This is a genomic window from Brevibacillus panacihumi W25 (assembly GCF_000503775.1).
GTDB classification, from domain to species: domain Bacteria; phylum Bacillota; class Bacilli; order Brevibacillales; family Brevibacillaceae; genus Brevibacillus; species Brevibacillus panacihumi_A.
Genome location: NZ_KI629782.1, coordinates 1093263 through 1150933, shown reverse-complemented (window position 1 = coordinate 1150933; position 57671 = coordinate 1093263). Strand labels below are relative to the sequence as shown.

The window sequence follows — 57671 nt, the reverse complement described above, 5'->3', positions numbered from 1 at the left end:
GTCGATACAGTTTGCCGCAATATCGCGCATGAATCGGATTGTCTGGTCGTCTCTGTCGATTATCGCTTGGCACCGGAGCATAAATTTCCGATCGCGGTGAATGATTGCTACGCTGCCGTGGAGTGGGTAGCCCGTCATGCGGCGACATTGCAGGGCGATCCGGAAAAAATAGCGATTGGCGGAGACAGCGCAGGCGGGAACCTGGCAGCAGTGGTTGCTCAGCTTGCGAAGGAACGTCAAGGGCCTGCCCTGTCTTTTCAGGCCTTGATTTATCCAGCCGTACAGCTTGGCAGTGACACGGAATCGTACCGTGAAAATGGCGAGGGTTATTTTTTGACTGCTGACAGCATGAACTGGTTTTTCAAACAGTATCTGAACGGGGAGGAAGAGAAGCAGAACGTGCTTGCCTCTCCGCTGCTTCGAGAGGATTTGACTGGCTTGCCCCCGACGCTTTTGATTACGGCTGAGTATGATCCGCTGCGAGACGAGGGAGCCATGTACGCCCAAAAGCTTCGCGAAGCAGGAGTTCCCGTCGAATATACCTGCTATGAGGGCATGATCCATGGATTTTTCTGGATGGGAGGAATCATGGACAAAGGAGCCCAGGCAGTCTCACAAGTAGCGAACAGTCTTCGCAGTGTCTTCATGCGGCTGTGATCGCATGATTCCCTCGTCCAGAATCTCTTCGGAGTGCTGGACGAGTTTTTCTTTTCGGGGGGACGATGCGCCACTTGCTTCTTCTTCACATATGATGGTGGGGGAAAGCTAGCAAGAGAGGAGTTTCGCAGATGAGGAATCGCCATGCGAAGATGGACGAAGAGTTGCAAGTAATAGCTTATCGGCTGGAATCGAAATCTCCGCAGGATGTGTTGGTGTGGGCCATGGAGGAGTACGGTTCCAGTCTGGTTCTCGCCTCCAGCTTCGGCGCGGAGGATGTCGTATTGATTGACATGCTGCACAGGCTGGCTCCGACTGTACCTGTCTTTTATCTGGATACCAACAAGCATTTCAAAGAGACCTATGAGACGCGCGACCGTCTGCAAGAACGTTACGGAGCCTCTTTTCTCCAGGTTTTGCCCCAACTGACTTTGGAAGAACAAGCCGCCAAACACGGCGATCGGCTGTGGGAGAAGGACCCCAATCTCTGCTGTCAAATCCGCAAGGTAGAGCCGTTGCAGCGCATTTTGGCAGAGTACGAGGCATGGATTACAGGGATTCGCAGGGAACAGTCGCCGACGCGAGCCAATGCGAAGAAGGTAGAGTGGGACGAAAAATTTAACCTGGTCAAGTTCAATCCGTTGGCGGACTGGACGCATAATCAGGTATGGGAGTATATACATCAGCATGATGTACCCTACAATCCGCTGCATGATCAGCATTACCCGAGTATTGGCTGCGAGGTCTGCACGCGTCAGGTCATGCCGGGTGAGGATCCTCGCGCAGGGCGTTGGTCCGGTTTTGCCAAGACAGAATGCGGGTTGCACAAATGAGTGAAGAGATGGGGGAAATCAACATGTGCGCGATTGCGCCCCACGGAGGAAAACTGATTGAACGACTGTTGCCGCGAGGAGAAAATGCAATTTCAGTAAAGACTGATCACGTCGTCGTTGTAGATAAATGGACGTTGTCTGATTTGGACTGCCTGGCAATCGGCGCCTTTTCGCCGTTGACGGGGTTTTTGGGTGAAGCGGATTATCAATCTGTGGTAGAGTCGATGCGTCTGACGGATGGGACGGTCTGGCCGTTGCCTGTCACGTTGGCCGTTGACCCTTTCCGTTACCAGGGAGTGCGGCCCGGCGACCGTGTCTTGCTGCGAGGGGAAGATGGCGTGGATTACGCACTGCTCCAGGTGGAGAGCTGCTATCTGCCCGACAAGCAGAAAGAAGCGTCGTTCGTCTTTCGGACGACAGACGAAGCGCATCCGGGAGTACAAAAGCTGTATGCAAAACCAGCCCTTTACCTGGGCGGACCGGTAGAAGTATGGAGGCGTCCGGAGCCGGAGCGCTTTGGCGATTATTACCTGACACCGGCACAGACGCGCGAGAGGTTCGCAGAGAATGGCTGGAAGAGTGTGGTCGGCTTCCAGACGCGCAATCCGATTCATCGGGCACACGAGTACATCCAGAAAGCAGCGTTGGAAATCGTCGATGGACTGTTTCTGAATCCCTTGATGGGCGAGACCAAGTCAGACGACGTGCCTGCCGCAGTGCGCATGAAGAGTTACTTGGCGCTGCTGGAACACTACTATCCCAAGGACCGTGTGCTGCTTGCCGCTTTTCCGGCGGCCATGCGCTATGCAGGTCCCCGCGAGGCTGTTTTTCATGCGCTGGTGCGAAAAAATTACGGATGCACGCATTTTATTGTCGGACGGGACCATGCCGGAGTCGGCGATTATTACGGCACGTATGACGCCCAGCATATTTTCCGGCAATTCAAGCCTGAGGAAGTAGGGATTCAATTGCTCTTTTTCGAACACAGCTATTACTGTCGCACTTGTCAGGGCATGGTGACTGCCAAGACATGTCCGCATGATGCGAGTCACCATATTGCGCTGTCGGGGACGAAGGTGCGCGCCATGCTGCGTGAAGGACAGACGCCACCGCCGGAATACAGTCGTCCCGAGGTGGCCAGGATCTTGATCGAAGGCATGCGGGAGCAGGAGGTTCGCAGCCACCGATAGGGTTTTTCACAAAAGGTCGCTCTTTTTGGAATGGTGGGAGGATCCCCGGCATTCTTTGAAGGAGCGATTTTTTTCTGTCTCGAGAAGTTTTTTTATAAATAAACATGTTCGCTGCAGAGTGTAAAATGAGGAGTTATTGTATGCGCTTTCACGCATAAGCAGCGTGGCGAAGCGGTTTTTGGCTGAACATTCGTTCGGACGAAAGTCGTTATAATTCTTTAGTTATTCGTTGACACCCCCATGGTGCCTAGCTATAATCAGACGTAACACTTTATTTTCTGACAACTACAATATTGGAAATATTGTATGAATAGCAGGCTTTGACGAGGATGGTGCACGACTACTCTTTCCCAGAGAGCCCGGGATGCTGCGAACCGGGTAAAGAGAGCGATGCATTGCTCACCTCTGAGCCGTTTTGCTGAAAGCTGCGAGGGCAGTCAGTAGGCAAAACCGTTTAACACCCGTTAGCGTGTTACAGTCCACAAACAATGTGACTGGCTGAGATCGGCCGACCGTGAGGCGCCGATGAAGTTGGGTGGTACCGCGAACCCTTTCGCCCCAAAAGACATGGAACAAGAACCGTGTCGGGGCGAAAGGGTTTTTCTATGTGGTTATAGTTAAAAACAATACCTGTTGAAACTGGGAGGGGGAGAGAAAATGAGTGTTGAAATCGCTGAATTGAACAGTAAAAGAAGCATGCCGCCGATTCAGTTCGGTGAAGAAGTTTCCGGTGCTGAAACGCTGCTGCGCTGTCTGATCCTGGAGGAAGTAGAGCACATTTTTGGTTATCCCGGCGGGGCTGTATTGCCCATCTATGACTCATTGTATGGGAGCTACTTTAAGCACATTTTGACTCGCCACGAGCAAGGAGCCATCCACGCTGCAGATGGATATGCTCGCGCTACGGGCAAACCTGGCGTATGTATCGCGACTTCCGGTCCGGGCGCTACCAACCTGGTGACAGGGATTGCAACTGCACAGATGGATTCTGTGCCGCTGGTCTGCATTACCGGGAACGTCGCTCAGAATCTGATCGGAACGGACGCTTTCCAGGAGGCGAATATTACCGGCATCACGATCCCGATTACCAAGCACAGCTACTTCGTGCGAGACGTACGCGATCTGCCGAGAATCGTCAAGGAAGCGTTCCATATCGCCACGACAGGCCGTCCCGGCCCCGTGCTGATTGACATTCCAAAAGACGTAGCCAATGCGAAAGCGCCTTTCTACTATCCGGAGGAAGTGAACATCCGCGCATACCGCGCTTCGCTTGTACCGAGTGATGAAGAAGTAAACACATTCGTTAAGGCGATCAGCTCCGCAAAAAAACCAGTGATTCTCGCTGGCGGCGGAATCATTGCAGCCGGTGCTGACAAAGAACTTCTGGCATTTGCCGAAAAGACCCGCATCCCTGTGATCAACACTTTTATGGGATTGGGCGGCTTCCCTGGCGTACACGAACTGTCGCTTGGAATGCCGGGCATGCACGGAAGCTACACAGCCAACCAGGCGATCCTGCAAGCAGATTGTGTAATCGGACTTGGCGCTCGTTTTGATGACCGCATCACGATGGGACGCACCAAAGAATTCGCTCCGAATGCACGCATCGTTCACGTGGACATTGACCCTGCTGAGCTGGGGAAAAACGTGGCGACAGCAGTCACCGTCGCTGGAGATGTGAAAAGCACGCTGCAAAAGGCCTTGCCGCTGGTGTCGGCATGTGACTCGCAGGCTTGGATCGATCAGCTGAAAGAGTGGCAGCAGCAACAGCCGTACAAGTATAAGAAGGAAGACGGCGTCTTGAAACCGCAAGCGGTAATTGAGCTTCTGTACAACACGACAGAGGGCGAGGCAATCGTCACGACTGACGTGGGACAGCATCAGATGTGGACCGCTCAGTACTACAAATTCAAGCACTCTCGCTCCTTCATTTCTTCCGGCGGCCTCGGCACGATGGGCTTTGGCTTCCCGTCCGCGATCGGAGCGCAAATCGCGAATCCAGACCGGACAGTCATTGCAGTAGTAGGGGATGGCGGCTTCCAGATGACCAATCAGGAGCTGGCGATTGTCTCCCAGTACAACATTCCGGTCAAGGTAGTCATTCTGAACAACCAATGCTTAGGAATGGTCCGCCAGTGGCAAGAGCTCTTCTACGACAACCGTTACAGCGAAATCGATCTGACCTGCAGCCCGGATTTCGTCAAGCTGGCTGAAGCCTACGGTGTAAAAGGCCTGCGTGCAAGCACACAAGAAGAAGCAGAGCGTGTATGGGCGGAAGCACTTGAGCACGACGGGCCGGTAGTCATCGACTTCCGCGTAGCACCGGCAGAAAACGTCTATCCGATGGTTGCGTCAGGCAACACCTTAGATCAGATGGAATTGGGGGAAGAGTAGATGCAGCGACATACGATTGCCGTACTTGTAAATGATCAGCCCGGCGTATTGACCCGTGTCGCGACTCTGTTCGGCCAACGAGGCTTTAATATCGACAGCATCACAGTCGGTGGGTCCGAGGAGGCAGGCCTGTCCCGCATGGTCATCAGCACCGGGGGGGATGATCAGCAGATCAATCAGTTGATGAAGCAGCTGTACAAACTCATCGACGTGATCTCGGTCACCAATCTGAGCGCTAATCCCTTTGTATCGCGGGAACTGGCTCTGATCAAGGTAAGTGCCTCTCCAAGTCAATTGGCCGAACTCAACGGAATTGTGGAGCCGTTCCGGGCAGCCATTGTCGATGTGGGACCTGAATCGCTGATCATCCAGGTAACGGGTGATACAGAGAAAATCGACGCTTTGCTCATCCTTTTGCAAAGCTATGGTGTACTCGAATTGACTCGTACCGGGTCAGTGGCGATGACACGCAGTATCGTACCAGCAGATGCAGCAGCAACTGTATAGTACAAAAAATTCTGAATTAAAATTCAAACTAAACAACATTTCAGGGAGGCTATACAAAATGGTAAAAATGTACTATGAAGCAGACGTAAACAAAGAGGTACTGCGCGGCAAAACAATCGCGATCATCGGTTATGGAAGCCAAGGCCATGCGCAAGCACAAAACCTGCGCGACAGCGGTTATAAAGTAGTAGTGGGTCTGCGCCCAGGGAAATCCTGGGATGTAGCAGAAAAAGACGGGTTTGAGGTTCTGACTGTAGCAGAAGCCACCAAACGAGCAGACGTCGTTCAAATCCTGATGCCTGATGAGCGCCAAGCGCAGGTATACCGCGATGAGGTAGCTCCTAACCTGAAATCCGGCGCTGCTCTCTGCTTCTCCCACGGCTTCAACATCCATTACGCGCAAATCGTGCCGCCAGCAGACGTAGACGTAATCATGTCCGCTCCAAAAAGCCCGGGCCACCTGGTGCGCCGCGTATACCAAGAAGGCTTCGGAGTTCCTGGTCTGATCGCAATCTACCAAGATGCGACTGGCAATGCGAAAGATCTCGCGTTGGCATACTCAAGCGGAATCGGCTGCACCAAAGCTGGTGTCATCGAAACCACCTTCCGTGAAGAGACAGAGACTGACCTCTTCGGTGAGCAAGCAGTACTTTGCGGTGGAGCAAGCGAGCTGGTAAAAGCTGGATTCGACACTCTCGTAGAAGCAGGTTATGCTCCAGAGATCGCGTACTTCGAGTGCTTGCATGAACTCAAACTGATCGTTGACCTGATGTATGAAGGCGGCTTGGCTCGTATGCGCTACTCCATCAGTGACACAGCTGAATACGGTGACTACAGCGTAGGTCGTCGCATCATCACAGACGAAACACGCAAAGAAATGAAAAAAGTCCTGTCCGAAATCCAAGATGGTACGTTTGCTCGCAATTGGATCCTGGAAAATCAGGCAAACCGCCCAGGCTTTACTTCCCGCCGCCGTCTGGAAGCAGAGCATGGCATCGAAGTAGTCGGGGAGCAACTCCGCGGCATGATGTCTTGGCTGAACAATAAATAATAGCGTTAGGGAAAAATGTGGAGGTGAATAGTTCATGCGGACCATTGAGATTTTTGATACAACATTGCGTGACGGGGAACAGTCTCCGGGCGTCAACATCAGCACGAACGAGAAGGTGGAGATCGCCCTTCAACTGGAGAAACTGGGCGTTACGAGAATCGAGGCAGGCTTTGCGGCTGCCTCTCCCGGTGACCAAAAGTCAGTGGCCGAAGTAGCGAAGCGCGTCAAAAACTCCACGATCGTCAGTCTGGCTCGCGCCGTCAAAGACGATATGGATAAAGCTTACGAAGCGCTGCGCAACGCGGAAAACGCATCCCTCCACGTCTTTCTCGCGACGTCTCCGATCCATCGCGAATTCAAGCTGAACATGAGCAAGGAACAGGTCCTGCAGCGTGCTGTAGAAGCTGTCACCTACGCGAAAAAGTACTTTAAGGAAGTCCAGTTTTCGGCAGAAGATGCCGCTCGCACGGAGATCGACTTTTTGAAACAGGTGGTAGAGGCGGTCATCAAGGCTGGAGCTACGACAGTGAACATCCCTGATACCGTGGGCTACATGACGCCGATCGAGTACGGAAACATTTTCCGCGAGCTGAAAAAGGTACCCGGTGCAGACCTAATTCGCTTGAGCTGTCACTGCCATGACGACTTGGGAATGGCCGTAGCCAACAGCTTGGCTGCCATCGAAGGCGGCGCGACGCAGGTGGAAGGAACGATCAACGGTATTGGGGAGCGTGCAGGGAACGCAGCTTTGGAGGAAGTAGCCCTAGCGCTGGAAACACGCAAGGACTACTACCAGGCAACCACGAAGCTGAACCTGAAAGAAATCGCTCGTACCAGCCAGTTGGTCAGCCGCTTGACCGGTATGATCGTGCCTGGAAACAAAGCGGTTGTCGGCGCCAATGCCTTTGCGCACGAGTCGGGCATTCACCAGGATGGCGTGCTGAAAAACGTCACTACCTACGAGATCATCCGTCCTGAGTCAGTGGGCTTCAAGTCCAACAAACTCGTTCTCGGCAAGCACTCCGGTCGCCATGCGTTCAAGGAAAAGCTGGTTGAGCTAGGGGTTACTCTGGAGCAGGAGGAAGTAAATGCGGCGTTTGCAGCGTTCAAGATCCTCTGCGACAAGAAAAAAGAAATTACCGATGACGATATTCTCGCGCTGGTGGATACCAAAATGGAGCGCGGTCCAGAAGCGTTCCAGTTGGAATCCGTGCAGCTCGCTTACGGGAATATCTCTGTGCCGACTGCAAGTGTGCGTCTACTTCGCGCGGATGGCTCTGTCTGTGAGGAAGCGGCTTGCGGCAACGGTTCTGTCGATTCTATCTACAAGGCGATCGACCGGGCGACAGGTGAAGATGTGACGTTGGTTGATTACAAAATCCTCTCCGTCACGCACGGCAAGGATGCACTCGGGGAAGTGTACGTCCGTCTGCAGCAAGGCGATTTGAGCGTGACAGGACGGGGTGTCAGCACGGATGTCCTGGAAGCTAGTGCGGTTGCTTATATACGTGCCGTCAACAAGATTCTGGAGCGTCGCAACGAGTCGATGCCGGTAGCTGTCAACTAATGTAGAAGCTACGGATGCAAAAACCACTACAGAAGAAAAGCGGGATAAAGATGAAGAAAAACTATCGTATCGCTGTTCTGCCTGGGGACGGGATCGGGCCGGAGATTATGCAAGAAGCCGTTAAGGTCCTCACCCTTGTAGGAGAGCGGGAAGGCGTCACGTTTACATGTGAAGAAGGCCGAATCGGCGGTATTGCCATCGATACAGATGGCACTCCGCTGCCAGAGGAAACCTTGAAGCTGGCCAAGGAAGCAGATGCTGTGTTGCTTGGAGCAGTTGGAGGACCAAAGTGGGATCAAAACCCTGGACATCTTCGTCCGGAAACGGGACTGTTGGGAATTCGCAAAGGATTGGGGCTTTTTGCCAACCTTCGACCTGCCACGATGATCAACTCCCTAGTGGATGCTTCCTCTCTCAAGCCGGAAGTGGTATCCGGAGTCGACCTGATCGTCGTCCGTGAGTTGACTGGCGGGATTTACTTCGGAGAGAAAAAACGCTACGACGGCCCCAATGGCGAAGTAGCAGAAGACCAATGCATTTATCATGAAGCAGAAATCGAGCGAATCATTCGTGTCGCCTTCGATGTTGCACGCAAGCGTCAAAAGCGCGTGGTGTCTGTAGACAAGGCAAACGTCCTGGAAAGCTCCCGCCTCTGGCGCAAGGTAGCAGAGCGCGTGGGTGCCGACTACCCGGATGTGGAGCTGAGCCATCAGTTGGTTGACTCTTGCGCGATGCAGCTCGTGCGTGATCCGAAGCAGTTCGACGTCATCGTAACCGAGAACATGTTCGGGGATATCCTGAGCGATCAGGCGGCGATGTTGACGGGTTCGATCGGCATGCTGTCCTCGGCAAGCCTGGCTGCCGGAAGCTTCGGCCTGTATGAGCCGGTGCATGGCTCCGCTCCTGATATCGCCGGAAAAGGCATCGCCAATCCATTGGCAACAATCCTCTCCGTCGCGATGATGCTGCGTCTGTCCCTGGGGATGGATAAAGCGGCTGACGCTGTGGAAAAAGCGGTCGGAAATGTATTGGAAGCAGGACATCGCACAGGCGATATTGCTTCGGATCGCAGCAAAGCCATCGGTACTGTAGAGATGGGGCAGCTGGTTCGTGATGAGCTGAGCCAAATCTTGAATTAAGCATAGCCCTGCCAAGTCTCTTTTGAGGGATGAACTGGCAGGGTTTTTGTTGTCTTCATGCTCTAGCGGCGGGGNAAAACGCTACGACGGCCCCAATGGCGAAGTAGCAGAAGACCAATGCATTTATCATGAAGCAGAAATCGAGCGAATCATTCGTGTCGCCTTCGATGTTGCACGCAAGCGTCAAAAGCGCGTGGTGTCTGTAGACAAGGCAAACGTCCTGGAAAGCTCCCGCCTCTGGCGCAAGGTAGCAGAGCGCGTGGGTGCCGACTACCCGGATGTGGAGCTGAGCCATCAGTTGGTTGACTCTTGCGCGATGCAGCTCGTGCGTGATCCGAAGCAGTTCGACGTCATCGTAACCGAGAACATGTTCGGGGATATCCTGAGCGATCAGGCGGCGATGTTGACGGGTTCGATCGGCATGCTGTCCTCGGCAAGCCTGGCTGCCGGAAGCTTCGGCCTGTATGAGCCGGTGCATGGCTCCGCTCCTGATATCGCCGGAAAAGGCATCGCCAATCCATTGGCAACAATCCTCTCCGTCGCGATGATGCTGCGTCTGTCCCTGGGGATGGATAAAGCGGCTGACGCTGTGGAAAAAGCGGTCGGAAATGTATTGGAAGCAGGACATCGCACAGGCGATATTGCTTCGGATCGCAGCAAAGCCATCGGTACTGTAGAGATGGGGCAGCTGGTTCGTGATGAGCTGAGCCAAATCTTGAATTAAGCATAGCCCTGCCAAGTCTCTTTTGAGGGATGAACTGGCAGGGTTTTTGTTGTCTTCATGCTCTAGCGGCGGGGAGGAAACCAGCTAATATTTTGTCAAGAGTATCCTTATTATTTTCTTTGAAGTTGTGCTATATTGTTGAAAAGCATGCAAAATAACCTCTCTAAAGGGAGAGGTTATGGAAATTCATTCCATTACGCTGACTGAAAGTCAGCCTTATAAGGTTCGCTTCTCGTTAAAATGCAGTATATCCAGCGGATTAGCTTATTCACACAAGCAATCACAACCTGTTTGTGGGGCTTTCCTTCCCCCTTTTTCACGTCATAATACTCACGTAATCGCTGATTTACTGAGCTTTGTAAGAGACACCCCTTTCGTCTTCTTACTCCGCATTGTACAGCTTGGTACAGCGCTCTTCGCAAGCGTTTGGAACCCCGTTTGGTAATTCGGTTTGTGCTTGCTGTGAACTTTCCGGAGGATGTGACACTTGGGTCAACCCCAGCGAATGCGACCAATTTCTTTGCGTGGTCAAACCGTTCGATTTCCCCAATTTCGGCCAGGATTGTGGCAGCAATCTTGTTTCCCACGCCGGGAATCGAACGGAGTAGATCATATTCTTTTTTTTCTTCAGCCAGGGCATCTATTTGTTTTTCAAGCTTGGATAGATGCTCCTGGTATTGAAGTAGCAACGTGATGAACATACGTAAACTAAGCACATAACTCTCATGGACCCCTTCTTGAAAGGGGCTTTTTTCTGCCGCTGCCATCATATCTATTGCCTTTTCCTTTGCCCACTTCGGTGACCGTCCACGAACAAGCTTTGTGTTCATACACTCCGCTAGCTTGTCCACTCCTGCCGTTTTTACCGCCCCTGGTGTTGAATACATTTCCAACACTCCCAATGATACCGTTGAATACAAATCCCCAAACACACCTTCATACGTGGGAAAGACCTGGTCTAGGACAGCCCGAAATTGCAATTTTGTCTGAACATACATATCCGTCATTGCCTCATGTTGTCTCGTGAGATGACGTAAATGAAGCCAGTGCGTTTCCTGCTTTTGGTACGGTTCAAACTCCTCTTTGTAATAAAGTTCTCCTAAATGAACCGCGTCCAATTTATCGGTCTTCACTTTTCTTAGGTGCGTTTTCTTAGCCCGCTGGGCTAATAAGGGATTAAGGATATACAGGTCATAATTTTTCTCCTCTGCCCACTCTACAATGGGAAGGTGGTAGTGACCTGTAGCCTCAAGAATAATTGCTGGACGACAACCGCTGTCCTTTTCTACTTCCTTTAGCCTTCCATGAAGCCATTCCAAATCTGTTATGGTATGCGAAAAACGAAATCCTTTTCCGTATAATTTGTTCCGATCCAGAAAGATCTGTGCTTGGCTTTCTCCTTTTGCCACATCGATTCCTACAACTGGATTCACGTTCTTCCTTCCCCTCACTTCTTTTACCGGCAGCCCCTTTAGCACTTGTATGCCATAGCTTCGCATGTGATACGGGATCTTGTCCCAACCAGCCCAAACATAGTTGTACAAGTAGGGGGTGAACAGTTTCCTCCACGGGTTTTTCCCAAAAAGGGGATCGTTCTACCCGGCTACCAATAGAGTAAAGCCATTTCCATGAAAAATGGCCAGCCAGTTTTTTCTGGCTGACCTCATAATACGAAAAAGGAGAAAACGCTTAGGCGGGTTGGGATCTTTGCTGGGGGTCATCCTGTCCGCCTCCACTCCAAAGGCGGAACCGCGGCCAAAAGCAGCTGACTTCGAAGAAGTCATTCAAAGTTGGCCGCTAAAAGCGTGTTCCGCCTTTTCCGTTCCAGCTTGGTCAAGATCCCAAATGCCTTCGCTCTTTTCTCCTTTTTCCTGAGCCAACTGTAGGTTGTCCACATGCATTTTTGAGGGCATCACAGGGAGGAACAATCTTCATAGCATCAAAAAAGACGCTTCCAATGGGAGCGTCTTAGTGATTCTAAATCCAGAACGTATGTTCGTTTTCTCGTACAATCAAATTAGGAGTTAGTATCCTTAACATCTATACTATTAGTTTAATTCAGACAAAAGAAAAAGTCTATATTTTGTAAGAAATTTGCTCTATAGTTTTTTTACCTGGCCGGGAAACTTCACAATATGGGGGGGCATAGATGCAAATTCGCTTATGGAATAACAACCTGAAAGTCCGTTTATTCGGAGAAGCACTGTTCAATATGCTGTTTTGGATGTACTTTCCGTTCATTACGGTGTATTTTGGTGCGGCATTGGGCAATCACATCGCAGGCATTCTGATGACGATACCGCCGGTCTTCAGCCTGATTGGGAGTCTGTTCGGTGGAGCATTGACGGATCGAATGGGAAGGCGCCCTGTGATGCTGATGGGTGCAGGTCTGCAAATGGGGATGTTTGTCTTGTTTGCAATCTCGCCATCCCATTGGATCGATTACCTCGCGTTTATCGGCATTGGGGTGGGAGGAGCCATCTATCGGCCTGCGAGCTCCGCTATGGTCGCTGATCTGGTTCCTCCAGAGAAACGCCGGGAGATTTTCGCGACTTTTATGACCGCCAATAATATTGGTGCTGTGCTTGGTCCCGCTCTTGGCGCCATTTTCTTTTTCCATTACAGGCAAGAGCTGTTGTGGACGTGCGCATTGGTCACGCTGCTGTATTTGATCGCGATCTATTTCATCGTTCATGAAACCTTGCCGCATTCGGAGAAAAACAAGGAAGGTTCCAGCTCGATCACCCATGTTTTCAAGGAGCAATGGAAGGGATACGGCATTATTTTTCGCGACAAAGTGTTTCTCATCTATACCTTGGCAGGCATCTTTGCCCTGGTACCGATTATGCAATTGGATCTCTACTTTCCCGTATATGTGATCAATGAAGTTCCTGCCCAAGCATTGTTCACCTGGAATGGTCATTCCCTGATGCTGACAAGTACGGAGATATACGGGTGGCTCCTTGGATTTAACGGGCTTTTATTCGTTCTATTTATCCTTCCGGTGACGAAATGGTTCCACAATTGGAAAGAGCGTGATGTGTTCATTTTGTCATCATTGCTGTCAGGAGTAGGCACATTTGCCTTGGGACTGAACACGAATTTTTGGTTCCTGTTTTTCGTCACCATCATCTTCACGTTTGGCGAGATGGTTCGCTCTCCGGTGACACAGAGCTTCATCAGCCGCTATGCCCCGGAGCATGCGAGGGGACAGTACATGGGTGCCGACAGCCTGCAAGGCACCATCGGGAAATTTTTGGCGCCCATAACCGTTTTCCTGTCCAATTGGGTGACGCCTATGGGGATATTCAGCATCATTCTGGCATTTGCCTTGATCAGTGTCGTGTTGTACATCCAGTTATTTCGTATCTATAAGGAGGAACAACCGACTTAGCGGATCAGGGCTGCTCCCAGCCGATACAGCCAATGCTTCAACTCGCGCTCGTCCATCGGTGCCAGCGGAAAACGCACAGCAGGCCGGCGCTCTGTGTCGGCATGCTCGTCAGGTACGCGGAATGCTTGCCCTGGTGTCAATTCCAGGCCATCTTCACGCAGGTAGGAGATGACTCTGTTTTCCAGTGCCGTCGCATGGGCAGTGGGTTCTCCCCATTCGATCCAGGTATTGAGACCGCCGATAATAGGGTACATGCGAGCATGTGCAGGCAAGGCGTTGTGTTTTTCTTTCCAAACAAATTGAAAACGGGACTGGAATAAAGCCCGTCTGTCAGCCAGATACACATCTCCGAACCAGGTGTCATCCAAAAGCCGAACTGCCGCATCGACGACCAGCAGAGATGGCTCGGCACCAGTCATGGCGACGAGTTGCCGATTGCGCTCCAGCTCCTCCGTATCCAGATCGGCTGGAAGCATCAAGACGCCCAGCTGCAGATCGCGCGCCAGCGTTTTGGAGAGCGAATGCAAATAATAAACCTGCACGGACATCTGCTCTTGCTGCGCCATTTGGTAGAGGGTCAGGCTGGGATGCTGGAACCACAGATCGCCGTAGTGGTCATTTTCAACCAACCTCACATTGTGGCGGGACGCCCATTCTAGCAACTCTTCCTTGCGCTTTCGGGAGTAGCTGATCCCCGTCGGAAAATGATAATGCGGGTTGGCGAGAATCCAGTTGGCGGGATAATGCTTCTGTTCCTCCTCCAGCGCCTCGATGGAGATCCCTTCCTCGTCCATGCGGATCGGCCGTACTGTGATCCCGCATTGACTGAGCAGACGCAGAAAAACAGGATAGGAGTACTCTTCCACGTACACGACATCGCGCGGCGTCATCACTCTCTGGGCGAGGAACGCAAATCCGCTGGTGCTGCGATTGAACAGCATGACTCTCTCGGGAGCATGAGGCAGCCCGCGTCGTGTCAGATGGTTGGCAAACACTCTGTCCGCCTTCGCACGGCGGATTTTTTTCTGTGCAGAAGGCTCATCGAGAACAGTCAGGCTCTCATAAAAAGCGCTGCGCAAGCGTTTGACAAGCTCTTCGCCGGGACGTGGAGAGGAATCGGAAAAGGAAGCGATGGGAATATCCGTTAGCGGAAGGCGGTTCTCCATTCGGGCTTCCTTCGCATGGACGGTCAAATAGTAGCCTTTTCCGTGGACAGCTTCCAGCCAGCCTTCTGCCGCCAAATAGTCATAAGCCTTCTTGACCGTCTCCAGGGAGCAGCCGCTGGCGGTTTTCATCTCGCGCAGTGAAATCAGTTGTTGTCCGTCTACGAGAAAAGCGCCACGCAAAATAGCCGTTTGTAACTGTTCGGCGAGTTGTACGTATATAGGCGTATGGGATTGTTTATGGAAATGAAACGAGAAAAAAGGGCGGTTGGCCATCTGGGCTCGCCTCCATTCATGTCGAAAAATAGCAGTCATCATCAGCATTATAGCGGAAAGCCTGCGGGAAGGGATAGGGGAGAAGGTGAAAATCTTCCCGTGCGGACAGCGCAGGAGGCATTCGCTCCCTGAACATGGTATCATGATGCAAGAAAAGTCGTGGGTCGAGGAGATGAGGATATGAGCACACAAGAGCACAAGGCACAGGCGCCAAAACAGGTAGGGTGCATGGTAGTCACGGTTTCCGATACGCGGACAGAAGAGACGGACAAAAGCGGGAGGCTGATGACGGAGCTTCTGGAAGAGGCCGGACATCGGCGCATCCGCTATCAGATCGTCAAGGACGAGCCGTCTGAAGTAATTGCCGCCATTGAGACGGGGATACAGGACCCGCAGGTGCAGGTGATTCTGTTAAATGGCGGAACCGGAATCTCTCCTCGTGACAACACTTTCGAAGCGGTATCCGGACTCTTGGAAAAGGAAGTGCCAGGATTTGGCGAGTTGTTTCGGATGCTGAGCTACACAGAAGACATCGGATCAGCCGCAATGCTGAGCCGCGCTGTAGCCGGTACACGCCAAGGCAAAATGATTTTCTCGACACCGGGCTCTACAGGCGCGGTTCGTCTGGCAATGACAAAGCTGATCGTGCCGGAATTGGGGCATGTCGTTCGCGAACTGAATCGGTAGGTCAGAATTGCTCCCTTGACCTTGTATGTGGTACTGTTACGACAGGGATTTGATCGGCAATGCCCCAACAGCAAGGAAAAAAGCGAGATGATTGCCGAAATGTGCAAGGAGAGTAGCCCAAAAATGAAAATTGTACTTTCAACATTAAACGCAAAATTTATCCATTCATCACTTGCCTTACGCTATTTGCGAAGCTATGCCAGGCCGTCTTTTCCACAGATCGAGCTGGTTGAATATACGATTAATGATGTAACGATGAATCTCGTCGCGGATTTGTACAAGCGTGAGCCGGATGTCGTCGCCTTTTCCTGTTATATCTGGAACATTCGCGAGACGCTGGATGTCGTTCGCAATCTGAAAAAGGTGCGTCCTGACTTGCCGATTATTCTGGGAGGGCCAGAGGTCACCTATGATGCGGATCACTGGATGAAAAAGCATCCCGAAATCGATGTGATCGTGATCGGAGAAGGGGAGCAGACGATTCTGGAGCTGCTGCAAGTCTATCAGAAAGCGCGGGAGACAGGACAGCCCCCTGCACTTCGAGACGTGAACGGCATTGCCTACCGCGACGAGGAAGGGATCGTTCGCTTTTCCATGCCGCGCGCCCAGATCGAGGATCTCGACTCGATTCCGTCGCCGTACGAGGATGATCTGGATGAGCTGAACAACCGCGTCGTCTACTTCGAGGCTTCGCGAGGCTGCCCATTCAAGTGCCAATACTGCTTGTCCTCTATTGAAGACGGAGTGCGCTACTTCAGTCTGGAGCGTGTAAAGGCAGACCTGCTGCGTTTGATCAACCACGGCGTAAAGACGATTAAATTTGTCGACAGGACGTTTAATATCAATAAAAAATATGCGCTGGAAATCTTTCAGTTTTTGATCGACAACCATAACGGGACCGTGTTCCAATTCGAAATTACCGCCGATATTTTGCGGGCAGACGTCCTTGATTTCTTGACCGAGAACGCGCCTCCGGGAATTTTTCGCTTCGAGATCGGGGTCCAGTCGACCAATGATGAAACCAATCGTCTCGTGCAACGGATTCAACGCTTTGACAGACTCTCGCGCACAGTGACGCAAATCAAGGAATCGAAAAAAATTGATCAGCATCTGGATTTGATCGCCGGCTTGCCGGAGGAGGATTACCACTCCTTCCGCAAGACGTTCAACGACGTGTTTGCTCTGCGGCCAGAGGAGCTGCAGCTAGGATTTTTGAAAATGCTGCGCGGGACAGGCGTGCGCGCTCGGGCTGCCGATCACGGCTATGTCTACATGGACGAGGCTCCTTATGAAATCCTTGGTAACAATGTACTTTCCTTTGCGGATATGCAAAAAATCAAACGCGTGGAGGACGTTCTGGAGAAATACTGGAACGATCACCGCATGGACTACACCTTGGAATGGCTGTTGTCCCATGTGTTCGAGACGCCTTTTGACTTCTTTCAGTCCTTTGGTGACTACTGGGAGAACCAGGGGTGGAGTCGAATCGGGCATCAGTTGGAGGATTTGTTTACCCGCTTGCTCAGCTTTCTGGAATTCAGCGGTGTGCAGGATCTTGAACACATCCTCAGCTTGATGAAATTCGACTATCTGCGCAATCAAAAACATCGTCCACGCAAACTCTGGTGGGAGGATGTACTGGAAAAACAAGAGATGCAGCATACGCATACACTTGTCCAGCAACAGGTCGGCCGCTTGCGCCCTGACTTTGCCGAACACGCTGCATCTCAAAAGGATTACTTCAAACATACCCTGAGCGCCAAGGTATCCTTTGATATTGAGACGTGGATCAATACGGGAGAACGCATCGAGGGTTCCTACATCCTCGTCATGTATTATCCGTACAAAGATGAGCAGGGGAATGCGTTTGTCGTGGTAGAACAGGACTTGAGCGTGGCACACTAAGGGGACCTGGGCCTTACGATCATCACGCTTCATGAGAATCAGGTTGCATACAAGCCGCTCGCTCTCTTACGGATGAATGCAGACTAGCGGCGAAGATAGGGGATTTTGCCGGATGGAAGTTAACCTTCTGATGTCGATCATAGAACAATACGGTTATTTGGCCATTTTTTTTCTGCTGTGGCTCGGAATCGTAGGATTGCCTATTCCGGATGAGCTGGTAGTAGCGACGGGAGGATTTTTGGTTTCTATTGGGATCCTGGACCCCATCTACTCCTTTTTGACAGCCTATCTGGGAGTGGCATCTGGATTGACGATCGGGTTTTTGCTGGGAAAATATTTTGGGAAACCCATACTGGGCTGGCTGTCTAAAAAAGAGAAAATGAAGCATAAGGTAGAACAGGCGACGGCGATGCTGGAAAAACATGGAACGACCGCGTTGTGCATCAGCTATCTGTTCCCTGTCGTACGCCACCTGGTTCCATATTTGGTCGCGATGGGCGGAATGTCATATCGCCGCTATGCGCTTCTTTCCTATCCGATCGGATTGGTCTGGACCTTTGCTTTTTATCTGATCGGATACATCTTTGGACGAAATGTCGAGACCATCATCGGCATGATTCGTTCTTATGGGGCGTACACCCTGCTTATCCTTGTCGTCATTGCGGGAGTCTATCTGCTGGTACGCAAGCTGCGCACCCGTACCTCCCAAGCCAAAGGAGAGTAAGGGATGATATGATTCAGGCACAATGGCGGCGTCATCGCAGAAATCGCAATCTTACGCTGGGAGCGGCACTGCTTTTGATGGCGGCAGGCTTTCTCCCGGTACTTCCCATATGGGTGCCTGTTGCTGGGCTCGCTCTTGTCAACCTGTACGCTTGGTTGCTGATGGCATGGGACAAGCAGCAGGCGATCCAGCATCGCTTTCGCATCCCGGAGGCGAGCCTCTTGCTCGCTGCTGCGCTCGGGGGAGGGGCAGGCGCACTTCTGGGGATGCTTATTCATCGCCACAAGACCAAACATCTTCGCTTTGTTCTTTTGGTTCCGCTTTTTACACTCATCCAAATCTTGTTACTCTTCTATCTCTGGATAGAAGGATAGGGCACAGGTAGAGGTTTCTACTTGTGCTCTTTTTACATTTTTAGGCCCTTTCAAAGAATAAGATCGGATAACTTTACCATCACCGGGTAAACTAACCTACAACTCAATCGACTTTCGTGGACGTGAGAGGAGGAGGTTGTTTGAGCCAATTCTGGAATGCCTGGAACAAACGGAAGGATAGACTTCGCAATCAGAAGCTTGAGCAGCATGCCAATAAAAGTATGGATAGCGTCAAAGACAGTCCCGTGACCTCTTTACTGGAGGATAATATAGTATTGATCGAACAGCAGTTTGGAAAAAGCGATGATCTCGTGGTGCGCAGATTCCAGATCTCAACTGGTAAAGAGGCTGCTGTCATTTTTCTGGATGGGATGGTTGACAGAAATGTCATCAGTGATTTTGTCATTCGCTCATTGACGACAGAGAACGTCACTTATCTCGCGCCAGCTACCAATGAATTGGAAACAACAAATCAATTGCGTCAGATCGTTCGCAATATCTTGTCGGGTAATTCGGTTTTGTTCATAGATGGAAGCTCAGAAGTCTATCTGATCAATTCCAGGGGCTGGGATCGCAGAAGCGTGATGGAACCGCAGACAGAGTCGGTGGTGCGGGGACCGCGAGACGGATTTACCGAGACGCTTAGCGTCAATGCGGCGTTAATCCGCTTTCGTTTGAAAGACCCGAATCTGCGTGTCAAGCACTTGATCGTCGGCCAGCGCACGCAGACGGATGTTTTTGTGATGCATATCGATGGGGTTGCCCATCCTCCGATCGTAGAGGAAATCATCAGGAGAATCGAAGATCTGAATCTGGATGGTATATTGGAAACCGGCTATATCGAACAGATGATTCAGGATCATCGGTACTCGCCTTTTCCGCAAATACAGAATACGGAGAGGCCTGACAAAATCGTTGCCAATTTACTGGAGGGAAAAGTGGCCATCCTCGTCGATGGGACTCCCTTCGTGCTGATTGCACCCGCTGTTTTATCCCAGTTTTATCAAAGCCCGGAGGATTATTACGAGCGTTTTTACATTGCCTCCCTGATTCGCTTCATTCGGGTCATCAGCATTTTGATCGCCTTGCTGCTGCCATCGCTGTACATTGCTTTCAGCTCCTTCCATCCAGAGATGATTCCATCACGCCTGGTTATTGCGATGGCTGCTGGACGTTCCACAGTTCCATTTCCTTCCTTGGTTGAAGCGATGTTTATGGAGATTGCGATCGAGATATTACGGGAAGCCAGTGTCCGCTTGCCGGGACCGATCGGACCGACCATCGGCATTGTAGGCGCTTTGGTTGTCGGAGAGGCTGCTGTTTCGGCTGGATTGGTCAGTCCGGTCATGGTCATCATTGTTGCGGTGACGACGATTGGCTCATTTGCTTCTCCCAGCTACAGTGCAGCCATCGCGATCCGCATGCTGCGCTTTCCTGTCATGTTCATGGCTGGGTTGTTCGGACTGTACGGGATTATGCTGTTTATCATCGTCATGCTCATCCATCTGTCCTCGATCAAGTCCTTTGGTGTTCCGTACCTTTCTCCGATCAGTCCGGTCAATATGATGGGGATGCGTGATTTATTCCTGCGGTTGCCGCATCATCTCATGAAGTTACGTCCATCCATGTTTCGGGTGCATGACAGAATACGCATGAGGGAGGATGATCAGTCGTGAAGAGACAGGATAGCGGCAGCCAGCGGTACGGTTTCACCACCTGGCAGCAGACATGCCTGATCACCAGCACGTTGATCGGGGTAGGGGTACTAACCCTCCCCAGGACTGCAACCTCCCATTTATTGGAGGCGGGGTGGATGGCTCCGATAGTTGGATCACTGGGCGCTTATTACTCCATCTGGATGATCGCGAAATTAAGCCGCCGTTTTCCTGGAATGACCTTTGTTGAATACAGTCCGTTGGTTTGGGCTTCGAAGGAATCGCCAAAGCTGGGGAAACTTCTCAGCCTTCCCTGGATTTTTATATACTTGTCCTTTATCTACGTGGCGACTGGGATGGTTTCCCGTATCTTTGGCGAAGTGGTGGTCACCTCTGTCCTGCTGAATACACCGCTCGAAGTCATCATGATGACGATGTTTTTGCTCGCTTTTTTCTTGTCTTTACATGAGGTGGACGTAGTGGCCCGCGTCAATGAGATCCTTTTTCCACTCATTATCTTTCCGGTGCTGTTTATCGCCATAGCCTCCTTCCAGAAAGCAGATTGGAGCTATATCTTCCCGCTGATTCGGGTATCCGGAAAATCAATCTTCGAAGGGGCCTACGAAGCCGTCTATTCTTTTTCCGGCTTTGAAATCATGCTGATCTACTACGCGTTTTCTCAGCATAAAGCGGGAAAAGAAAAAGCGGGCATTGTGGGAATCCTGATAACGATGGTGGTCTACACCTTGATTGTCGTGGCGGGGATTACCGTGTTTGGGTATGAAGAGTTGCAACGCTTGACCTGGCCGACGCTCGAATTGGTCAAAACCACGCAGGTGCCAGGACTAATCCTGGAAAGGCTGGAATCGGCCTTTCTGGCAGTCTGGGTTGCAGCCGTCTTTACGACTGTTGCCAATGCTTATTACGCCGTCATATACGGTTTGCGTCAATGCTTTAACAAAGGGATCCTTTTTCAGAGGATCGCCTCGGCATTCTTGTTTATTCCCCTGTTTTTCATCGCTTTGCTCCCGCAAAACATCGTGGAAATATTTCAGATCAGTTCGTATCTCGGGATTGGCAACCTAGTCTTGAATCTCGGAGTGCCCACCATGTACTGGATTGTCCTGTTTCTGCGGGGCAAGGCAAGGGTGCCAAAGGAGCGGAAGGCGGATGGATAGACGCTGGAGTTATCTTTGCCTGCTTCTCCTGTGCCTTTCCTTTCTGGCTGGGTGCTGGGACCGAAGAGAGTTGGAGGAGAGAGCCTCGGTTCTGGCGATCGCTATTGATGCGGGCGGAGAAGATGAAGAACGATACCGGGTGACCGTGCAGATCCCGATTCCGATCAAGATCGCGGGAAGCAGCGGTCAGGGAGGCGGCGGGAATTCGAATGCCGTCAAGGTCATGAGTGTGACTGGACGCACGATAACGGATGCGACCAATAATCTCCAGCTCCGTTTGAACCAGCGTTTGTTTTTGGGACATACGCGCGTAGTTGCGATCAGTGAAGAGATAGCACGAGAAGGCATTGCAGATATTCTGGACGGTTTTCGCCGTGAAGCACTGATTCGGCGCTTGCTCTGGCCCATTATCGTAAGGGGGAAGGCGTCATCGCTTTTGGAGATCAAGCCGGAACTGGCGCAGATTCCAGTCGTTTTCATCATGGATTTGGTGGAAAATGGAAGGAAGATGGGGACCATCCCCGACAAAACGCTGGGAGATTATCTCAACGAAACCTCGAATAAGTCGATGCAGCCTTTTCTCAACTATGTAGAAGCGACGAAACGAGAAGTGAAATGGATCGGGACCGCTATTTTCCACGATCATAAGATGGTAGGCTCACTCACACCGATTGAGACCTGGTCGCTCTTGCAGCTTAGGGATCAGAAGAGGGGGGGCGATGTGATTATGCCTCTGGCGGGTGAAGAAGATGCTTATGTCACCTTACGTCCGCGATTTGTGGATACGAACCTGACCATTCGTCCGAATATATCCAAAGGAGGCGGGTTGGAAGCCGTGTTTGCCTGTGAAGTACAAGGGGACATCATGGAATACGTGCCCGGTCACATGCGCTTTGCTTCGCCGGAGGAATTTATTAGGGTGATGCAAAAGGAGCTGAAGCAGGAATTGGAGAAACGGGCAAAGCATATGGTTACGAAGCTGAAAAAGCACAACAGTGATATTCTCAAGCTGGGCTTGCATCTGCGCTCTTACCATTTTCGTGATTACTGGAGCCATCACGATTGGAATAAGGCTTTCAAGGACTTTCCGATACGCGTGGAATATACGATCAAGCTGCGAAGGCTCGGGATGGAGATGCAGCAATAATAATGAAGGAAAGGGAAGGTAAACTGCACCTTCCCTTTTTGCGTCACATCGGTTTGGATGTCTGAGCGGGCATGTGTTCCGCGATGGTTTGGACCATTCCTTGTCGAGCATTTTCATTGCTGTTTTGCCAGAGCACTTCAAACAGGACACCCAGGCCAGGCAACGTTTTTTCCTGGCCGCTGGAGATTGCATCACTAATGGTTTCTTCTACGGCATTTGCGTCTGAACCTTGCATTTTATACATGATCGCTTGACGCAAATTCAGGGAGGCGATATTCATGTGCAGTCGGACCCCTCTCTTGTAATGGTGGTTTCCGGGTTAGTATTTGTTGTGCAGGGTACCCTCATACCCTTTTGTAGCAGGGGAATGGGGTGTGTTATAATGCTTCTTATGAGTAAAGGCCCTTGGGGGAATCGGTAATGATTTGCTCGGGTGATAAAAGGAGTAGGTGCAGGCATGTCATCGAAGCAATTTGCGATTATCGGGATGGGGCGATTTGGTTCCAGCGTGGCACGCACGCTGTATGAACTCGATTTTGAAGTAATGGGCATAGATGAGAACGAAGAGCGGATCAACGAAAACATTCAGTATGTGACGCATGCCGTAGTGGCGGATACGACGGATGAACGCGCCTTAAAAGAGCTGGGAATCCGGAACTTCGATGTCGTGGTCGTGGCTATTGGCGTCGATATACAGGCAAGCATCCTCACCGTTTTGACCCTAAAAGAGCTGGGTGTCAAGAAAATTGTGGCCAAAGCGCAAAATGAACGTCATGGCCAGGTTCTCTACAAAGTTGGAGCGGACCGTGTTGTTTTTCCGGAGCGGGACATGGGAGTTCGTGTGGCGCATAACCTGATTTCTGCCAATGTTCTCGATTTTATCGAGCTGGCTGAAGATTACAGCGTGGCCGAGGTGATGGTCTCTCCGCGTATGGTCGGAAAGAGCTTGCGCCAGTTGAATCTACGCGCGCTGTATGAAGTGAACGTCATTGCGATCAAAAGCGGTGATAAATTCAACATTACTCCCAATCCGGACGATTTGATTCAGGTAGGGGATGTCCTCGTCGTGATCGGCAATAACAAGGACCTACAAACCTTTGAGGAGCAAGCGTAAATGGCACATGAACGAATTACATCCGCGCAGAATCCGTTGGTCAAACGGCTGCAGCTTTTGCTGGAGAGAAAAGGAAGGGAAGAGTCGGGCAGTTATCTGATCGAAGGAGCCCACTTGGTCGAGGAAGCCTTAAACAGCGGGGCAGCCGTTACAACGATTCTGTATGACAGCGAGAGAGAATTGAATGCAGCCTGCCGTCAGGCGCTGACGAACATCAGCCCGGACGTGCATGTCGTGGCGGCGTCCGAGGCGGTTTTGGCCAAGCTGAGCGAGACCAAGTCACCGCAAGGAATCGTCGCTGTCGTGAAGAAAAATCAGCATAATTGGGAAGAATGGACGGAACAGCTCCTTCAGGCAAAGCAGGATGTTCTTCTCCTGTTTTTGGACGAGCTTCAGGATCCCGGCAATCTGGGGACGATCTTGCGCACAGCGGAGGCAGCAGGTGTAGACGGAGTCGTTCTTGGACGGGGCAGCGTTGACCTGTACAATGGAAAAGTCGTGCGGGCTACGATGGGGGCGATCTTTCGCCTGCCCGTCTTCACGCAAGATTTGACGGTCGCGGCTGACCAGTGGCGTCAAAAAGGGGGCCGCATGCTGTGCTCGACACTCCGGGAAAACAGCCGCTCCTACGACAGCGTAGACTATAGTGGAAAAGTCGCGATCGTCATCGGCAATGAGGGCCGCGGAGTCTCGGATGAGATGATCACGCAGGCGGATGAACTGGTGCATATCCCGATCTACGGTCAGGCTGAATCGCTCAATGCAGCCGTAGCCGCAGGCTTGTTGGTTTACGAAGCGCGCAGAAAAAAAGACCGGTCTCATTAACCGGTCTCCTGCCCGAGTGTTTGCTTCTTGTTTTTATACTCTTCACGTGCAAGCTGCCATTGGTCCTGCGCCATGCGTATGATACCGCTTTCCATTGTACGGCCGCGAAACTCCAATGCCTTGCCGAAGTAGCGGATGGCGTTGTCAAATTCGCCAAGCCGCCGATGCAGTTCGCCAATGAGGTATAACAATCGCACCTCCGACATTTCCTTGTCCCCGACCGTATAATCCGAGTGGATGTAGGATTGCTCGTATTCGTCTACAGCCATGCCGATAAAGCGAAGCTCTTCCGCAGTGTTTTCAGCAAAGCGGTACAGCCAGGCCAGGCGTAGATACAACCCTGCTTTGACAGAGTGCGGTTGATCAGTCAACGCAGCGGCATAGATCGCCAATTTATAGCAGGCAATCGCTTCTTCCTCTCGACGGAAGGAGCCAAAATGCTTGCTGGTCCACTTGGCAGTGATGTTCTTTTGCACGCTCTTGGCTTGTGAGGGTGTCAGCTTGGGATAGAACTGGTCGGTAAAAGAGAAGCCGCATTGCGGGCAGACGTGAACGGAGTACAAGATCGGATTCAGCGATTTGTCCTTGAATTGTGTACAAAAATCGGTATCCCGGTGCTGGACTGCGAGGGAGCCGCTGCGAACTCGCTTGGTAGTAAAAGGGGTCTCACAATGGCGACAGTTGACGGATTTGTCGTAAAGCACGTTATGAAGATCGATCATTTCAGACTTCCCCTTTTCTGCGTGATGCCTGTTTTTACTTGTCAATTAGGGTGGACTTGTTATGTATCGTTGAAAGTTATTCTCCGTTACGCTATAATTTCCATACGGATTCATTATAACCGAAAGCGATGATAGAGACTAGTACGCAGGAACTACGTGTTCGCAGGGAGAAGATGCCGGAGACTGGAAGCATCTTTAACGCGCTAGCTGCCGAATTCACTCTGTAGCCGCACTCTGAACCGCCCAAGCGAAGTAGGAGCAAGCCGGGTCATTCCCGTTACCAATGATCTAAGTGAGACTGCAGGCATATGACCACAGCCTGTCTGTCTAACAAGGGTGGTACCGCGAGAAAAAGTAACTCGTCCCTTTTTGGGGCGGGTTTTTCTTTTTTTGCAGCAAGGCTTCACCACATTTTGGAGAGCCAAGACATTTGCATAAGTACAAAACGATAAAAAAGGAGCGATTCAACGTGCAAACTCGGTTGCAAGAGATGAAGGAGTCTGCGCTCGGCCAGATCAGCCAAGTGACGGATTCCACCCAACTCCAGGATTTGCGGGTCAAATACCTGGGGAAGAAAGGTGAGTTGACAGAGCTTCTGCGTGGAATGGGCAGTCTGTCACCGGAAGAACGCCCGCTCGTCGGGCAATTGGTCAATGAAGTGCGAGAAGCTCTGGAAGCTGCTTTTACCCAGAAGCAGTCTGCGCTGGACGAGGCAGTTCTCCATGCCAAGCTGGCTTCCCAAACCATCGATGTGACATTGCCGGGACGTCCGGTTCCAACAGGGACGATGCATCCGCTCTCCCGCATCATTGAGGAGATCGAGGATATTTTCATCGGTCTTGGCTTTGAGATCGCCGAGGGACCGGAAGTGGAGATGGATCACTTCAACTTTGAAATGCTCAATCTGCCTAAGAATCATCCGGCCCGCGACATGCAGGATTCCTTTTACGTGACAGACGAGATTTTGCTGCGCACGCATACCTCTCCTGTGCAAGCTCGGACCATGCTGAAGAAGCAAGGGGATACTCCTGTGAAGATTATCTGTCCAGGTAAAGTGTATCGCCGTGATGATGACGATGCGACACACTCCCACCAATTCACGCAGATCGAGGGTCTGGTGGTGGACAAAGGAATCGGCATGAGTGACTTGAAAGGAACATTGCTGACTTTTGCCAAGCAAATGTTCGGCCCGACCCAGCAGGTGCGACTGCGTCCTAGCTTCTTCCCGTTCACGGAGCCAAGCGCTGAAGTGGATCTGCAGTGCTTCAACTGCGGCGGAGATGGCTGCCGGGTCTGCAAACAGACAGGCTGGATCGAGATCCTGGGCTCTGGCATGGTACACCCGCGTGTACTGGAAATGGCTGGTTACGATCCGCAGGAAGTAAGCGGCTTTGCCTTTGGCATGGGTGTTGAACGGATTGCGATGTTGAAATACGGCGTAGAAGATATTCGCCATTTTTATACGAATGACGTGCGTTTCCTGCGTCAATTCAACCGAGCATAGAGAGGAGAGGCGAAGATGAAGGTATCGTATCAATGGTTATCTGAATATGTCGATCTGAGTGGCATCACACCGCACGAGCTGGCGGAGAAATTGACGCGCAGCGGGATCGAAGTGGACGCAGTGGAATCGCGCAACGCAGGGGTTTCCAATGTTGTCATCGGCTATGTGAAAGAACGCAGCAAGCACCCGGATGCAGATCGCTTGAACGTATGCATCGTCGATGTGGGGCAGGAGCAGGACTTGCAGATCGTATGCGGGGCGCCGAACGTCGCACAGGGACAAAAAGTGGTGGTCGCACTGGTAGGCGCTCATTTGCCGGGAGATCTCAAAATCAAGCGTTCCAAGCTGCGCGGTGTCGAATCGCAAGGCATGATCTGCTCTGCCAAGGAATTGGGCCTCAACGACAAGCTGCTGGCGAAGGATCAGCAGGAGGGCATCATGGTTCTGCCAGAGGATGCAGAAATTGGAATGGACGCCGTCTCTTATCTGGGAATGGATGATTATGTTCTGGAGCTGGGACTCACTCCGAATCGTTCGGACTGTCTCAGCATGCTCGGCGTCGCTCATGAAGTAGCGGCGATTTACGGCAAGGAAGTCATGTTCCCTGCCATCGAGATCGAGGAAAATGGCGAGGCCAACCCGGTCCAAGTACGGATTGATGCGAAAGAGGAATGTCATCAGTACCATGGACGTCATTTTACTGATGCCAAGATCGCCAGCTCTCCGCAATGGATGAAAAATCGCCTGATGGCCGCCGGAATGCGCCCGATCAACAATGTCGTGGACGTGACCAACTACGTCCTGTTGGAATACGGTCAACCTCTGCATGCTTTCGATGCGAGCCAAGTGGCAGACCGCTCCATCGTTGTACGTCTGGCTCATGAAGGCGAAGAAATCGTGACTCTGGACGATCAAAACCGCAAGCTGGATGCCCAAACCCTGTTGATTACCGATCCGCAAAAAGGCTTGGCCATCGCAGGGGTGATGGGAGGAGCCAACTCGGAGATTAACGATGATACGAAGGAAATAATTCTGGAAGCAGCCTGGTTCACACCGCAGACGGTTCGCAGCACCTCTCGCAAGCTGGGCATGCGCACGGAAGGCTGCGTGCGTTGGGAAAAAGGAGTAGACCCGTTGCGCGTGAAAGAAGCTGGGGAGCGCGCTGCAGCTTTGATCCAGCAATTGTCTGGTGCGAAGGTTTCCCGAGGAGTAGCAACCAATGTCGTTCAAGAAGGCGAAGCAGCTGTCGTTAGCATTACTCTGGAAAAAATCAACCAGCATCTGGGTACATCCCTGAATGCGTCAGAGGTTTCGCCGATTTTTGATCGCCTCCAGTTCCCGTATCAAGTCGAGGGCAGCAAATGGACGGTCACAGTTCCTACCAGACGCGGAGATATCACTTTGCCCGAGGACTTGGTGGAAGAGGTTGCCCGTCTGTATGGCTACGACAAGATTCCGACCAGCCTGCCGACAGGGGTCACTACCCAAGGACAGCTTACTGCAGATCAGCAGCTGCGCCGGACGATTCGTCGCCACCTGATTGGAGCCGGGCTGCATGAAGCGATTTCCTACGCTCTTGTTTCCCCGGAACGCGTGGAGGACGTAGCGGGATTGCACGAAGGCCAGACGAATCCAGTCGCCCTGCTTATGCCGATGAGCGAAGAGCACAGTGTCCTGCGCACAAGTCTTCTGCCGAGTCTGTTGAGTACTGTGGCTTACAATAAAAATCGGCAAAATCATGATGTTTCGATCTTTGAGCTGGGACGGGTATTCTTGCAACGCGAAAACGTTTTAAAAGAACTGCCGGAAGAGCGTGTGTACGTCGGCGGCGCTATGACCGGGCAATGGATGCCGCAAAACTGGATGGGAGCGAAACAGCCTGTCGATTTTTATCAGCTCAAAGGCGTAGTCGAATCCCTGCTGCACGCGTTGGGAATCCAGCATGTCACTTACAAAGCGGCCTCCGATTTAGCAGGCATGCATCCGGGACGCACTGCTGAAGTGTGGGCCGAGGAAAATCGTCTGGGATTCCTGGGTCAGGTTCATCCAGGGACGGAGAAAGCATACGACCTGACCGAAACCTACGTTTTCCAATTGGATCTAGCGAAACTGGGCGAAGCAGCAAGCGATGTGGGGCATTACAACCAGCTGCCGAAATTCCCTGCCGTGACGAGGGACCTGGCACTGGTCGTGAACCGCGATGTCAGCGCAGGCATGCTGCAGGCGACCATTCGGGAAGCAGCCGGAGAATTGCTTGAGTCGCTGACCCTCTTTGATGTATACACGGGTGAACGCATTGCCCAAGACAAGAAAAGCATGGCCTTTTCCCTGGTATTCCGCCATCCGGAGCGTACCTTGCAGGATGAGGAAATCCAACAGGTTACGACAGCAGTGATCGAAGCATTGAAAACAGCAACAGGCGCAGAATTGCGCATGTAGGCTGTAGAATGCAAGGACAGCTTGACGAATTATGACATTTTCAGTAACCTAAAAAGGATACAGTAGAGCAAAGGTCGCAGTAGGGAGGAACCCTTCGTGCAAGGTGATGGAAAAAATCGTTTGACGGTTGATATCTATGGCCAACAATACCGGTTGAGTGGCAAGGCGAGTGTGAATCACATACGTACGGTGGCCGGTTTCGTTGATGACAAGATGAACGAAATCGCCAACGGGAATCATCGTTTGGACACGGCCAAGATCGCCGTACTTACTGCAGTCAATATCGCAGATGAGTACTACCGCCTTCGCCAAGAGTACGAAGAACTGCTGAGACTCCTTCAGGAAGACGCAAAAGAAAAGTTATAAATTCGTGAAAACGCTAAAAAAGAGAGGCACTGGCCTCTCTTTTTCACATTTGCAACCCTATGGGAAGTAGCGATCAGGTTTCTTGTCGATTGCGGGGTTCCCCCAGATTGTTCTTGATGGGGATAAACAGGTCGATGATTCCGATAACCAGTGAGGCCAGAAGCGCTCCCAGAATGGTGACACGGAAACCGGCGACAAAATACTGTGTAATGTAGATGACTACAGCACTGACGAGAAAACCGACAATCCCGCGGTTGTAGGGCGAAATGCGCTCACCGAACAGGGATTCAACAATCCAACCGATTACGGCGATAACAACAGCCGCTAACAGTGCCGTCCAAAAACTGTTTACAGAAAAGCCGGGTACGAGAAAACCGACAAACATCAGTACGACAGCGGCTACAATAAAGCGGATGACATGGCGCATGAATGTCAAGTCTACTCCTCCTTTGTGTGTTGTATCAGTCTCATTCTGGCTCAATTGATAGCTGTTTATCCATCGATAGCATGTGTAAAATTATCCTTGAAGAAGTCGGCATGCTATAATGGTGGATAATCATTGATGGAGAAGCTTTGACACCCTGCGGCAACGGGCATTGTTTGCGAGGCCGAAGGAGGATATGAGGAGGATCACAGTGGAACAACGGGTCTTAAAAACCTTGGAATATGACAAAATGATCGCCATGTTGATCGACAAGGCGTCCAGCACATACGGGAAAGAAAAAGCGGCAGAATTGATCCCCACCACGTCGCTGGAACAGGCAAGCATCGCGCAGCGCGGAACGGCAGAGGCCGCAACGGTATTGCGTTTGAAAGGAAGCGCACCTTTGGGAGGAATACGCGACATCCGCGGTCCTGTACAACGCGCCAGGCTCAATGCGATGCTCTCTCCAAGCGAACTGCTGGACATCGCCAGCACGATCGGGTCGGGACGCAGGCTGAAAAACTTTCTTCTGGATATGGCAGAAGACGAGGAGCTTCCTTTGCTGCAATTCCAGGCAGAGCGAATCGAGGGATTGCGTGATCTGGAGACAGAAATTCGCAGATGTATCGACGAAAACAGCGAAGTTCTGGACAGCGCCAGTGTAGAGCTGCGTCAGGTTCGCCAGGAAATCAGGCAGGTCGAATCACGCATTCGGGAAAAGCTGGATCAGATGACACGCTCTTCCTCCTACCAGAAGATGCTGATGGAAAGCATTGTAACGATCCGTGGAGACCGCTTTGTCATTCCGGTAAAACAAGAGTATCGGCATGTGTTTGGGGGAATCGTTCACGACCAGTCCGCATCGGGAGCGACGCTTTTTATCGAACCGGAAATCATCGTTGCGATGAACAACAAGCTGCGTGAGCTTCGTCTGCGTGAGGAGCGAGAGGTGGAGCGGATTTTGTATCTGCTGACCGAACAGGTTTCCTTTGCGGTAGAAGCTTTATTGGAGAATGTAGATGCGCTGACTGAGCTGGACTTCATGTTTGCCAAGGCTCAATTAGCCTGGAGCATGAAAGCGATCTGTCCACGCTTGAACGACCGCGGCTATCTTCGCATGAAAAAAGCGCGTCATCCGCTGATTCCTCGTGAGGTCGTCGTCCCGGTAGATGTAGAACTGGGTGGCGAGTATCAGGCAATTGTCGTCACCGGACCGAATACCGGGGGAAAAACGGTATCCTTGAAGACGATCGGGCTGCTGTCATTGATGGCGATGGCAGGCTTGCATATTCCGGCCGAAGAAGAAAGCGAAATGACGATCTTCTCCTCGGTCTTCGCCGACATCGGGGATGAACAGTCGATCGAGCAAAGTCTGTCTACGTTTTCCAGTCACATGACCAACATCATCCACATTCTGGCTTCCATGGATGAGCGCAGCCTGGTCCTCTTCGACGAGCTGGGTGCCGGGACAGACCCGACGGAGGGAGCGGCATTGGCGATGTCCATCATCGATCATGTAATCTCGTCCGGAGCGAGGCTGGTAGCCACTACGCACTACAGTGAGCTGAAGGCGTACGCCTACGACAGGCCAGAAGTCATCAATGCCAGTGTGGAGTTTGACGTCGAGACGCTGCGCCCGACCTATCGGCTGCTGATCGGTGTCCCGGGGCGTTCCAATGCTTTTGCGATTGCTCGCCGGCTTGGGCTGCCCGAGGAAATCATCGAAGTGGCGCGCGGCTCCATCAGCGAAGAAGACAATCAGGTGGAAAGCATGATTGCTTCGTTGGAGCGCAATCGCAAGACCGCAGAAGCAGAGCGGCAAGAAGCAGAGAGGCTGCGCAGGGAAGCAGAAGAGCTGCGCCGCCAGCTGGAAGAGGAAAGAGCCCGTTTTGCCGAAGAAAAAAACAAGCGGATGGAGCGGGCGGAGGACGAGGCGCGAATCGCTGTCCAGCTGGCCAAGGAAGAGGCCGAGGCGATCATCCGCGAGTTGCGTGACATGCGTGACGAGGGCGTCGAGATCAAGGAACACCGTCTGATTGAAGCGAAAAAGCGGCTCGGCAATGCCGTGCTGGAGCTGGAGAAGGAAAAGGTAAAAAAACCAGCGAAGGCCGTACGGGCCACACAAGTCAAAGTAGGGGACGAAGTCATGGTCACAAGCTTCGGACAAAAGGGTTTTGTTCTGGAAAAAGTGAATAACGATGAATATCTGGTGCAGATCGGCATCATGAAAATGAAAGTAAAGCGGGATGACATGAACGTGGTGAAGCCTGCCAAAAACGAGCAGCAAGCAGCCCCGTACACGTCTGTAAAACGAAGAAGCGACTCCATCAAGATGGATTTGGATCTGCGCGGCTACAATGTAGAGGATGGCATTCGCGAAATCGAACAATTCCTCGACGATGCCCTGTTGGCCGGCCTGCATTCTGTCTCCATCATTCACGGCCATGGTACGGGCGTTTTGCGCAAAGGCGTACATGAGTACCTGCGCCACCACCGCAATGTGAAGTCCTTCCGTCTCGGCGGACAGGGAGAGGGCGGCGTTGGCGCAACCATTGCCGAACTGAAATAAAGGCGGGGGAGAAGCTATGGGGGATCTTCTAAGCAATCCATATTTTGCGACAGCAGCCAATTATGCGGTTACGGGATTGGCGATGATCGTCTTTTTATCTCTATTTGAGCTGGTTACTCGCTACCAGGTATGGGAGGAGTTAAAAAAAGGAAATCTCGCTGTTGCCATGGCAACAGGAGGCAAGATTTTTGGGATAGCCAATATTTTCCGCTATTCGATCTCCGAGCATGTCTCGATTGGGCAGTCGCTGATCTGGGGGACTTTTGGCTACGTGTTGCTGCTCATCAGCTATTTTATCTTCGAGTTTATGACACCCAGTTATAAGATTGACGATGAAATCGCCAAAGGAAATATGGCGATCGGGTTTATAGCCATGATGATCTCGATCGGATTTTCCTACGTAATCGGTGCCAGTCTAGTCCGATAGCGGGTGGTGTCCCGCATCGGGTTGAACCTCGGGGAAATCGAGAGTATAATAATCCATTGGCAGAGCCTGCGGGACACATCCGAGAGATTCACAAAAATAGGACCCGGCGTTTGAATCGATGCTGATTATTTGGTTGGGGAGGAGCGCGTCGTTGGAAACCTTGTACAAGGTGCTCATTGTGATGTGTGCACTGTTTATCGTTGCAGGCGTTTACTACCTGATGTAACCGATGCCAGAAAACACTTGCGCTTCAAAGCGCAGTTACATGCCAAGAGAGAATAAGAAAGAGGAGATACGCAATGACACAGCCTGTACGCGTCGCTGTTGTGGGATTGGGGTTTGTCGGTTTGCCGTTGGCCTTGACGTATGCCATGAAAGGGGCCAAAGTCGTCGGGATTGATGTATTGCCCCGAGTCGTGGAAGAAATCAACGCAGCTAATTCCCATCATTTGGAATCCTATAAAGGTAAGACCTTGCGTGAGATCCTGCGCGAGCAAATCGACGCCGGTCGCTTTTATGCGACGACATCTTATGAAGAGGCAGCGAAGGAAGTACAGCATTACATCGTGACAGCCGGTTTGCCAGTTCATAACGGCGACCCTGATCTGGAGCCTTTGAAAAGATGTGCCCAGACCTTGGGGAGCGTTTTGAAAAAAGGCGATACCGTGATGATCCGCAGTACGGTAGTTCCGGGAACAACAGAGGAAGTCATCCTGCCGATTCTGGAGGAAACGAGTGGACTCGTTGCGGGGACTGATTTTTATCTGACGTATTGCTCGGAGCGAATCGCAGAAGGCCGCGCTTTTGAAGAGTTCATTCACATGCCGCTCGTCCTGGGGGGCATAAATGAAGCAAGTGCGCAAAAGGGCTTGGAACTGCTTTCGTTCATCAGCGAGACAGAGGTGACGATTTCGGATATTCGCGTCGTCGAAACTGCGAAGGTCATCGAAAATATTCAGCGTGATGTCAATATTGCCATGGTTCAAGAATTTGCTCGCTTTGCAGAATCCTTTGGCATTGATACTTTTGAACTGATTAAAGTAGCCAACACGCATACACGAGTAAATCTTTTGACACCGGGACCAGGCGTGGGCGGTTTCTGCCTCCCGAATGCGCTCTACTATTTGCAGCCTAAAGCACGAGAGCTGGGCGTCTCCTTGCCGCTTCTGCAGCAGGCCCGCCAGATCAATGACGGAGTCCCAAATGTGCTGGTTGACATGCTGGAACAAGCATTGAAGGATAAAGGAAAATCGCTTGCGGGCAGTCGCGTAGCCGTTCTGGGATTGGCGATGAAGGACTTTTCCAACGACGATCGCGTCAGTCCTGTGCATGACCTCGTGAATCGTCTTCAAGCACGAGGCGTCGAAGTCACTTCTTATGATCCGGCTGTCCCTACCCAATACGAACACAAGGCGCAGACTCTCGAGGCGGCTGTAGCAGGTGCAGATGCCCTCATGCTGACCGCTGTGCAACAGGAGTTTGCTGACGCGGATTGGACAAGCTTGATCACCAAAATGGCAGATGCTCCGGTGCTTATGGATACCAAAAACCGGATTCCGCGAGAGCTGGACCAAAAAGTAACGGTTGTCCGCATCTAAGCAAAAATAGGAAAAACCTCGTCAATTGGCCGAAAAGCCGCGCTTGACGAGGTTTTTTTCATTAGAAGAACTCTGCGCCAGATGCGAGATTCAGCATCGCGCGCATGGTTTTGTACATTTCCACTTGATCGGCTGCCCGGAAGGAGACCGTGTTGCTCTTCGTCTCGTAATGGGAGCCTGGGACGATGGCGGCCAGCTCTGCTTGTCCCGCATGGGAAAACTCGATGGCGACCTCCAAGGGTGTCGCGGTTTGAAGAGGGGCAATCGTTTTTAGCTGAGAGAGGGCTGCCTTCGTTTTTTGCTTCAACTCGGCTGTCGCTTCTTCGCGAGGGAGGCAAAGTGCGGCTGTACGAGAGACAGCCTGCTTGACGATGGCGGTACTGATGCCGGGGATGAGTTCACTTGCCTCAACCGCGATCAAGTTGTCGCCGGATACCATACAGACAGGCACTTGATAGAGCCCGGCGTAGATGGCGTTAAAGCCAAACTCGCCGACGACGCGACCATTGACGTACAGATTGTGGATCACGCCGGACATGGTATGGCTGAGAACGCCAGGGATGCCTTGGCGAGTGTGGTAACCAATAAACATGGCGGCGTCGAAGCTTTCATCCAGACCTTGCACCATGGAGCAATCGCGAGGAGTTCCGGCGATTAGGCGCGCTGCCGGATGAAGCGATTCCCAGAGGATGTTGTTCATCGTGTTGTGACTGTCTGCGACGACGATCTCTTTTACTCCCCACTCAAGTGCTGCTTCGATCACGGCATTGGCATCCTGCGTCATGAACTGCCGGCCTCTCTGATAGTTGACGCCGGAGTCGGGATTGATATAGCTCGTATCCACGATTCCGGAGATGCCTTCCATGTCCACGGAAAGAAAAAGCTTCATATAAGATCTCCAACCTTTCATAGGGGTTCCTAGAATCATCGTTTCAATTCTATGTAACCAAATTGTGGATACAGAGGCAACTTAAAAATTCAAACGAAAAAAGCACGATGGCTCCCCGACAGGGCAAGACGCATCGTGCCAGATCATCATGATAGCAGTTTTTTGTACAAATCAAGAATATGCCGGGTCATCTGTTCGATCGTAAATGTATCCTCTACATGTTCGAGAGCATTCTTCGCCAGTCGGCTCCGCAGTTCTTCTGATTGCTGGAGGCGATTCATCTCACGCGCCAGAGCGGCTGTATCGCCAGGCTGGACGACCAGACCTGTCTGCTCGTGGAAGACGACCTCCTTGACTCCACCGACGTGACTGGCGACGACAGGCACCTCGGAGGCCATTGCTTCAATCAGCGTGTAACCAAGCCCCTCGTAGAGCGAAGAGTGAACAAAGGCATCACAGGCATGCAGACAGGCGGGAATATCCTGCCGAAAGCCAGCAAAGCGGACACGTTCTTCCAGCCCCAATTCACGGACCTTGTTTTCCAGCAGGGTGCGTTCGGGTCCATCTCCAATCAGAACGAGGTAAGGCAATGAATCCTTTGCGTCACCAGACTGTTCACGCAGCAGGCGGGCAAAGGCATCGATCATAAGCGGCAAGCCTTTTACCGGAACGAATCGAGCTGCTGTCCCAAACAGGAAAGCATCCTGCGGGATCTCCCATTCCGCACGCAGTAGACTCCGATCACTCTCGCGCAGCTGGTTTTGCCTGTAAGGGGAGAGATCGGTCCCGTTGTAGATCACACTAATTTGCTCGTCAGGAACGCCCTGCTTGCGCAGAATATCGGCAATCGCCTTGCTGATCGCGATGTAATGCCGATTCCACAGGCGGGTTCCTCGCTCCATCAAACTGACGATCACATAGGCCAAGGCTCCTGCGTAGTCGTAACGCAAGGAACTGTGTACCGTAGTGACCAGAGGGATCTGCATGGCACGTGAGGCCAGCCGTGAAAAAAAGTTTGCCTTGATGCCGTGGGTATGTATAATTGTGGGCCGGAACGTCTGGAATGTACGCCGCAGCGCAAGCAAAAGACGCAAGTCAAAACGGCCGAATTGATCCAGCGTAATGACCTGGATTCCCGCCTTTTTCAGCTCGCCGGCAAAAAGGGCATCATAAAAACAGACAACCGCCACCTCCACCTCATCAGCGGGAAACGTGGAGGCGAGATTGAGAATATGCTGTTCTGCGCCGCCAAATTCACCTCCGCCGATCACGTGGAGGACTCGTAGTTTGCTCATCTAATTTCACCCGAATCGTAGTTACAAAGCCATTTTCACTATAGCAGATGCTTGATAGATTCGCAATAAGACGCCACTTGTGGTATCGTAGGGAGAAAGAAAATCACCTGCATTCAGACGCTTTTGGACAAGGAAGGTTACCTAATGAAAGACCGCAATGTGCTACTCATATGCTATGGATTTCCTCCCATCGGGGGCGGCGGGGTCCCACGTCCTCTCAAGATGGCTAAATATTTGGGGGAGTTTGGCTGGAAGGTGCATGTCCTGACTGTCGAACCGGCTTACCATGCTACCCTGGACCCTACTCTTCTGGCACAGTTGCCGCCTGAGGTACAGATCTACCGTGCGAAAGAAATGCCCCTGATTCCGAAAAGAGGGGCTGCTTCTGCTGCCGTCCCTGCTGGTGCGAACCAGACTGCCGAGGAGGCTTCACCGCCGCGCCAGTCCCTGAAGGCGGCATTAAAAAAGCAAGTCGTGTCCATTTTGAAGCAGGTAAAGCCGTACCTCTTGATCCCGGACGATCAGATTCTATGGCTTCCCAATGCGCTCAAATTGGGGCGAGAGATCATGCGTCGTGAAAAGATCGACGTGATTTTTTCGACTTCGGGCCCCGTTACCAATCATTTGGTGGCTCGCAAGCTGGCGAAAGAGACAGGCTGCAAATGGGTTGCTGATTTTCGCGATCCCTGGACGCAAAATATGCACACTTCAGGAATTGCCTGGCGCGAACGCCTGGAAGAGCGCATGGAGACTGGAGTGATGTCAGAGGCTGATGCGATCACGACGGTTACTGCTACATTCGCAGAGAATTTCCGGAAAAAACACGGTGCCTGGATCAAAAGGCTGGAGCTGATCTACAACGGATTTGATCAGGCCGATTTTGAGGATTTGCAGCCTTTGTACGCCGTTCCTGAAAAATTCCATGCCGTCTATGCAGGAATCCTGTATCAGAAACGCAATCCGCGCCTGCTTCTGGAAGCGATCCGCGAACTGATTGATGCGAAAGAAGTGGATGAGAATGATTTGCTGCTCAGCTTTGCTGGAGTATTCGACTACCCAGGTTACTCGGAAAATCGCGACTGTGTCGAGCGGCTGCGACTGAATGGAATCGTGAGACAGATGGGCAACCTGCCGCACAAGGAAGCGCTGGGCTTGATGAAAGGAGCCGATGCCCTGCTGTTGATCGGGGATGTCTCCGCAGATGCAGGGGCATATATTCCAGGCAAGCTGTACGAGTACATGGGGATCGGCAAACCGATTCTCGCCCTGAACAAAGCGGGTGAGGCGACAGAGATCATCGAGCAGTTTCAGCTCGGACAGGTGGCTGACCCACAGGACAAGGCAGCGATCAAGCAGGCGTATTTGCGGCTGTATCGCGAATGGAAGGACCGTGGGGTTGCTGCGGATGGCCAACCGGATCGCGGAGCGGATTTTGCCGAGCGCGTGAAGCCCTATGAACGGCGCGAGCAGGCCAGACAATTGGCGCAGCTTATGGATGATCTGATCAACGTATAATATTCCACCCAATCCCCCGCGACGCGATGTTGCGGGGGATTTTGGGAGACAGGTGAGATGAGAACGTGAATCTAGAGGTACAACGCTTGCGGGCTTACAATTTTTTCTATTTTTCCATTCTTTCAATGTTTATTTCTTTTCTGCCAGTTTATCTCTCCTTTCGCGGAATTGCCCCAGGGGAGCTCGGGCTTCTCGTCGGAATAGGCTCGTTCATCGGAATTTTGTCACAACCCTTTTGGGGGATGTTGAGCGACAAGGCAAAGACGCTCAAGCGGATCATTCTCATAACTGTCGGCTGTTCGGTCGTGATCGGCTTTCTCTTGTTCACCAGCAGCCAGTTTCTGGTTTTGCTGTTTCTGGTGGCAGCGATGTATTTTTTCTTGATGCCGACAGACCCACTGACGGAGAGCTTAAACTATCGGGTTGCAGAGAACCATCAGATCAGCTTTGGCTCCATTCGGACGTATGGAGCGATCGGCTTTGCTACGTCTTCCCTCGTCATCGGCTGGATGGTGGACTTGTGGGGGATGGAATCACTGGCGTGGCTGTTCGTGGGATACGGAGTGTTGACGTTTGGCTTTTGCCTGTTCGTGCCTGATGCGCCTGCCAGCAGCAAAAAGCTCTCCTTTCAGGATTTGAAGCAATTCTTTTTCTATCCCCGGACGCTGCGCTTTTTTCTGCTTGTCCTGCTGGTGTCCACACCGCATCGAACCAATGACAGCTTTCTGGGGGTCTATGTGCAAAGCTTGGGCGGCACCACAGGAGAGGTAGGACAAGCCTGGTTTCTCGCTGCTGTCAGTGAGGTGGTATTTTTTGCCATTAGCACCTGGGTGCTGCGGAGATGGAGTGAAATGAGACTGATCATGATCGCGGCTGCTTTGTACACCCTGCGGTATGTGTTGTGTGCGATCGCTCCCAGCCCGGATTGGGTCGTCTATCTGCAAATCTCGCAGGGCATTACCTTCGTCATTTTCTACACAGCGTCCATTCAGTACCTCTATCGGATTATTCCGGAGGAGTGGAAAGCGACGGGACAGACCGTGCTGGCCGTCCTCTTTTTCGGGATATCCGGCATCGTTGGCTCGATTGCGGGGGGCTGGGTGTTTCAGCAAATTGGTGGAGACGCACTGTATTGGGCCATGGCCTGCTTTTCGTTCGCTGCATTCCTGTACAGCCTGCTCCTGAGAGCGAAGCTGACAGACCAAACAGAATTTTCCCATCAATAAGTCATTTGATACGGCTCTGACATTCTTCTGTTACGTTTGGGAGACGAACAGGAAAGGATGACTGAACCGTGAAACGACATGTCTTTTCTCCGCTGTCTAACCGCTCTTACCGTACCTTCTTTTTTTCACAGGTTTTTACCGATCTTGGCAATTGGCTGGACTTGCTGGCCCTGGGAGCGCTGATCACCTTTACATGGAAACTGGGGCTGGAAGCGAACTCAGCCGCTGTGATTGCGATGGGCGCCCCCTTTTTATTGATTGGCCCCTTTGCTTCTGTCTGGGTGGATCGGCTCTCCAGCCGAATGGTACTCCTGCACAGCACATTTTTGCGCATCCTGGTGATCATCGGGTTTTTGCTGGCAGAAAATCTGTATATGCTGCTTCCGCTGATCTTTCTGAAATCGGCTCTGGCCTCCATCAGCGAGCCAGCTCGTCAATCCCTGCTGCGTCATCTCGTGCCGACAGAGGAGATGGCAGAAGCGAGCGCTTTGGGGCAAATGGTATCAAACGGAATGAAAATGATCGGTCCCGCCATCGGAGGCCTGCTCCTGACTTTTTCGTCTCCGGCAGCCGTCTTTGCGGTAGAGGGGGTGCTTTATCTCATTGGCTGGGTCATTATGCTGGCTCTCCCGCGCGTACAAGCCGCAGCCGATTACTCGCGAGACGAAAAGCAGGGTTTTGTACGCGACGTTGCGGAGGGAGTCCGATTTTTGTTTGGCAATCCTCTGATCCGTTCTGCCGTGATGATCGTGGGTCTGTCCATGTTTATCATTTTTTTGTATGACGGGTTTCTCCCACCGCTGGTTCAAGCGTTGGGAATGGACACGTTGGGCTATGGGCTTGTCACCGGGGCTGTGGGGGCTGGCTCCGTGCTGGGTGCCTTGCTGACGGGGCAGTTCACACAGTGGCGGAATTGGCCGATCTTGTTCATGGCGGTGGGAAGAATCGTCTCGGGCTTGCTATTGCTGGTAGCGGCGGCTGGCGTTCTCTACGGTTTTGCTCATGGGAACACGGCTTTATGGGTCGTCATCTTTGCGGTGACAGGCGCGGTCGGAGTTGGAATGACGGTTCCGTACGCGTACTTGCTCCAGACCCAGACCCCGAAGGAATTGATTGGTCGGGTCTCTGCGGTCGCCATGGCTGTACAGGGAATCGCGATATTTACAGCGCCGTCGCTCGGAGCCATTCTGGGAAAATGGCTGGGGCTTGGCTGGGTGTTTGTCCTGGCTGGCGGTTTTACAGTCCTGCTCGGTGCTGCAAGCATGTGGCGTGCACAGGAAAAGAAAAGCCTGACATCCAGCGCGAGCATGTAACCAATGAAAAGAAGAAGAGCAGTCGGGAAGATGGTTGATCTGTCCGACTGCTCTTTTCTTGTGGATCAATACAGCAAATATCGTTCTACTTCTGACGGGTCTTTGATGTGGATCCCCGGATCGTTGTACTTGTAAAGCTGGAAAAACACTTGCTGGTCCATCGTTCCCGCTTCTGGCAGAGGGAGGATGATCCAGGTCTCGTATTGGTGGATCAGCCGGTCTTCTTTGCCGATCCAGAAGGTCGTCTTGATCGTGGATTCATTCAGGATGTAATTCAGATCAGGACGGTCTCCCAATTGTTGTTTTAAAGGTTCAAACAACGGGCTTTGGCTCTTGGCCAGCCACTCTGCGCCGGTCATTTTCAATTGGAACGTCGCAGTCTCGGTCCCGTAGACTTTGTCATCCGGCAGTTGAACCGCTTTGTCCATAAAGGGGAGCCAGTCTTCAAATCCCGCCAGGACGTCGAAGGCGAGCGGTTCGTCTCTTGCCGTCACCCAGTACTCCTTGGCGCGGATGTAATGCTTGTCGTCGATTCGATAGTACTGGTAGGGCTGGGCGGCGATTCGCGCATCCACGTTGTAGCCCTTGTCATTGATTACCGCTCCGTTGAACATGCTGTTCACCTGACGAGCGAGAATGTTGTTTTTTACATATCCCTTGTACCAGTATTTTTGCGCTTCAGGATCGGTTTTCGCCTTTTCGAGCGCGACCTTCAGCCATTCCGCACCTGATTCATTCAGACCTTCAGGCGGCGTTGCGGGAGTCGTATCGAAATTCGTAGAGGCAAAAGCCTTTGGACCTGATTCATAGGTGCAACCGCCAAGCAGGGCAGCGACGCAGACAGAGGCAAGCAAGGCAAAGATTTTTGTTTGCTTACGCATGGCGACCCCTCCTTACGACTCCGTAAGCCACTAATCCGACAAAGACGGCAATGGTCAGCGGCAGGACTGGGATGTTGTGTCGTTTGAACACCAGAATGCGGTGCGTGTTGTACATATTGCCGATGATCTCGTTCTGCCCGTCGCCGTCGATGTCGCCGATCTGTACGTTGATGAGCGGCAGATAGATGCGCCAATTCTCCGTAAGCCCTTCCGGCGAATAGGAAAAACCGCGCAGATATCGGCTGTCTGTCGTACTGACCCAGCTTTTCGCTTTGGCGATGATTTCCGGCTCTCCGCTGCCTACCGCTGCGAAGTTGGAGAAGCGGAAGCTGGTATCGCCCTCGGCGCTGGACCACAGGATGTCCCAGGTTCCTTCCGGCGTCGGTTTCAGGATGTAGGACGGCTTGCCCGCGAGCAGCAATTCATCCACCTGATCGTTGTCGATATCGGCAGGGATGAATTCGGCTGTCGCCAGCTCGGCTTCCTTGCGAGTGAGCGTATAGGCTTCCTTGAGCGAACCGTCTGCTTCCACGACCATGACGCTGATATGTTGGCCCATGATCATCAAGCCTTCCCGTCCATCGGGCAGCATCATGGTGGTCAGCAGCTTGGTGGCGTCTGTTTTCCCGCTAAAAGGCTTGCCGTCGTAAGTACCGCTCAAGACGCCGTTGATGATGTGCAAATCCTTGTAATGGCGCCCAAGCTCATGGCGCAGGTCCATGCTGCCTTTGTTCTCTTCCAGCTTGTTGGCGATGTTCTCCATATCCAGCATGAATGCGCGATAAGGCGTAGTGCCAATCTGCATCATGCCTTCTGCAAAGTTTTGCCGCTGCACATTGGGAACGAGCTGGTCATCCTTCATCGTGTAGTAAGGGAAGCCAGGGAAGTCGGTCGGCATCTGGTGCTTGATGCGATCAAGGGTCTCAGCAGGGAGCTCCTTGTTGTTCATCCGTACCAGCTTGCCGTTTTCCCAACGCATGACATAGAGGGAGAGCGGCTCGGATTGGAGATGAAGCAGTTTTTCGGCCAGTGCCTTTTTCTCCTCTTCGGTTTCCGGTTTTTCCACCGTTTCCGGCAAAGGCAGCTCCATTGCATTGCCGTAGGTGATCACTTCTTGTTTGCCATCCCCGTCGACGTCGTAGAGCGTGATCGGGAAGTAGTCGACCCAATCACCATTGTAGAGACGAGCAGTTTCTTCCTGGACGGTGAAATGGCTCAAGGCGGTCAAGGTATAGCGATTAAACGTGACATTGGCGAGCAGGGCGATGACGACCAGCGCACCTACTGCTTTCCAGTCGAGGCGTCCATACCATTTGACCAAGAGGGCGATCACGATCACGGCGATCGCACCGCCGATCAGAAGAGCCGCTGTTGTTTTCACATCAACGCGAGTCAGGGCACGGTCCAGCAGCAGGAAACCGATTGTGAAGACCAGCACCTGACGTCGTTCACTTGGATGGATCAAGAAGTAGAATCCAGCCAGCACCGGAATGAAGATGAGCAAGGCAATCCAGCTCAGATCAAGAAACGCGGGCTTCACGAGCAATTGGTAGATCAGAAACAGGGCGATGGCGTAAACGGCCCAGCCCAAAGTTGAAAGAATGGAACGGCTGCGCATGGATTCACCCCCTTTTTGATTGTATGTGATCGGCGTACAACGCACTGAAAATGCCGCCAAACAGCCAGAAGTAGAGCGCCATGAACGGCACCTCGAAAATGTTTTCTACGAAATTGTGAAACGCGACAGCGAAAATGCCGCAAAACAAGCCGAGAAGCAAGAAGAAATGGGGGGAATTGCGCCATGCCTGGACGGCCTTGACCCCGTTTCTCAGCATCATCGTGACAAAGATGAGAAGCAGTGTGATCCCAATCAAGCCGAATTCGGCCAAGCTTTTGAAGAAGTAGCTGTCAGAGTATATCGTACCGAAATGACGATATCCTACGGCTCCCCCATGATGGCCAAGACCAACGCCGAAGAGCGGCTCAATCCGCATCTTGTCATACGCATCTCCCCAACGGTCGAGACGACCTGCTTGCATACTCGATTCCAGGTATTCTTTCGTGAAGATCCCAAAAACCCGATTTTTCAGCGAGCCCAGCCCAGGAACAGCGTCGGGGACGTTGTACAAGCCAATCACGCCGATAATGCCGACGAGGACGAGGACCAAGGCGACGCGTTTTTTCCATATATAGACACAGATGAACAGGGAAAAAGCGAGCGCGAACCAGGCACCCCGTGATGCAGTCAGCAGCAGCGCCAAGAGAGTAATCAGCGTGACGCCTGCCCAGAGCAGTTTTTCTTTGCGACTGGTTACCTTGATAAACAAGCCGGTTGCGATCGGTGCGATCAAGGCCATGTAGCTGCCCAGTACGTTGGGACTTGTGACGAAGGAAAAGGCGCGAGTCGTGATCGCTTCGCCCTCTTGTACCCATGATCCAGGAGTTTGAACACCCAGTACGACCTGGATGACTCCGTACAGGCCGGTTACAAAGCCTATCAGGACAAGCACTTTTAAGAGTTTTTCCAATTGATCTACTGACTTGAACAAATAGAATCCCATGAAGAAGGCAATCAGGTATTGGTAGATGGAGCGAAAGCCCTCCACGCTTGCTTTCCAAACCGCCATGTCCGTCACAGTCAGGGCGATTCCCAGAACAAACAGGGCGGAAAGCACATGCTTGATTTTGGGCATGGTGCGATTTCCTTCCAGATAGGCAAGGAATGTAAACAACGACAGGACAATCAGCAAGCCTTCATCCCAAAATGACGAAACGACTGGAATAGGTAGAATGTTTCGCAACAGGTAATCGATAAGGGGGAAGGCCAAAAACAAGTAGAGCCACGTGTTTGCTTGACTTCCCCACTTCAACACGGTTTCTTTCATTTGATTTGTAGTCCTCCTACGCAGGGATTAACCAATCCATTATAATGAATTTCACAACCCTCTAGCAAGTTGGGAGGGAAATGGATTGGTAGGATCACGAGAAATGAGATATGATAGCAAAGTATTTGACTCGCAGGCTGGTTGAACGCCGAATAAGGAGTTTTGGAAATGAGTCTGATCAGAATCGCTTCCATGATCGTCGTTTTGACGCTGGTTGGAAGACTTTTGGGTTTTTTTCGCAGCGTGTATGTATCCGAACTATACGGGACGGGGATGGAGGCAGACGCCTTCAACATCGCGGCGACGATTCCCCTCACCCTTTTTCTTGTCATACCAGGAGCCATTAATGCTGTCCTGATACCGACGATGCGCGGTCTCATGGAAAAGGATCAGCCAACAGATGGGCTCTATCACAAAATGCTAGGCATCATATTGGCTGTTTTCGGTGTGATAGCCGTATTGGGAGTCGTATTTGCCAAAGAGGTAGCGAGTCTGTTTGGCTTGACAGGTGCCAAACTGGACCTGACCGCCGACATGCTGCAATGGATGTGGCCATCTGCCGTATTTATCGGATTGGCCGGGCTTTGGACGAGCATGTGCAATGCGCATCAGCATTTTTTTACCCCTACATTGGGCACCGTCGCCAATGGGGCTATTGTCATCGGGAGCATGTACTTCCTGGTTCCTGTCTACGGGCCACAGGGTCTGGCGATCGCGACGACTCTTGGCTATCTGGCAGCGATGGTCACGATGCTGCCAACCTTGCGTCGCTTTGGATACCGGCATAGGCTCTCCTTTTCCTTTCAAAAGGATGAAGCCTTGGCAGGAATGGGAGAGCGGGTTGTGCCGATATTGATCGGAGCAGTCGTGGCACAGGCTACGACGTTTCTGGAGCGCGGCTTTGCTGAATCAGTCGGTACGGGTGCGATTTCGGCCCTGGCCAATGCCAATCAGATCGTGCAGATGCCGATGGCAATTTTTGTAGGAGCCTTTACACTGCCTCTCTTTCCGCTGCTCGCAACCCATGTGAAGCGGGGAGAGATGACGGAGATGAAGCTGATCCTGCAAAAAGGGCTGGCCTATCTGTTCATCCTGCTGATACCGGTTACTGTCGGGCTTTCCCTGTATGCAGAGCCGATCATTCGCCTTGCCTTTGAGCGTGGAGCATTCGACGAGCTTTCCGTATCGATGACCGCGTGGGCGCTGCCTTTTTACGCTTTGGGCTTGTACGCGCTGGGGGCGCGGGATTTGCTGACTCGTGCCTTCTACGCGCTGGAAAACACACGTACACCCGTCACCATCGGGATTGTCGGGATCGGGGTGTACATCGCAGCCAACTGGCTGCTGATTCCTTACCTCGGACACGGCGGAATCGCATTGGCCCAGGCTTTATCTGCCGTCAGTCAGGCTGCGTTGCTGTTCTTCTTGCTTTGGCGCGCTGTCGGTGTGCCTGTGAAAGCCAGCTTTTTGTGGACGATGGCAAAAACTTTGCTGGCATGCGCAATCATGGGAGGAGGCATTTTCTTGCTGGATCCTTGGCTGTCCCAGCTGCCAATCTGGCTCTACCTGATCATCGGCATCGCGATCGGCATGCTCTTGTATGGCGCTGCATTGATCGTGATGCGCGAACCGCTGGTAGCCGAATTGCTGCAAAAAATGCGAAAACGCGCTATTCCATCCGGGGGGCAGTCGTAAGCGGACATTCGCGAATGGCATAGCGGACTTTCCCGGAAGCGCTCGGGGGAATGTGATCCACGTACGCGACCTGGACATTGACTTCGCCCAGGGCAGCCTGGATGCCAGCCAATAGGCGGGATTCGTCTGCGGGCAGATAGGAATCGGGATCCTTTACGAGCTTTAAGCTGAGTCGGCTGGGTTCATGCTGCACGATTTGAAACGTGCGAAAGCTGTCCATGCCGCGAATGATATGATTAAAATAGTGGCCATGCACAATTTTTCCGTGCGTGGAGATGAACATGTCATCTTCTCGGCCGTCGATCTTTTCCAGGACAGGAAAATTGATCCCGCAGTCGCAGCTTTGAGGGGAGAGGGCGATCATGTCTCCCAGCTGATACCGAAGACGCGGCATGACGGTGAGTGGGTCAACCACTTCGAGGTAGCAGTTTTCACTGAAGATGTGCATTTGCCCGCTCGGACATTGATAAGCAATCATTCCGCCATCGCGTGCTCCATATTCGTTGATGACGGGTGCCTCAAAAGCTGATTCGATCGTTTGACGCTGATGGGCATGCAGGCTTTCGGCAGTGGAAACGACCGCTTTCAGTCGAATGCCGAGCGATAACCCGCGCTCCAGCATCATTTCGGCGAAGCTGTGGAGGGCTGAGGCGTATCCATATAAATAGACAGGTTGAAAACGCTGGATCAGACGCAGATAGGTAGGAAGCTGTTCTCTGTCCAACTCGTAGGCGGAAAGAATGAGACGATTCTTCAACCAGCGCTCTTTCCAGCGATAACGGCGTTCCTGTTGTTGATTCAGTTCCAGCGGAGAACCCCAAATCATGACACAGGGATCGCCGATCTGAATCCCGTGCCAGGAGAGGCCGAGCCAACGCGCGGCTTCGTAGCGTTCGACAGCCAGGCGGTCAAGATAAAAACGGGTGGGCTCGCCAGTAGAACCGCCTGTCCGGTTTCCGATCAACTTCGCGGGATTCGCATGCTGCGCGAGGTATTGATCAGCGTTTTGGCGAAAATGGGATTTGCGTAAAATGGGGAGTCGCTGCAGAAAGCGTTCGGGCTGGTCGCGTTGAGTCTCCCATTCCGATGCGAATTCCGTATACGCAGGGACACGCCGGGTCGCATGATCCAGCAGCTTGCCTAGCTTTTTTCGTTGACTCTCTACCAAAGCATTTGTTTGCAGGCTTTGAGCGCGCTGTAATTCTGCCATGTAATGACGTGTACGATTTTCTTTGATCAGCTCCATCATCGGCCACTGTATGCGGCGAATCCAGAAACCGGTTGCGGGCACGACCATCCCCTCCTTTTCGGGCAGACGATTCCAAGAAGTCGTTGGAATCTGCTTCCACCAGTATTCCTGCCTATTTGCATCGTTATACCTGTTTGCTGGAACGGGCAAATGATAGTAGGATAGAGGGTGGATTCATGCCGTTTGGGAGGACCATCATTCCGGGACATGACAAAGGAGTTACCCCATGTTGAAAAAAAGCCATTTCCTTGCGGGCGCGTTAATTCTCGCCATAGCAGGAGTTTTATCAAAAGTAATCGGGATGTTTTACCGGATCCCCTTGCAGGAGATCGTCGGGGATAATGGATTGGGTCTCTATCAGGAGGTTTATCCGCTCTATTTGACCTTTCTCGTCTTGGCGACAGCGGGTGTGCCCGTGGCCTTGTCCAGGGTGATTGCGGAAGCGCTGGCGGAAGGAAAAAAGGGAAGTGTCGGCCAAATTATGGCTCGTAGTATGGTCATGATGGGGGCTATTGGGATCGGATTGTTCGCGATTCTGTATGCCTGCTCGCCATTGATCGCCAAACTGATGGGCAATCCCCATCTGATCCAGCCAATCCGGGCGATCTCTTTATCCCTGTTATTCGTGCCGTTGATTGCCGTCATCCGCGGTTTCTTTTACGGTCACCAGAAAATGATGTATGTCGGCTTGTCTCAAATCGTGGAGCAAACGCTGCGCGTAGCCTTTATTCTCATAGCCTCTCTTTACCTGGTCCGCCTTGGAGAAGATACGGATACCGTCATTACCGGCGTCAATTTCGGGACGATGATCAGTACCTTTTTAAGCCTGGGTTTCCTGGGATTTCTGCTGTGGCTGCACAACCGAAAGAGCGAGGTTTTTGTCGGGGCACAGTGGAAGCAGCTGGACTGGTGGTATGATCGCGCCTTTTTCGCCAAGATGTGGCGAATCGCCTGGCCGATCTGCCTCAGTGCTTTGGTCATTCCGATTTTCAGCTTGACCGATTCGTTTCTCGCGATTAATATCTTTCGGTACATCTGGCAGGTAGATGGGCTGACGGCTGACACCTGGTTCGGGATTTACAGCCGCGGCGGCCCTCTGTTGCAAATGGCGAGCCTTTTTGGCTCCTCGATTGCGCTTTCCATCGTGCCAGCAATTGCGGAGGCGAAAGGGCAGGGAGATACGGAGCGCGTCACGACCTTGACCAAGCTGAGCTTGCGTTTTGCCTGGCTGATCGGTCTGCCGGCCGGATTGGGGCTGACTGCAGTGGCAGAAGGGGCGAACCTCGCTTTGTACGGAGATGTCGAGGGGACGCGGGCTATGGCTATCTTGGGTGTCACTGCTATTCCTTTGTCGCTGTTGCTTGCCACCAATGGAATCTTGCAAGGAATCGGCAAGGAGAAGATTCCCGCCCGTCACCTGGTGTATGGTGTCATCGTAAAAATCGCCGCGACGCTTTTGTTTACCTCCTGGTTCGGGATGGATGGACTCTCGTTGTCCTGGCTGTGTGCGACCGCCTTTGTCTGCATTCTCAATATGCGAACCATCAGCCGTCTCGTCTACGTACCGATCAACTGGCGTTTTGACACGCTGTATCCCTTGCTCGTCGCCAATCTGATGCTGGTTCTGGCTTGGGGGACAACGGAAGCGACTGGCTATTTGCTCGGCTGGGGTGACAAGCTGCGTTTGTTGGGTGCAGTGGAGACCGTGGCTGGCGTAGCGGTAGGGATGATCATTTACTTGGGCTCGCTGCTTTTGATCCCGCTGATCGATGACAAGGAGCTGGATTGGCTCCCAGGAGGCAACAAGCTGCGCTCGTTTATGAATTTGATCCGCAAAAAGCAGGCATCGTCCAAGTCATCGTAGGAATGAAAAAAAATAAAATGCTCCCCGTAAGGCAGTCAGGTTGCAATGATGAACCTGCTGCCGATCGGGGAGCGTTTTTTGTTAGCGAGCAGCCCAAGCTTCTACTTCAACCTTAAAAGCAGGTTGGGCCAAAGCAGATACATAGGCTAACGTCGTAGATGGCGGCTGACCGCCGTGGAATTCGTTCCACATCTCAATAAAGCGATCCCGGTCGATCTCTTCCGTCAACCAGAGATTGATTTTCACAATCCCGTCTGAGGTAACGCCTTCACTATTCAAAATACGCGTCACATTTAGAAGTGCATTCCGTAGCTGTTCATTCACATCTGCCGGAACATTCCCCTCAGGATCCGTCCCGACTTGTCCAGCCAAAACCAGGATATCCTTATCTCTCGGCACAATCGTAAGGTGCGAATAGGAGCCAACCGGGGGAGCAACAACATCTGGATTTTTGCGGATGATCGTCATCATATGTACCTCCTTCTCTCATTGGAATCATTATACTGCAATGGTAGAAAAAGATGGTAGAAAACTCCATGAGATACCCGCAAACAAAGAGGCAAGGGGTTTAGGAAAGCTGGCAGAGGAAAAATGGGAAAAAAGCGAAGGCATTTGGAGTGGAGGCGGACAGGATGACCCCCAGCAAAGATCCCAACCCGCCTAAGCGTTTTCTCCTTTTTCGTATTATGAGGTCAGCCAGAAAAAACTGGCTGGCCATTTTTCATGGAAATGGCTTTACTCTATTGGTAGCCGGGTAGAACGATCCCCTTTTTGGGAAAAACCCGTGGAGGAAACTGTTCACCCCCTACTTGTACAACTATGTTTGGGCTGGTTGGGACAAGATCCCGTATCACATGCGAAGCTATGGCATACAAGTGCTAAAGGGGCTGCCGGTAAAAGAAGTGAGGGGAAGGAAGAACGTGAATCCAGTTGTAGGAATCGATGTGGCAAAAGGAGAAAGCCAAGCACAGATCTTTCTGGATCGGAACAAATTATACGGAAAAGGATTTCGTTTTTCGCATACCATAACAGATTTGGAATGGCTTCATGGAAGGCTAAAGGAAGTAGAAAAGGACAGCGGTTGTCGTCCAGCAATTATTCTTGAGGCTACAGGTCACTACCACCTTCCCATTGTAGAGTGGGCAGAGGAGAAAAATTATGACCTGTATATCCTTAATCCCTTATTAGCCCAGCGGGCTAAGAAAACGCACCTAAGAAAAGTGAAGACCGATAAATTGGACGCGGTTCATTTAGGAGAACTTTATTACAAAGAGGAGTTTGAACCGTACCAAAAGCAGGAAACGCACTGGCTTCATTTACGTCTGTAACTGCTAAACTAAATTCAACAGTATCCGCCAAATAGAAATGAACACTTTTTTCTTTCACTTGGTAACCCAGTTAAGCTATGATTACTTGTTCAACATAGCTTGGCTGGGGGATGGGAAAGGTGGAAAAATTACTGTTGTATCTTCAGGTTCATCAATTAAAAGAGCAAGGATTTAAGGTGGCAGCCATCGCAAGGAAATTGGATCTGTCGAGGAACACGGTCTATAAATATCTAGATATGACTTTTGAGGAGGCATCAGATTGGGTCAATTCCCTTGGTAACAGAAGCAAAAAGTTGAATCCCTACCGGGATAGGATTCTCAGTTGGTTACATGAACATCCAGATCTGTCTTCTTCTCAGGTCGAGGACTGGTTAAAGGAGAAATATCCTTCCATTAAGATTGGAGGAAGCACAGTTCGATCCTATGTTAGTGAGCTAAGGGAAATATACCATATTCCGAAAATTGTACATATTCGTGATCACGAAGCAGTGGACGAGTTGCCAATGGGCCAACAGGCTCAAGTGGATTGGGGAGAAGTCACGGTTAAAAATATGGAAAAAAAGGACGTGAGATTATACTTCATCACTTTTGTTCTCTCCCACTCCCGTTTCAAGTATGTAGAGTGGCAAAGCAGACCCTTTACCACAAGGGATGCAATCAGATGCCATGAAAACGCATTCGTATTTTTCGGAGGAATGCCAGAGGAATTGGTTTATGACCAAGATCACCTGATCACCGTAAGTGAAAATGCAGGAGACATTATCCTGACGAGTGAATTTCAGTCTTATAAGCAAGAACGTGGATTTCGCCTTTATTTATGCCGCAAGGCAGATCCGCAAAGTAAGGGCAAGATAGAAAACGTAGTGAAATTCGTGAAAAGAAACTTTGCCAAACACAGGGTTTTCTCCAATATCGATGCATGGAACGAACGGTCTCTGGCCTGGCTATCACGGACAGGCAATTACAATGTGCACCATACAACAAAAAAGAGACCGGTTGAAGTGCACGCCCTCGAAAAGCAACACTTGAAGCCAGTCTCTCCCCTGCTCTCTTTCGAGAGCAACCGTGGATCCAGTATAACAAGAACTGTCCATAAGGACAATGTGATTAAATATAAATCCAATCGGTACTCCCTTCCTTTAGGGACATACCGTCCAAGGGGAGAGAATCAAGTATTTATCGAGATTCATGAAGAGGAACTGATTGTCAGAGCAACTCCGCAAGGAGAAGTTCTTGCACGACATCGGCTTTGCCACGGAAAAGGAGAGCTTATAAAAAGTAGACAGCACTCACGTGATCGATCTAAAGGGGATTGTAAATTATTTTGTGTAAATGGGTTTTTAAGAAATAAAAAGTCACATCGAAGGCTTTACATGGAGGGGCGGGCATGATAGGCTCGTTTGCCATGCGATGCATGTTTTTACAGGGATCGCCCAATCGCAAGATCTCATGCCCGCAGAGGCTCCATGTCAAGCCGGCTCAACCGATGGATCAGGCGGACAGTTCCGCTTGCAATCTGTCTCCAAAATGGATAGCAAGCTGCGATATACATTCTTTCCAACTCCTGACTGGCATAGTCCACTTCTTCGAAGCCTCAATCGTTGCAAGATAGATGATCTTCCGTAGGGCGTCGTCGGTTGGATAGGCAGTTTTCGTTTTGGTTACTTTGCGGAGTTGACGGTGGTATCCCTCAATAATATTTGTGGTATAGATCATCTTACGAATTTCAGCAGGATAGTTAAAATAGGCGGTCAACTCAATCCAGTTATTTTCCCAGGAGCGAATGATAATGGGATATTTTTTCTCCCATCTCTCTTTAAACGTAGCGAAAGCCACCTCGGCTTCTTCTAATGTAAGAGCTTGATAGACTTTCTTTAAGTCTGCCAAGACTAGCTTCTCTTCTTTGAAGGGAACATATTTCATTGAATTACGTATCTGGTGGATGACGCATAGTTGAATCTGGGTTCTCGGGAACGCAGCATTAATTGCCTCTGAAAATCCTGAGAGTCCGTCCTTACACGCGATCAGGATATCTTCTACCCCGCGACTTTTCAACTCCGTACACACATTTAGCCAAAAGCTAGCACTCTCGTGCTCGCCAATCCAGATACCCAAAATGTCCTTATGTCCTGATACTGTAATGCCTAGAACGCTGTATGCTGCTTTATTGATGATCCGATTATCCTGGCGAACTTTAAAATGAATAGCGTCAAGGAATACAATGGGATAAACGCGGTCAAGAGGCCTACATTGCCATTCCGCCACCATTGGCATGATCTTATCCGTTACTTTACTGACCATCGCCGCTGACACTTCAATCCCATATAAATCCTTCATGTGTTCCTCGATGTCTCGCGTAGACATTCCTTTCGCATAGAGAGCAATGATTTGCTCTTCTAAACCATTTGCGGTAGTCTCGTGTTTTTTCACAATATGAGGTTCAAATTCGCCGTTGCGATCGCGAGGCACACGAAGTTCTGTGTTACCAAACTTCGTTTTCACTGTCTTTTTGCTGTAGCCATTTCGACTATTTCCTGTATGGTTGTTCATTGAAAATAAAGTGTTAGACTGAAAAATAAAGTGTTAGACCGTGAAAATAAAGTTGTAGTCTGATCGCGAGCAAAGCTAACGGGCAGAACCCTTCAACAGCACCCTTCCGATAGCTTTCTATATAATGCTGAATCTAGGTACATTCCCTAAGTATATTTCATAAGATAATTTGAAAAATGCGTGAAGGGAATGAAAAAAATGTACAATGTTCCTTATATGTATCCATATCCATATCCATATCATGTAAATGTACCAATGTATAACTATGGAGGACAGAATGTTTACAGGACTATGCCTCCTGATACATGGCATGATAATCGATTGGTTTTTCAGTTGAAAGATTATGGACCTGAACCGTTTGTAGTTAATATCAATCAGGCTTCGAAGCAAAACAGTACGTATCGTACCGCTTTATGGACAGGAAATCATTTGCAAGTTACATTGATGAGTATTAACGTTGGCGAAGATATCGGGTTGGAAATTCACCCTAACGTTGACCAATTCCTTCGTATTGAACAAGGTCAAGGGATTGTTCAAATGGGCAAGAGTAAAAATAATTTAAGCTTTGTAAGAAAAGTCTCTGATGACTTTGCCATTGTGGTACCCGCTGGAACATGGCACAATGTAACTAATACAGGCAATATCCCGCTAAAACTTTATTCGATATATGCACCTCCACACCATCCACATGGTACTGTACATGTAACTAAAGCTGATGCTATGGCAGCCGAATAATAATTACTGTGAGTAATAAATTATAATTTTTTACACCCAAGGAATGAACAACATATCCTTGTTGTTGCTGAACTAACGGGATACGTTAGTTGAACAAAGACAGCGGCAGTCTAAGACTTTATTTTTCAAGTCTTGGTCCGCCGCTGTTTCATTTTTATTGTCAGTCTAATACTTATTTTTGGAAGTCTGGCGATTTTTAATCTCATAAAACGCGTTAAATCGCGCCTCTGAGTCTAAAACTTTATTTTCACGGGACAATGGTCACCGTCGGAACTATGCTTGTTGTAGCCTAAGTGATCATCCATTTCGGCTTCAAACAACTGCTGGATCGTGTCACGAAACAGGTCCTTCAGCATCACATGGACGTCCTCGATGGTGCGGCAATCCTTTGCTAATTCTTTGATCGTAAGATCTCTTTTGTCTTGCATAAATGATCATCTCCTTAATGGAAAGTTTAACCATTTACACAAAACTTTTTACGCTCTCATCTAAAGGGATTCATGCTTATAAGGAGACCATTATCCGCCAATTTCACGATCAAGAAAAAGCAATGCTGTTTATTCATGAGATAAGCGTTCGGTATCCGAGGTATGTACGTGATCATTTGCAAATCGTTCAATATGCCATCACCCATTTCCAACCTGATATTGAGGAAGCCTTGGATGTATGTGTAAAAGACCATTTATGGAGTGCAAATGACCTCCGGGATGTTGCACAGCACCTTTCCCGACTAAAAGATACCAAGCCCTCCTCAGAACCTCGTTTCGATCAAGCAATACCAAGCAACTTCCGCAACCTCTCCGCATTACAAGCCACTTCACCAACGAGGGAAATGGATAAATATTTAAAAATACTAGGGGGCATTTGACGTTGAACAGCACCGTACAGACCATGCAAAATTACTTCCGCCATCTTCGGATGGCGGAGACAGCCAATGAACTGCCTGAATTCCTTCGTAAAGCTGAAAAATTCTCTTGGACCTATCAGGAATTTCTAGAAGAACTCTTAACCTATGAATTGAAACGGAGAGAAGCAAAAAATGCGGAGAGGAGATTGAAATGGGCCAAGTTTCCCTATCAAAAGACCTTGGATGAATTTCAGATCGATGAGCAAAAGTCAATCAGTTCCCGCCAAATCAAACAGTTGAAGGAACTGAATTGGCTAGAACAACAGTACAATCTGATCCTTCTTGGTCCTCCAGGAGTGGGCAAAACCCACATTGCAATTGGACTTGGGTTAGAAGCGATACAAAAGGGTTTTCAAGTTACCTTTTCAACCATGGGAGAGTTGATCCATCTATTGAAAACCCAAGAGTACCTCACAAAATCACAAACGCAGCTTAAAAGAATAAACGAATCCGATTTGGTCATTATTGATGATCTCATGTATATGGCAATGGATCAAAGGGAGGCAAANCCCCCTACTTGTACAACTATGTTTGGGCTGGTTGGGACAAGATCCCGTATCACATGCGAAGCTATGGCATACAAGTGCTAAAGGGGCTGCCGGTAAAAGAAGTGAGGGGAAGGAAGAACGTGAATCCAGTTGTAGGAATCGATGTGGCAAAAGGAGAAAGCCAAGCACAGATCTTTCTGGATCGGAACAAATTATACGGAAAAGGATTTCGTTTTTCGCATACCATAACAGATTTGGAATGGCTTCATGGAAGGCTAAAGGAAGTAGAAAAGGACAGCGGTTGTCGTCCAGCAATTATTCTTGAGGCTACAGGTCACTACCACCTTCCCATTGTAGAGTGGGCAGAGGAGAAAAATTATGACCTGTATATCCTTAATCCCTTATTAGCCCAGCGGGCTAAGAAAACGCACCTAAGAAAAGTGAAGACCGATAAATTGGACGCGGTTCATTTAGGAGAACTTTATTACAAAGAGGAGTTTGAACCGTACCAAAAGCAGGAAACGCACTGGCTTCATTTACGTCATCTCACGAGACAACATGAGGCAATGACGGATATGTATGTTCAGACAAAATTGCAATTTCGGGCTGTCCTAGACCAGGTCTTTCCCACGTATGAAGGTGTGTTTGGGGATTTGTATTCAACGGTATCATTGGGAGTGTTGGAAATGTATTCAACACCAGGGGCGGTAAAAACGGCAGGAGTGGACAAGCTAGCGGAGTGTATGAACACAAAGCTTGTTCGTGGACGGTCACCGAAGTGGGCAAAGGAAAAGGCAATAGATATGATGGCAGCGGCAGAAAAAAGCCCCTTTCAAGAAGGGGTCCATGAGAGTTATGTGCTTAGTTTACGTATGTTCATCACGTTGCTACTTCAATACCAGGAGCATCTATCCAAGCTTGAAAAACAAATAGATGCCCTGGCTGAAGAAAAAAAAGAATATGATCTACTCCGTTCGATTCCCGGCGTGGGAAACAAGATTGCTGCCACAATCCTGGCCGAAATTGGGGAAATCGAACGGTTTGACCACGCAAAGAAATTGGTCGCATTCGCTGGGGTTGACCCAAGTGTCACATCCTCCGGAAAGTTCACAGCAAGCACAAACCGAATTACCAAACGGGGTTCCAAACGCTTGCGAAGAGCGCTGTACCAAGCTGTACAATGCGGAGTAAGAAGACGAAAGGGGTGTCTCTTACAAAGCTCAGTAAATCAGCGATTACGTGAGTATTATGACGTGAAAAAGGGGGAAGGAAAGCCCCACAAACAGGTTGTGATTGCTTGTGTGAATAAGCTAATCCGCTGGATATACTGCATTTTAACGAGAAGCGAACCTTATAAGGCTGACTTTCAGTCAGCGTAATGGAATGAATTTCCATAACCTCTCCCTTTAGAGAGGTTATTTTGCATGCTTTTCAACAATATAGCACAACTTCAAAGAAAATAATAAGGATACTCTTGACAAAATATTAGCTGGTTTCCTCCCCACCACCGCAGCCCGATGACCACCAACAAAAATCCGCTGAGCCTGTCATGAGAGAATCGCCATAGTTGTCATTCCCCCTAAAAAAAGGTGCCCTACGTAGCGAATCTACGATTGGGCACCCTTGTTTTATTTACTGCAAACATCAAGCTTCCTTGCGATAGACACAGACCACCATCTTGACGAAAAATTCGCGCAGCCCGGGCAGCTTGGCCAGCGGTTTTAACTGATTTCGCAATGGAATTTCCCGCTCGTAGACGGCTGGCTGGGTGACTCCCTGCTGAATTCTCCGGAAGCGTTTGATCGTCATCTGATTGATGTAAGAGATCGTCTCCCGTCCATCCGGTCCTGTACTGAAGCGAAAAGAGAGGCGGTCAGCGCCGTCCGGCAGATCGCGAACCAGCTCTTTGTATGCTCGGATCAGGGCTTGCTCGGAGAAGAGCGCATGCACCCAGGGAATTCCGATGGCATCAGACAAATGAGCCCCATACGGGTGATAGTAAGGCGGAAAATTAATGTAGAGATGCCCGCCTGGCTTTAGCACGCGAAAACACTCCGCCAGCGTTTTCTCCGGCTCGCCAACATGTTCCATCGCGTCGTTCATGATGATCGTGTCAAACGTATTGTCGGCAAAAGACATATTCGCCGCGTCGCCCGTCATAAAGGATACGACATCCGCCAAACCTTTCTGCTTGGCAAACTCATTCCCCTCCACGGCATAATGGGGGACGATATCGATGCCAATCATTTTTTCGGGCTTGAACGTGGCGTAATAGCAGGTCTTGCCGCCACCGCCACA

Annotated in this window: 47 protein-coding genes, 4 pseudogenes and 1 other annotated feature (2 of these 52 cut by a window edge); of the genes and pseudogenes, 36 read left to right on the top strand and 15 right to left on the bottom strand. The window is 51.0% G+C overall.

Going from position 1 to position 57671, the window contains the following annotated elements; translation table 11 throughout:
• The 9 genes from T458_RS34890 to T458_RS34850 all read left to right on the top strand — a co-directional run.
• Positions 1–657, top strand: the 3' portion of a protein-coding gene (locus T458_RS34890) for an alpha/beta hydrolase (RefSeq protein WP_023555664.1). The gene continues 279 nt to the left of window position 1, outside the view; the window shows 657 of its 936 coding nt (coding positions 280–936); its start codon lies off the left edge, out of view; it ends in the stop codon at positions 655–657.
• 152 nt (positions 658–809) lie between these two features.
• A complete protein-coding gene (locus T458_RS34885; RefSeq protein WP_252989814.1) occupies positions 810–1490 on the top strand; it encodes a phosphoadenylyl-sulfate reductase in 681 nt (226 codons plus the stop codon).
• Positions 1472–2680 (top strand): sulfate adenylyltransferase, encoded by a 1209-nt coding sequence (sat, locus tag T458_RS34880; protein WP_035316075.1) that lies wholly within the window; start codon positions 1472–1474, stop codon positions 2678–2680. The genes T458_RS34885 and sat overlap by 19 nt, the downstream gene beginning before the upstream one ends.
• Positions 2681–3337: 657 nt before the next feature.
• Positions 3338–5074, top strand: a complete 1737-nt coding sequence (ilvB, locus tag T458_RS34875; protein ID WP_023555661.1) for a biosynthetic-type acetolactate synthase large subunit — start codon at positions 3338–3340, stop codon at positions 5072–5074.
• Positions 5075–5581: an acetolactate synthase small subunit gene (gene ilvN, locus T458_RS34870; RefSeq protein WP_023555660.1), complete on the top strand. Its 507-nt coding sequence runs from the start codon at positions 5075–5077 to the stop codon at positions 5579–5581. It begins immediately after the preceding gene.
• 58 nt (positions 5582–5639) lie between these two features.
• Positions 5640–6632, top strand: coding sequence for a ketol-acid reductoisomerase (ilvC, locus tag T458_RS34865; RefSeq protein ID WP_023555659.1), 993 nt, complete (start codon positions 5640–5642; stop codon positions 6630–6632).
• Between the two features lie 34 nt (positions 6633–6666).
• Positions 6667–8199: a 2-isopropylmalate synthase gene (locus T458_RS34860; protein WP_023555658.1), complete on the top strand. Its 1533-nt coding sequence runs from the start codon at positions 6667–6669 to the stop codon at positions 8197–8199.
• Between the two features lie 50 nt (positions 8200–8249).
• The gene (gene leuB / locus T458_RS34855; protein ID WP_023555657.1) at positions 8250–9338 is read left to right on the top strand and encodes a 3-isopropylmalate dehydrogenase; all 1089 of its coding nucleotides are present in this window, start codon (positions 8250–8252) and stop codon (positions 9336–9338) included.
• A 75-nt stretch (positions 9339–9413) separates the two neighbouring features.
• Positions 9414–10062 (top strand): isocitrate/isopropylmalate family dehydrogenase (locus T458_RS34850; RefSeq protein ID WP_023555656.1); only part of this gene is annotated, 649 nt, incomplete at its 5' end.
• A gap of 194 nt (positions 10063–10256) precedes the next feature.
• Here the strand turns inward: T458_RS34850 and T458_RS34845 are convergent.
• Entirely contained in the window at positions 10257–11495 is a 1239-nt protein-coding gene (locus T458_RS34845; RefSeq protein ID WP_031305278.1) for an IS110 family RNA-guided transposase, read from the bottom strand.
• Between the two features lie 716 nt (positions 11496–12211).
• Between T458_RS34845 and T458_RS34840 the strand changes: the two genes are divergently transcribed.
• Complete coding sequence (locus T458_RS34840) at positions 12212–13456, top strand: MDR family MFS transporter (protein ID WP_023555653.1); 1245 nt, start codon at positions 12212–12214, stop codon at positions 13454–13456.
• On the opposite strand, the gene T458_RS34835 is transcribed toward T458_RS34840, so the two are convergent.
• Complete coding sequence (locus T458_RS34835) at positions 13453–14895, bottom strand: aminotransferase-like domain-containing protein (RefSeq protein WP_023555652.1); 1443 nt, start codon at positions 14893–14895, stop codon at positions 13453–13455. The two genes, T458_RS34840 and T458_RS34835, sit on opposite strands and share 4 nt — an antisense overlap.
• Before the next feature lie 180 nt (positions 14896–15075).
• Here T458_RS34835 and T458_RS34830 point away from each other — a divergent pair, with 180 nt between their 5' ends.
• From T458_RS34830 to T458_RS34800, 7 genes are all read left to right on the top strand, one after another.
• Positions 15076–15582 carry a MogA/MoaB family molybdenum cofactor biosynthesis protein gene (locus T458_RS34830; protein WP_023555651.1) on the top strand — a complete coding sequence of 169 codons (507 nt, stop codon included), beginning with the start codon at positions 15076–15078 and terminating at the stop codon, positions 15580–15582.
• Between the two features lie 123 nt (positions 15583–15705).
• Complete coding sequence (locus T458_RS34825; RefSeq protein ID WP_023555650.1) at positions 15706–17487, top strand: B12-binding domain-containing radical SAM protein; 1782 nt, start codon at positions 15706–15708, stop codon at positions 17485–17487.
• Between the two features lie 112 nt (positions 17488–17599).
• Positions 17600–18211, top strand: a complete 612-nt coding sequence (locus tag T458_RS34820) for a DedA family protein (protein ID WP_023555649.1) — start codon at positions 17600–17602, stop codon at positions 18209–18211.
• Between the two features lie 8 nt (positions 18212–18219).
• The gene (locus tag T458_RS34815; protein ID WP_023555648.1) at positions 18220–18585 is read left to right on the top strand and encodes a DUF1294 domain-containing protein; all 366 of its coding nucleotides are present in this window, start codon (positions 18220–18222) and stop codon (positions 18583–18585) included.
• Between the two features lie 140 nt (positions 18586–18725).
• Entirely contained in the window at positions 18726–20261 is a 1536-nt protein-coding gene (locus T458_RS34810; RefSeq protein ID WP_023555647.1) for a spore germination protein, read from the top strand.
• Positions 20258–21418, top strand: coding sequence for a GerAB/ArcD/ProY family transporter (locus T458_RS34805; RefSeq protein WP_023555646.1), 1161 nt, complete (start codon positions 20258–20260; stop codon positions 21416–21418). Before T458_RS34810 ends, T458_RS34805 begins: the two co-directional genes overlap by 4 nt.
• Complete coding sequence (locus T458_RS34800; RefSeq protein ID WP_023555645.1) at positions 21411–22565, top strand: Ger(x)C family spore germination protein; 1155 nt, start codon at positions 21411–21413, stop codon at positions 22563–22565. The genes T458_RS34805 and T458_RS34800 overlap by 8 nt, the downstream gene beginning before the upstream one ends.
• A gap of 43 nt (positions 22566–22608) precedes the next feature.
• Here T458_RS34800 and sspI read toward each other — a convergent pair whose 3' ends face one another.
• Complete coding sequence (sspI, locus tag T458_RS34795) at positions 22609–22845, bottom strand: small acid-soluble spore protein SspI (RefSeq protein ID WP_023555644.1); 237 nt, start codon at positions 22843–22845, stop codon at positions 22609–22611.
• 177 nt (positions 22846–23022) lie between these two features.
• Here sspI and T458_RS34790 point away from each other — a divergent pair, with 177 nt between their 5' ends.
• Together T458_RS34790 and T458_RS34785 are read left to right on the top strand one after the other, a co-directional pair.
• A complete protein-coding gene (locus T458_RS34790; RefSeq protein WP_023555643.1) occupies positions 23023–23679 on the top strand; it encodes a potassium channel family protein in 657 nt (218 codons plus the stop codon).
• Complete coding sequence (locus tag T458_RS34785; RefSeq protein WP_023555642.1) at positions 23680–24504, top strand: TrmH family RNA methyltransferase; 825 nt, start codon at positions 23680–23682, stop codon at positions 24502–24504.
• Here the strand turns inward: T458_RS34785 and T458_RS34780 are convergent.
• Positions 24501–25226 carry a DUF2225 domain-containing protein gene (locus tag T458_RS34780; RefSeq protein WP_023555641.1) on the bottom strand — a complete coding sequence of 242 codons (726 nt, stop codon included), beginning with the start codon at positions 25224–25226 and terminating at the stop codon, positions 24501–24503. The genes T458_RS34785 and T458_RS34780 overlap by 4 nt on opposite strands.
• Before the next feature lie 119 nt (positions 25227–25345).
• Positions 25346–25596, top strand: a binding site (T-box leader).
• A 99-nt stretch (positions 25597–25695) separates the two neighbouring features.
• Between T458_RS34780 and pheS the strand changes: the two genes are divergently transcribed.
• The 3 genes from pheS (at position 25696) to zapA (ending at position 29535) form a co-directional block, all read left to right on the top strand.
• Positions 25696–26730, top strand: a complete 1035-nt coding sequence (pheS, locus tag T458_RS34775; protein ID WP_031305441.1) for a phenylalanine--tRNA ligase subunit alpha — start codon at positions 25696–25698, stop codon at positions 26728–26730.
• Between the two features lie 15 nt (positions 26731–26745).
• Positions 26746–29169 carry a phenylalanine--tRNA ligase subunit beta gene (pheT, locus tag T458_RS34770; RefSeq protein WP_023555639.1) on the top strand — a complete coding sequence of 808 codons (2424 nt, stop codon included), beginning with the start codon at positions 26746–26748 and terminating at the stop codon, positions 29167–29169.
• Positions 29170–29265: 96 nt separating this feature from the next.
• A complete protein-coding gene (zapA, locus tag T458_RS34765) occupies positions 29266–29535 on the top strand; it encodes a cell division protein ZapA (RefSeq protein WP_023555638.1) in 270 nt (89 codons plus the stop codon).
• A gap of 73 nt (positions 29536–29608) precedes the next feature.
• Here zapA and T458_RS34760 read toward each other — a convergent pair whose 3' ends face one another.
• Positions 29609–29971 carry a phage holin family protein gene (locus T458_RS34760; RefSeq protein ID WP_023555637.1) on the bottom strand — a complete coding sequence of 121 codons (363 nt, stop codon included), beginning with the start codon at positions 29969–29971 and terminating at the stop codon, positions 29609–29611.
• 199 nt (positions 29972–30170) lie between these two features.
• Between T458_RS34760 and T458_RS34755 the strand changes: the two genes are divergently transcribed.
• From T458_RS34755 to T458_RS34745, 3 genes are all read left to right on the top strand, one after another.
• Positions 30171–32528, top strand: coding sequence for an endonuclease MutS2 (locus tag T458_RS34755; RefSeq protein WP_023555636.1), 2358 nt, complete (start codon positions 30171–30173; stop codon positions 32526–32528).
• Between the two features lie 16 nt (positions 32529–32544).
• Positions 32545–32955, top strand: coding sequence for a DUF350 domain-containing protein (locus T458_RS34750; protein ID WP_023555635.1), 411 nt, complete (start codon positions 32545–32547; stop codon positions 32953–32955).
• A gap of 299 nt (positions 32956–33254) precedes the next feature.
• Entirely contained in the window at positions 33255–34553 is a 1299-nt protein-coding gene (locus T458_RS34745) for a nucleotide sugar dehydrogenase (RefSeq protein WP_023555634.1), read from the top strand.
• Positions 34554–34614: 61 nt separating this feature from the next.
• On the opposite strand, the gene T458_RS34740 is transcribed toward T458_RS34745, so the two are convergent.
• The gene (locus T458_RS34740; RefSeq protein ID WP_023555633.1) at positions 34615–35442 is read right to left on the bottom strand and encodes a M55 family metallopeptidase; all 828 of its coding nucleotides are present in this window, start codon (positions 35440–35442) and stop codon (positions 34615–34617) included.
• Positions 35443–35588: 146 nt separating this feature from the next.
• Positions 35589–36737, bottom strand: a complete 1149-nt coding sequence (locus tag T458_RS34735; protein ID WP_023555632.1) for a glycosyltransferase — start codon at positions 36735–36737, stop codon at positions 35589–35591.
• Between the two features lie 144 nt (positions 36738–36881).
• Between T458_RS34735 and T458_RS34730 the strand changes: the two genes are divergently transcribed.
• The 3 genes from T458_RS34730 to T458_RS34720 all read left to right on the top strand — a co-directional run bounded on the left by T458_RS34730 (position 36882) and on the right by T458_RS34720 (position 40791).
• Positions 36882–38252, top strand: coding sequence for a glycosyltransferase family 4 protein (locus tag T458_RS34730; protein ID WP_023555631.1), 1371 nt, complete (start codon positions 36882–36884; stop codon positions 38250–38252).
• A gap of 65 nt (positions 38253–38317) precedes the next feature.
• The gene (locus tag T458_RS34725; protein ID WP_023555630.1) at positions 38318–39478 is read left to right on the top strand and encodes an MFS transporter; all 1161 of its coding nucleotides are present in this window, start codon (positions 38318–38320) and stop codon (positions 39476–39478) included.
• 68 nt (positions 39479–39546) lie between these two features.
• Positions 39547–40791 (top strand): MFS transporter, encoded by a 1245-nt coding sequence (locus T458_RS34720; protein WP_023555629.1) that lies wholly within the window; start codon positions 39547–39549, stop codon positions 40789–40791.
• A gap of 65 nt (positions 40792–40856) precedes the next feature.
• Here the strand turns inward: T458_RS34720 and T458_RS34715 are convergent, their stop codons facing one another.
• From T458_RS34715 to T458_RS34705, 3 genes are read right to left on the bottom strand one after another with little or no spacing between them, the layout of a single operon-like run.
• Entirely contained in the window at positions 40857–41672 is an 816-nt protein-coding gene (locus T458_RS34715; protein ID WP_023555628.1) for a hypothetical protein, read from the bottom strand.
• Positions 41665–43290: a hypothetical protein gene (locus T458_RS34710; protein WP_023555627.1), complete on the bottom strand. Its 1626-nt coding sequence runs from the start codon at positions 43288–43290 to the stop codon at positions 41665–41667. Before T458_RS34710 ends, T458_RS34715 begins: the two co-directional genes overlap by 8 nt.
• A 4-nt stretch (positions 43291–43294) precedes the next feature.
• Complete coding sequence (locus T458_RS34705) at positions 43295–44557, bottom strand: O-antigen ligase family protein (RefSeq protein ID WP_023555626.1); 1263 nt, start codon at positions 44555–44557, stop codon at positions 43295–43297.
• Between the two features lie 168 nt (positions 44558–44725).
• Between T458_RS34705 and murJ the strand changes: the two genes are divergently transcribed.
• Complete coding sequence (gene murJ / locus T458_RS34700; RefSeq protein WP_023555625.1) at positions 44726–46252, top strand: murein biosynthesis integral membrane protein MurJ; 1527 nt, start codon at positions 44726–44728, stop codon at positions 46250–46252.
• Here murJ and T458_RS34695 read toward each other — a convergent pair.
• The gene (locus T458_RS34695) at positions 46227–47549 is read right to left on the bottom strand and encodes a phenylacetate--CoA ligase family protein (RefSeq protein WP_252989784.1); all 1323 of its coding nucleotides are present in this window, start codon (positions 47547–47549) and stop codon (positions 46227–46229) included. The two genes, murJ and T458_RS34695, sit on opposite strands and share 26 nt — an antisense overlap.
• A gap of 178 nt (positions 47550–47727) precedes the next feature.
• Between T458_RS34695 and T458_RS34690 the strand changes: the two genes are divergently transcribed.
• The gene (locus T458_RS34690) at positions 47728–49365 is read left to right on the top strand and encodes a putative polysaccharide biosynthesis protein (protein ID WP_023555623.1); all 1638 of its coding nucleotides are present in this window, start codon (positions 47728–47730) and stop codon (positions 49363–49365) included.
• Between the two features lie 81 nt (positions 49366–49446).
• On the opposite strand, the gene T458_RS0128425 is transcribed toward T458_RS34690, so the two are convergent.
• Positions 49447–49836, bottom strand: coding sequence for a RidA family protein (locus T458_RS0128425; protein ID WP_252989783.1), 390 nt, complete (start codon positions 49834–49836; stop codon positions 49447–49449).
• A 449-nt stretch (positions 49837–50285) separates the two neighbouring features.
• On the opposite strand from T458_RS0128425, the gene T458_RS34685 reads away from it, so the two are divergent.
• Complete coding sequence (locus tag T458_RS34685) at positions 50286–50693, top strand: IS110 family transposase (RefSeq protein ID WP_171819356.1); 408 nt, start codon at positions 50286–50288, stop codon at positions 50691–50693.
• Between the two features lie 131 nt (positions 50694–50824).
• A pseudogene (istA, locus tag T458_RS34680) lies at positions 50825–52003 on the top strand (IS21 family transposase); the annotation flags it as partial.
• Between the two features lie 181 nt (positions 52004–52184).
• On the opposite strand, the pseudogene T458_RS34675 reads toward istA, so the two are convergent.
• Positions 52185–53237 (bottom strand): annotated as a pseudogene (locus T458_RS34675) (IS256 family transposase); the annotation flags it as partial.
• A 204-nt stretch (positions 53238–53441) separates the two neighbouring features.
• Here T458_RS34675 and T458_RS34670 point away from each other — a divergent pair.
• Positions 53442–53978 (top strand): cupin domain-containing protein, encoded by a 537-nt coding sequence (locus T458_RS34670; protein ID WP_007780203.1) that lies wholly within the window; start codon positions 53442–53444, stop codon positions 53976–53978.
• A 257-nt stretch (positions 53979–54235) separates the two neighbouring features.
• Here the strand turns inward: T458_RS34670 and T458_RS34665 are convergent.
• Positions 54236–54406, bottom strand: a pseudogene (locus tag T458_RS34665) (IS256 family transposase); the annotation flags it as partial.
• Positions 54407–54423: 17 nt separating this feature from the next.
• Here T458_RS34665 and T458_RS0128420 point away from each other — a divergent pair.
• The 3 genes and pseudogenes from T458_RS0128420 to T458_RS34655 all read left to right on the top strand — a co-directional run bounded on the left by T458_RS0128420 (position 54424) and on the right by T458_RS34655 (position 56752).
• A complete protein-coding gene (locus T458_RS0128420; protein WP_144083809.1) occupies positions 54424–54846 on the top strand; it encodes a hypothetical protein in 423 nt (140 codons plus the stop codon).
• Positions 54847–54848: 2 nt separating this feature from the next.
• A pseudogene (locus tag T458_RS34660) lies at positions 54849–55393 on the top strand (ATP-binding protein); the annotation flags it as partial.
• Between the two features lie 120 nt (positions 55394–55513).
• Complete coding sequence (locus tag T458_RS34655; protein ID WP_031305278.1) at positions 55514–56752, top strand: IS110 family RNA-guided transposase; 1239 nt, start codon at positions 55514–55516, stop codon at positions 56750–56752.
• Positions 56753–57017: 265 nt separating this feature from the next.
• Here the strand turns inward: T458_RS34655 and T458_RS34650 are convergent, their stop codons facing one another.
• On the bottom strand, positions 57018–57671 hold the 3' portion of the coding sequence (locus T458_RS34650) for a class I SAM-dependent methyltransferase (RefSeq protein WP_023555117.1). Its footprint extends 198 nt past the window's final position; only the last 654 of its 852 coding nucleotides appear in the window; its start codon lies off the right edge, out of view; it ends in the stop codon at positions 57018–57020.

Coding starts and splice junctions, on each gene's coding strand:
- T458_RS34885 (WP_252989814.1), top strand. CDS start 810: ATGGACGAAGAGTTGCAAGTAATAGCTTATCGGCTGGAATCGAAATCT.
- sat (WP_035316075.1), top strand. CDS start 1,472: ATGCGGGTTGCACAAATGAGTGAAGAGATGGGGGAAATCAACATGTGC.
- ilvB (WP_023555661.1), top strand. CDS start 3,338: ATGAGTGTTGAAATCGCTGAATTGAACAGTAAAAGAAGCATGCCGCCG.
- ilvN (WP_023555660.1), top strand. CDS start 5,075: ATGCAGCGACATACGATTGCCGTACTTGTAAATGATCAGCCCGGCGTA.
- ilvC (WP_023555659.1), top strand. CDS start 5,640: ATGGTAAAAATGTACTATGAAGCAGACGTAAACAAAGAGGTACTGCGC.
- T458_RS34860 (WP_023555658.1), top strand. CDS start 6,667: ATGCGGACCATTGAGATTTTTGATACAACATTGCGTGACGGGGAACAG.
- leuB (WP_023555657.1), top strand. CDS start 8,250: ATGAAGAAAAACTATCGTATCGCTGTTCTGCCTGGGGACGGGATCGGG.
- T458_RS34840 (WP_023555653.1), top strand. CDS start 12,212: ATGCAAATTCGCTTATGGAATAACAACCTGAAAGTCCGTTTATTCGGA.
- T458_RS34835 (WP_023555652.1), bottom strand. CDS start 14,895: ATGGCCAACCGCCCTTTTTTCTCGTTTCATTTCCATAAACAATCCCAT.
- T458_RS34830 (WP_023555651.1), top strand. CDS start 15,076: ATGAGCACACAAGAGCACAAGGCACAGGCGCCAAAACAGGTAGGGTGC.
- T458_RS34825 (WP_023555650.1), top strand. CDS start 15,706: ATGAAAATTGTACTTTCAACATTAAACGCAAAATTTATCCATTCATCA.
- T458_RS34820 (WP_023555649.1), top strand. CDS start 17,600: ATGGAAGTTAACCTTCTGATGTCGATCATAGAACAATACGGTTATTTG.
- T458_RS34815 (WP_023555648.1), top strand. CDS start 18,220: ATGATTCAGGCACAATGGCGGCGTCATCGCAGAAATCGCAATCTTACG.
- T458_RS34800 (WP_023555645.1), top strand. CDS start 21,411: ATGGATAGACGCTGGAGTTATCTTTGCCTGCTTCTCCTGTGCCTTTCC.
- sspI (WP_023555644.1), bottom strand. CDS start 22,845: ATGAATATCGCCTCCCTGAATTTGCGTCAAGCGATCATGTATAAAATG.
- T458_RS34790 (WP_023555643.1), top strand. CDS start 23,023: ATGTCATCGAAGCAATTTGCGATTATCGGGATGGGGCGATTTGGTTCC.
- T458_RS34785 (WP_023555642.1), top strand. CDS start 23,680: ATGGCACATGAACGAATTACATCCGCGCAGAATCCGTTGGTCAAACGG.
- T458_RS34780 (WP_023555641.1), bottom strand. CDS start 25,226: ATGATCGATCTTCATAACGTGCTTTACGACAAATCCGTCAACTGTCGC.
- pheT (WP_023555639.1), top strand. CDS start 26,746: ATGAAGGTATCGTATCAATGGTTATCTGAATATGTCGATCTGAGTGGC.
- T458_RS34750 (WP_023555635.1), top strand. CDS start 32,545: ATGGGGGATCTTCTAAGCAATCCATATTTTGCGACAGCAGCCAATTAT.
- T458_RS34745 (WP_023555634.1), top strand. CDS start 33,255: ATGACACAGCCTGTACGCGTCGCTGTTGTGGGATTGGGGTTTGTCGGT.
- T458_RS34740 (WP_023555633.1), bottom strand. CDS start 35,442: ATGAAGCTTTTTCTTTCCGTGGACATGGAAGGCATCTCCGGAATCGTG.
- T458_RS34735 (WP_023555632.1), bottom strand. CDS start 36,737: ATGAGCAAACTACGAGTCCTCCACGTGATCGGCGGAGGTGAATTTGGC.
- T458_RS34730 (WP_023555631.1), top strand. CDS start 36,882: ATGAAAGACCGCAATGTGCTACTCATATGCTATGGATTTCCTCCCATC.
- T458_RS34715 (WP_023555628.1), bottom strand. CDS start 41,672: ATGCGTAAGCAAACAAAAATCTTTGCCTTGCTTGCCTCTGTCTGCGTC.
- T458_RS34710 (WP_023555627.1), bottom strand. CDS start 43,290: ATGCGCAGCCGTTCCATTCTTTCAACTTTGGGCTGGGCCGTTTACGCC.
- T458_RS34705 (WP_023555626.1), bottom strand. CDS start 44,557: ATGAAAGAAACCGTGTTGAAGTGGGGAAGTCAAGCAAACACGTGGCTC.
- murJ (WP_023555625.1), top strand. CDS start 44,726: ATGAGTCTGATCAGAATCGCTTCCATGATCGTCGTTTTGACGCTGGTT.
- T458_RS34695 (WP_252989784.1), bottom strand. CDS start 47,549: ATGGTCGTGCCCGCAACCGGTTTCTGGATTCGCCGCATACAGTGGCCG.
- T458_RS34690 (WP_023555623.1), top strand. CDS start 47,728: ATGTTGAAAAAAAGCCATTTCCTTGCGGGCGCGTTAATTCTCGCCATA.
- T458_RS0128425 (WP_252989783.1), bottom strand. CDS start 49,836: ATGATGACGATCATCCGCAAAAATCCAGATGTTGTTGCTCCCCCGGTT.
- T458_RS34670 (WP_007780203.1), top strand. CDS start 53,442: ATGTACAATGTTCCTTATATGTATCCATATCCATATCCATATCATGTA.
- T458_RS0128420 (WP_144083809.1), top strand. CDS start 54,424: ATGGAAAGTTTAACCATTTACACAAAACTTTTTACGCTCTCATCTAAA.